This is a genomic window from Halobacterium sp. KA-6 (assembly GCF_021029015.1).
Taxonomy (GTDB): domain Archaea; phylum Halobacteriota; class Halobacteria; order Halobacteriales; family Halobacteriaceae; genus Halobacterium.
In genome coordinates this window covers 226,239-280,253 of record NZ_JAJJZH010000003.1, presented here as the reverse complement: position 1 = coordinate 280,253, position 54,015 = coordinate 226,239, and the positions used below count along the sequence as shown (strand labels likewise).

The window sequence follows — 54,015 nt, the reverse complement described above, 5'->3', positions numbered from 1 at the left end:
CAAATTGGGCGCCTCCACCGTCGCCCAGATGGGGTTCATGATACTCCAGTGCGGGCTCGGCTTCTTCGCCGCGGCCATCACGCACCTCATCCTTCACGGCTTCTACAAGGCGTACCTGTTCCTGTCGTCCGGCTCTGCCGTCGAACACACGGTGCCCAAGGACTCGGGGAAACCCCGGCTGTCCGTCGCGAGCGTCCTCGTCAGTCTGCTCACGGCCGTCGGCGGTGGTGTCCTGTTCGCCACGCTCACCGGGAAGGGGACGAAGGTCGACAGCGGGCTCTTCCTGGCGTTCGTCGTCGTCCTGACGACCATGCACGCCTCGCGCGACATCCTCCGGCGGACGACCATCTCACCGACGGTCAGGCTCGCCAGCACACCGCTCGTCGTCCTCACCGCCATCGGCGGCTACGCCGCGGCGTTCAACGCCGTCTCGACGACCATCGTGGGCGCCGCGGTGGCCGAGTCAGCAACCGAACTGACGGTCGTCCACGCCGTGGCCGCCGCGATGTTCGTGGCCGCGTACGTGGCGACGGAGTTCGACTGGCACCGTCGCAGCGAACGCCTCTACGTCGCACTGCTGAACGCCGCACAGCCGGCTCCGGACACCGTACTCACGCGCAAGGAGGACTACGATGACACGTAACCAGGACGCCATCGAGGACAGCATCGAGCGCGCGGCCGAGTCCGTCGGCTCGGTCTGGCCGCTGCACTCGTTCGTCACGGCAAACCCCCTCTCGGGGTTCGAAGACCAACCGTTCGCGGACGCGGTTGCCGAGGGCGAGCGCCTGTTCGGCGGCCGCGGCTACCCGCAGCCGGCCGTCTTCCGGCAGGCCTGGGAGGACGGCCGCATCGACCCGGACCGCCTCGCCGCGGAGCTGGACGCCCACGGAATCTCCGACGACCCCGAATCCCTGCTCGACGAGATGGAGACCGCGTCCCAGCAGGGCGCCGACGTCGACCCGGCGACGGAAGCGGTCGACCGCGTGCTGTCGAAGTGGCTCGCAGCGTTCGTCGACGAGGGGCGGGCGGAGTGGCCGATGCCGAACCGCGAAGACGGATTCTACGCCGCGTGGCGCACCCTCGCCCCACACGACGACGAAATTCCGGGCTGTCACAGTCCCGCGGACCTCCCCGAGACTGCGAGTGCAGCCCTCGAGACGTCCCTGAGCGAGTACCCACAGGACCGTTGGGAGTTGCTGTTCGAGCACCACCTCGCCGCGCTGCCCGGCTGGACCGGCTTCGTCAAGCAGCGCGCCGACCGCGACGGAGCGTGGCAGAACGCAGCGCCCGTGACGCTGCTGGACTACCTCGCGGTGCGGTTGACGCTGTGCGACCTGCTGGACGCGCCCGTCGAACCCGACCGCGACGAGACGTCCGTCGACGAGGACGTCCCGCTCCCCGAAGTCTGGCTGACTGCGTGGGAACAGACCTATCGCGACCGCCTCCTCGATGGCATCGACCAGTCGGTGTCGGATTCGTCGTCCACCGAGACTGACCCGCGGCCGGCCGCCCAACTCGTCTTCTGTATCGACACGCGCTCGGAGGTCATTCGCCGCCACGTCGAGGCCGCCGGCCCCTACGAGACGCACGGGTACGCGGGCTTCTTCGGCGTCCCGATGCGCTTCCAGGGATACGACTCGAAGGCCGAGAGCGACGCGTGCCCGCCGATTGTCGACCCCGAGCACCGCGTCACGGACGAGCCGAACGGCACGCACCAGAACGCACGGGCGACCCACGACCGGTGGACGAATCTGGTGGCCGCGACCCAGAAGCACCTGAAGTCGCTGAAGAGCAACCTCGCCGCCGCGTTCACGTTCGTCGAGGGTGGCGGGGGTGCCTACGGAGCGGCGTTGACAGCCCGGACCCTGCTGCCTTCGGCCGTGGCCAGCGCCTCCAACGCGGTCGACGACCGCGTCCCGAAACCGGCCGAGTTCTGCACTCCCACAGTCGAGCACGAGCCAGGAGCACACGGAGACGGCGACCTCCAGCAGGGGATGACCTTCGAGGAGCGGGTCACCTACGCCGAGAACGCCTTCGACCTAATGGGCTGGACGGAGTTCGCGCGCCTCGTCGTCTTCACGGGGCACGCCAGCGAGACGACGAACAACCCGTTCGGGTCGAGTCTCGACTGCGGGGCGTGCGCCGGGAACCCCGGCGGCTCGAACGCGCGAGTCCTCGCGACTATCTGCAACGACGACGAGGTACAGTCCGCGCTCCGCGACCGCGGGTTCGACGTCCCCGACGATACTGTGTTCCTCGCGGCCGAACACAACACGACCACCGACGAGATAACGCTGTTCGACGGCGACGTCCCCGAGAGCCACCAGGCGGACATCGAACGCTTGCGCGAGGACCTCGAAGACGCGCGCGCCGCCGCAACGGCCGAACGTGTCGAGTCGATGCCCACGGGCGGTGCCGCGGACGCCGTCAGCGAGACGGAGCGCCGGACCGCCGACTGGGCGGAGACGCGCCCCGAGTGGGGACTGGCCGGCAACGCCTCGTTCGTCATCGGGCCGCGCGGGCTAACCGAGGACCAGAACCTCGACGGCCGCACGTTCCTGCACTCCTACGACTGGACGACGGACGCCGAGGGCGACGCGCTGGAAGCCATCATGACCGGGCCGCTGGTCGTCACCCAGTGGATCAACAGCCAGTACTACTTCGCGACCGTCGACAACGCCGTCTACGGAAGCGGGTCGAAGACCACGCAGAACCCGACCGGCAACGTCGGCGTGCTGCAGGGCAACGGCGGGGACCTGATGACGGGACTGCCGCTGCAGTCACTGAACGTCGACGACGACCAGCCCTACCACCAGCCGCTCCGGCTGACCGCGGTGATTCACGCGCCAGTCGAACGGGTCACCGACGTCCTCCGCAAGCACGAGGAGGTCGCCGAACTCTTCGACAACGGCTGGCTGTCGCTGACGGTACTCGACCCACAACACGACGAGCCGTTCCACTACCAAGGCGGTCTGGAGTGGGAGCCGACGCTGGCGACACCCGTCGTGCAGTGACTAGGGTTTGTGCGTGAAGATGATGGCGCGGCCGTCGTCGACGCCGACGCAGAGGTCGAGTTGCCGCGAGAGGTTCAGACTCGTGGGGTTGTCCTTGCAGACGACGAGGTCGTCGAAGGGGTCGCCGCAGGCGGGACACGACACAGAGACGGTGTTCTGGTAGGATTTGAGCGCGCTGTTCTCCTCGCGCGGCGTCAGTGACGAGACGAGTTCGTCGAAGTCGACGTCGTCCATACCGGTGGACTCGTTCACATCCACATAAATGCTGGCTGGGGTCCGGACGCGCGGGAATCGAACGACCCCGTCAGAGGTACCGCGACATGCGGTGGGCGGCACCCATCGGGTTCACCGTCGAGAAGCCGGCGCGCTGGTAGAGTCGCTGGGCGTCGCGCTTCCACGCTTCGACGGAGAGCCAGACGTACTCGACGCCCTCGCGGCGGGCGTGTTCGAGGCCGACCGCGAGCAGGTTCGTGCCGATGCCTGCGCGCTGGTAGTCCTGGTGGACGAAGATGGCGAGTTCGTGGCGACCAGTGTCATCCGGGACGAACATCACGTGTCCGACGACGTCGCCGTCCACGACAGCGACGACGTTCGGGCCGTCGAGGACGCCGTCGAGCCAGTCACGAATCGCGTCTTCGGCGAGCGGTGGCGTCCCCTGTGCGCGCTGGGCGGGGTCGAAGTCGTCGTACATCGCGACGAGCGATTCGACGTCGCCGTCCTCGTAGGCGCGCACGTCGACCTCGCGGTCCTCGCCGTCCGTGAACGTCATCGGCGGCGGGGTGAGCGCGATTCGCTCGGGGCGCAGGCGCGCGACGAGTCGGCGAGCGAACCCCGTGACGCGGGGCAGGACTCCGTCTGGCGGCGACGACATCGAGTGTGGTATTCCCTCGCACGCTATAAATAGCTGGCTGCGGGGATCAATCAGGAAGAGTTCGCGTGCCAGTCAGTCGTAGGTCTCCGCGAGTGCGTCCAGGGCTTCGTGGTGCTCGGTGGTGTGCGGCGCGGTGAGCGGCGAGACGGAGACGTGGCCGTCGACGACGGCGCGGCGGTCAGTGCCGGGCGGGTCGGGGATGTCGCCCTCGTCCATGCGGTCCCACATGCGGTCGTGGAGCGTGATGGTGCCGCCGTCGCGAGCGGCGGTCATGTCGTACCCGTGCGAGGGACGAGTCACGACCATCTCGTCGGACGCATCAGCGCCCGGATGGGGCGCGTTCACGTTCAAGTAGTCGGCATGCTCGAAGACGCCGGCGTCGACGGCGTGCTCGACGAGGTACGTGGTCGCGTCGACGGCTGCCTCGTAGTCCGAGGGCTCGGTGGGTTCGCCGAAGTCTTCCGCGGTGAGGAACAGCGACGACGAGATGGCGGGGACGCCGAAGAACGCGGCCTCGACAGCTGCGCTAACGGTGCCCGACCGGCCGAGCACGTACATCCCGAGGTTCGCACCTTCGTTGACGCCCGCAACGACAATGTCCGGGTACGGCCCGAGCGCCTCCAGTCCCGCGACGACGCAGTCCGACGGCGTGCCGTCGATGGCGTACCCGAGTTCGTGCTCCTCGACGGTGACCTCGTGGGACATCGCGCGTCCGGTCGAACTCTTGTCGGTGGTCGGCGCGACGACGGTGACGTTCCCGACCTCGTCCAGCCCCTCCGCGAGCGCTCGGATTCCGGGCGCGTTAATACCGTCGTCGTTGGTGACGAGGATTTCGGGTTCGTCGCTCATCGCGGAACCACCGGCGGCACGTCTGTCATTAGGCGGGGAGTCACCCCGGTGGGGAAAAAGCGTGTCGGCGTGAGTCAGAATACGAGGCGTTCGACGACCCGCCGCACGAACCCTGGCCGTCGCGACTCCCGGGGGTAGACGGTGACCTCGGTGGAATCGGCGGCGCTCGGCGAGTAGTCGCCGCGGCCACCACGGACGCGACTCTGCACGCCCGTCCGAATAACGACGTCGGGGTGGAGGTCGCTGCCGTCGGCCGACCGGTCGCGGGTTCGGACCGGTGCAGACAGCAGCCCCGCGAGCTCGCTCTGGTAGGCTCGAATCGTCTCCGTGCGCGTCTCGGGCAGGTCGTCACCCAGCGGGGAGAGGAGGGTTACGTGGCCGTCGGTTTCGCCCGCGATTGTGTCTGCGACGGCGACCGTAGCGGGGTCGAACGGCCCACCGTCACCTTCGAGAACGACTCGCTCGGGGTCGTCGTAGCCGCGGTTCTCGACGAGTAACACGTCGCAGTGGGCGTGGCGAACGACCCAGTCGATGGGGTCGCCGAGCAGCCGCGACCGCAGGCGGAGGCGCTCGTGTTCGGCGACGATGGCCTCGACGCCGCGGTGCTCGGCGTAATTCACGATGGCGTGTTTCGTGTCGTGGCTGACGATTTCGCCGAACTCCACGTCGACGTCGAACTCGTCGGCGAGTTCCCCGGTCTGCTCCTCGAAGCGGACGTCGGCGGGCGACTGCACTTCGGCGGCGTGGTCGAGGGGCACCTGGTCGGGCACCTCGTCGAAGCGAACGACGACGACACGGCCGTCATCCGGGCGAACGAGGTCTGCGGCCAACGACAGGAGCGCGCGCTCCCGCTCGGTGTCGGCTTCCCTCGTGAGCGCGACCAACACCTCCGGCGTGTCCTCGTCGGCGAAGTCGCCGTCGACGAACGCCTCGGTTTCTGTGAGCACGTCACGGCCGAGCCGACGGCGGATGACGTCCGTGGCGGCACCCTCGCGGCGGATGCGCGAGCGAGCGTAGACGAAGTACCACGCGACGCTCCCGACGGTGATGACGACCGCGCCGACCAGCGGCACCCACCCCATCTGAGTGAGCAACACGACGCCGCTGACGACGCCGAACGCCTGCATCCACGGGTACAGCGGCGACTCGAACTCGGGGTCGTAGTTCTCCGTTGACCCCTCGCGGAACGCGACCAGCGCGAAGTTGATGAGCACGAACACGAGGATTTGGAACGCGCTCGCGAGCTTCGCAATCTCGAGGATGGGGACGAACGCGATGAGCGCGAGCACGACCGCGCCCGTGAGCGTGATGGCGGTCGTCGGCGTGCCGAACCGCTCGTGAATCTCCGCGAACGTGGGCGGCGCGAGCTGGTCGCGGCTCATCGCGAACGGGTACCGAGACGACGAGAGGATGCCGGCGTTGGCGGTGGAGACGAGCGCGAGCAGCGCCGCGCCGATGACCGCGTAGACGCCCCACTGGCCGAGTGTGACTTCCGCGGCGACCGCGACTGGAGTGGCCGAGCCGGCGACGCTACCGGCCTCCGTAACGCCGACCATCACCGCGACGATGCCGACGTACAGCAGGGTCGTGAACGCCAGCGACCCGAGGATGCCGATGGGAATGTTCTTGCCGGGGTCCTCGACTTCCTCGGCGACGCTAGCGACTTTCGTGACGCCCGCGTAGGAGACGAACACGAGGCCGGTCGCCGCGAGCAGGCCCTCGATGCCGCCAGTGAAGAAGTTCTGGTAGTTCTCGGGCTGGGTCTTGGTGGCGCTACCGGCGACGAACCAGCCCAGGGCTGCGAGCATCACGGAGACGATGACGACCTGCAGGCGGCCGGTCTGTTTCGCGCCGAAGAGGTTCACGAGGATGAGGAACGCGGCGAGCCCGAGTGCGACGGGTTTCACGGGGAGGTCGAACAGCAACACGAGGTAGGGGACGCCGCCGACGAGCGCGAGCGCGCTCTTGAACGACAGCGAGAACCACGTACCGACGCCCGCGATGGTGCCCAAGACGGGCCCCATGCCGCGCTCGATGTAGAGGTAGGTGCCGCCGGCTTCGGGCATCGCGGTCGCCATCTCGGACTTCGAGAGGGCGGCAGGAACGACGAGCAAGCCCGCCAACAGGTACGCCACTATTACCGCGGGGCCGGCGATTTTGAGCGCGAGCGCCGGGAGGATGAAGATGCCGCTACCAATCATGGCACCGACGCTAATCGCGAAAACCGCGCCGAGGCCGAGGTCTCGTTCGAGTTTTTTCATGAGGAAGTTACTGTGAGATGCGGTGGTCGTCGCGCTGTGCTATCGGCAGGGAGTGTCCTCACTCGCACGCTACCACCGGTCGGTGACGGCGCGAGCGAGCACCGTGGCGGCGTCGACAGTCTCGACGTCCCCGAGCTCGAAAGCGGATTCTCTGTCGGGGTCGTTCGTTCGGACGAGTACTCGTTCGACGCCGAATCGGGTGCGTGCGAGCTGTGCGACGAGGAGGTTAGTGGCGTCGTCGGGTTCGAGAACGAGCACTGCGGTCGCGTCGGCGAGGCCGGCACCCTGCAGCGAGTGGGCGTCTAGCGTGTCGACGACGTGGGCAGTCTGTCCTGGAGGTGGGTCGGTCGTCGGTGACTTGCCGACGTGTGTCACTGTCTCGCCGTCGGCCGCCAGTCGGTTGGCGACGGCGCGCCCGACGGCGCCCCCACCGACGACGAACACCACGTCGTCCCGCTGTCGCGTCTGGTCTGTCGTGTGTTTGGATGAACTCATGGGCGGTAGTAAGCGCACCTGTCGCTTCGAGTGTCGCTCCTTGCCCACTCGTACCGGACGGAACCGCATAAAGTAACCGAACTTTCTGCTGAGTCGTCAAAATATAAGGAATATAATCACTCTCCGTCCGATACGTCGGTGTCGAACCCCTCGTACGGACCGGAGTGAACACTCCGAATGAGGTCCTCGTCGACGACCTCTAGCCCGAGATCGTCGAGGTCGCGACCGATACGGCTCAGGTCGTCGCTATCCGTCCCTACGGCGGAGACGTGGACGTTCTCCGCACCCGTCATCACTTCCTCGACGCGTACCACACCCGGCACGCTCAGTGCTTCCGCCGCCAACTCCTCGCGGCGCGTCACTGGCGCCGTACAGACGATGAGCGTGTACAACTGGTAGCCAGCCTGCTCGTAGTCGACGTCCGCGTGGTAGCCGCGCAGTATCCCGCGCTCCTCCAGTCGCTGGATACGGTTGCGGACCGTACTCGCGGACACGCCCGCGCTGTCGGCGATGTTCTGCGAGGACGTGCCGCGGGCGTCCTCCTGAAGCGCGTGCAGTATCTGCTGGTCCAGGTCGTCGAGGCCTTCCAGTGTCATACGTCGTCTTGGCGGACGAACCCGCATAAAATACCCCCTCACGCGGCGACCTGTCCGCAGCTGCTACGCCCTGTCGACGACCGTCTCCTCGTCGACGACGAGGTTGTACGCCTCCTCGTCGTCGTTCCAGAGTACGAGCGCGGACTCCACGGAGAGCAGGTCGCCGTACTCGGCGGCTTGGAGGTCGCGGTTGAGACTCGTCGGCCGGACAAGCACCGCGTAACACTCCTCGTTCTCGCTGCCATCGCTGACCTTGAACAGCGGATTGGCGTCCTCGTCGGCGAGATTCCGCGAGAGTTTCGCGAGCACCGCGTCCACGCGGTCGGTGACGCGGTCGTCGGCGTCCGCGAGCTTCAACAACCGGTCGGCAGACAGCGAAACGTCGTGCTGGCGGACGCCGTCCGTCCGCAACAGCGAGTACGAGAACCGCACCTCGGTGTGGTAGAACTCCGAGGGGCGTTGGCTGGCCCCCGCGAGGCGCTCCTGAAAGCTCGGCACGTCGACGTCGGGACGCTCGTCGAACGTCCAGCCGCGGTCGCTCGGGCGCTCGCCCGGCCACAGCCGCGGCGTCGGGCCGTAGACGGTCGCACCGCGTGCTTCGAGGTCGCGCTCGACCTCGCGGAGGTGCGTGCTCGTGTGCTTGTCCGCGGGCGCGAGCCCGAGGAACGTCCCGTCGTCGGCGAGCGCGTTGACGTACTTCTGGGCGGTCTCGACCGGCTGGTCGAGTTCACTGAGCACGCTACAGGCGAGCACGAGGTCGTACTCACCGTCGGGGTCGAACTCCTCTGCGGTCTCCCGGTGAATCGTCGGGTGGACGTTCCGCCCGGTTTCGTCGAGCAGTTCGTCGAGCACGTCCGCGGCGTCGCTGGGTTCGACGGCATGGTACTCCACGAGGGCGTCGTCGGGCAGGAAGTCGAAGAGCCCGAGCGCCGGGCCGCCGACGCCCGCACCCACGTCCAGCACGCGGAGGTCCCCAGAGAGCACGTCGCCCTCCGCGAGGTCTTCGAGCACGTACTGGATCGCGGCGTAGTACGTCGCGAGGTGGTAGATTGCGTAGCCGAGCGCGACCTCCTCGTCGTACTCGACGGCGTGTTGGCGGTAGTACTGTTCCTTGAAGCGTCGAATCGTCTCCCGCAGGCGCTTCCCGGAGTCGCCGCGGTGCCAGTCGGTGCCCCACTGGTCGACGAGCAAGTCCTCGACGACGCGCTCGTACTCGCGAGGGAGCGCGTCCACACCGTCGAAGTCGGGGTGGACCGGTTCGCCACTGGCAGGGACGAATGTGCCGTCCCCTCGCTCCACGATACCGAGGTCGGCTGCGTGCTCGCGCAGCACCTGCCGGACGACCGCCTCGTGAGGCTGGTCGGCGACGTACTCCCGGAGTTCGTCGGGGTCCAGCGGCCGCACGTCGCGGAGGTACTTCGCGGCGTCCAGCACTGCCTCTCTATCGACTGGCATCGTCGTACACCTCCTCGAAGGCCTCGCGGTCGGCGTCAGCGAGCCGCTTGGCGGCCGCCGCGACGTCATCCGCGCCGCCGAACGCGTCCTGAATGTCAGCGTACACGCGGGCGTTCCCACCGGTCACGCGGTCAGCGAGCGCCGCGAGGTCCTCGTAGACCGGCGTGGCGAGGTCCTCGGGTACGTCGTCGGCCGCGAGCGCGAACGCCAACACCGCCGCGTGCGCTCGGCCCTGTATAGTCACCATCGCGTCGTCGTGCTCTGCGGCACCGACGTCCACGAGGTCGTTGCCCGCGGTTTCGAGCCACTCGCGGACGCGGTTGGTCGCCGGTCCAGGCGCACTCTCCGCGACCGCGATGCGGCCGGGAGCGTGTTCGGGCGCGAACAACGGGTGGAAACTCACGCGTTCGCGTGCAGGTGCCGTCGACGCCATCGCCGCCAGCGGGCCGCGCATCTCGCCAGTGAAATCCACGACCGCCTGTTCCGCGCAGCTGGCGTGGCGCTCGATGGCGTCGACGGCCGCCCCCATCGGCACGGCGACGGCGACGATACCGAACGACTCCTCGGTGTCCAGCGGGACAGCCGCCGCTCGGCGGTCGAGCTCCGTCGCGGCCGCTCGGGCGCGGTCCTCGTCGACGTCGGTGAACGTCACCGGCGCGTCGACCAGGTCCGCGAACCAGCGGCCGACATCGCCGGCCCCCACCACGAGTACGTCCATCGGATTCCGATAGCGTCCGCCCCGGCAAAAGCGGTTCGTTCACGCCACCGTCGCGACGGCGGCTGGCGCTCGCGTCCAGTGCCGTGATTTCCGAGACTGATAATCCGGCGCTTGGATTTTTATACACCAAACTGATTCCGACGAGCATGTCGCCCTCTGAAGTATCGCTCGTCGACCGCCAGCCTGCCCGCAACTGGCTCGTCGTCGTGCTCGGTGCAGCCCTCACGGCGGCTGCAATCAGCCACTTCCACATGCACGGCCACAACGAACCGCTCGTGGTCGCAGCCACCGTGTTGCCAGCGGTCGGGGTGTTCGGATACGGCGTCTGGTTCTGGGTGCGCGGCCCGGACGTGGCGCGCGGCGACGTCGTCTTCGCGTGGGCGGTCGCGGGTGCCGGCATCGTGCTCGCGCTCGACCTCTGGGCGATGTTCGTGGGCGCGTACGGCGTCGGCACCGGCGTCGACCACGTGTTCATCCAGCACACGAGCGTCGGCGCGCTCGGCGCGGCCATCGCCGGTACATACAGCGAGCGCGACCGCCTCCGCTCGCATGCACACACCCGCCTCAGGCAGGCGCTCGACGCCGCGATGGACGGCGTCGCCGTCCTCGACGCGGACCGTCGCGTGGTGTACGCGAACGGGGCGTTCCGGGACGCCTACCACACGACCGGCGACGGGGGCGTCGTCGGCACCCACTGGACGACGTACTATCCGACCGACGCCGAGGACCGCCTCGCGGGCGTCTTCGAGGAACTCGACGCCAACGGCGACAGCGACGACCACTGGCACGGGAACGTGCCCGCGCACCGCGACGACGGGCGCACGTACCCCCAAGAGTTGTCCGTGACATCGTTGTCCAGCGGCGGCTACATCTGGGTGTCCCGGGACGTCACTGCGCGCGAGGAGCGCGACCAGCGCCTGCGCGTGTTGAACCGCGTGCTCCGGCACAACGTCCGGAACTCACTGAACGTCGTGCTCGGCCGCGCCGAGCGACTCACGGACCGCGGCGACAACGAGGACGTCGACAGCATCGTGACCGCCGCCGAAGACCTGCTCGACGTCAGCGAGAAAGCCCGCGTGGTCGAACGCGTACTCGGCGAAGAAAACGCGGGCACTGTCCCCCTGGACAGTCTCCTCGACACGGAACTCCAGCGAGCACGCTCGGAGTACCCAGACGCTAGCTTCGAGGTGGACGGTAAGGTCGACGCCGAGGTCGACGCCCGACTCCGGCTCGCCGTTCGTGAATTGCTGACGAATGCGGTCGAACACAACGACGCCGACCCGCCTCGGGTGACCGTCACAGCCAGTGACGACGACCTCGTCGAAGTCCGGGTGTCGGACAACGGCCCCGGGATTCCCGAGCACGAGCGTCGCGCGCTGGGCGGTCTCACCGAGGAGTCGCTCCAGCACGGCTCCGGCATCGGGCTGTGGGTGGTCTACTGGCTCGCCCGCCACTGCGGCGCGGCGGTCGCCGTCCCCGACGAGAATACGGTCAGCATCCGCGTGCCGTCGGGTGATAATTGATACGCACCGGGAAAGAGTTAAACGAACCGACGAACTTGGTCAGACCGAGATGCCTGAACCGGCGACGGTGCTCGTCGTCGAGGACGAGCGCGAACTCGCGGAGCTGTTCGCCGACTGGCTGGCCGACAGCTACGACGTGCGGACGGCGTACAGCGCTGCGGACGCGCTCGACGAGCTCGACGAGGACGTCGACGTAGTCCTGCTCGACCGCCGGCTCCCCGAGCGCTCCGGCGACGACGTGCTCGCCGCCATCCGCGAACACGGCTACGACTGCCAGGTCGCGATGGTGACCGCCGTCGACCCCGACTTCGACACGCTCGAACTCGGCTTCGACACGTACGTCGTCAAGCCCATCGAGCGCGACGAACTCGAAGCGCTCGTCAAGCAACTGCTCGCTCGCTCGCTGTACAACGAGGAGGTTCAGCAGTACTTCGCACTCGCGTCCAAGCGGGCGACAATCGAAACGACGAAGACCGATGCCGAACTCGCCGACGACGAACGCTACCAGCAGCTCTGCGAGGACATTCGCGAACTCCGCTCGAAACTCGACCAGCGCGTCACCGACCTCGACGATGACGACTTCCTCGCGGTGTTCCACGACCTCCAGGCCCACGAGGAAGCCACAAGTAACTAACCCGCGGGCTTCCCTATCACCCGAGTGACTCCCCGATATGGGTGAACCGATGCACGTCCTGTTCGTCAGCGCACACCAGCGGACGCGCGCGGCGGTCGAGCGCGCGCTCCCCGAACACGCGTCGCTGACAGTGACCGCGCTGCCGACCGCGGCGGCCGCCCTCGGCGTGCTCTCCGAGCAGGCCGTCGACTGCATCGCCGTCGAACACGCGGCTGACGGCACCGACGGCCTGCAGGTTCTACGGCTCGTCCGCGACACCGACCCAGCGGTCCCGGTCGTCGTCTACGAGGCCGCGAACGCCGACTCGATAGCCAGCAGCGCCATCTCACTGGACGTCACCGAGTACGTTCGACACGGCGACGAGGACGACCCGCTGGCGGCACTGGCCGACGCGTGCCACGACGCAGCAGCGTCCTACCGAGCCGAACAGGACGTTGCGATGTTGAACGACCTCGCGCGGAACGTCTACGAGCGCATCACGGACGGCTTCTTCGCGCTCGACCGCGACTGGCGGTTCACGTACGTGAACAGCGCCGCCGAGGAGATTCTGGAGGTGGACGCGGAGGACGTCATCGGGGAGAACGTCTGGGAGGCGTTCCCCGGGGCCGTCGGGACGAGTTTCTACACGGAGTACCACCGCGCGATGGCCGCCCAGGAGCCGGTGACGTTCCGCGAATACTTCCAGCCCTTAGAGAAGACGTTCGAGGTGCGGGCGTTCCCCTCGGAGGACGGCCTCTCCGTGCACTTCCGGACGGTCGTCGAGGACGAGGACATTCAGCGTGGCGACCACCTGCTCGAACTGACGAACCTGCTCTCCTCGGACCTCCACGAATCCATCGACGTGCTCCGCGACGACCTGGAAGCGGCGCGGGCGGCCACCGGCGAGACGCCGGAGTTGGCGTCCGCGATGGAGTCACTGGACCGCATGGAGGCGCTCGTGAACTACTCGATTCGGCTGGCCAGCGAACGACCGACGCCCCAGGAGCCACAGAGCGAGTGACGGAGCTGCCAGAGTGTTGCGTCCCGTCAGTCCGCGAGCGAAATCTCGTAGTCGGTGAGATTCTCGTAGCCGTCCTCGGTGACGACGACGATGTCCTCGATGCGGACGCCGCCGACCTCGGGGTCGTAGAGGCCGGGCTCGATAGTGATGACGTGGCCGGGGCGGAGTTCCTCGCCGCCCTGGGAGAGCGACGGCTGCTCGTGGACGTCAAGGCCGACGCCGTGGCCCGTCGAGTGAATGAACCCGGTCTCGGTTTCGGGGTCGGTGTAGACGGTGGGGAAGTCGTGGTCGGTGTAGACGTCCACGACCGCCTGATTGACTTCCTCGCCGGTAGCCCCGGGTTCCACGACGTCGAGCGCGGCCCGCATGGCCTCGTGCGTAACGTCGTACCACTCCTGCTGGGTTTCGCTCGGCGTGCCGTTGAGGAACGTCCGCGTCATGTCGGCGTGGTACTTCGAGTTCTTGTCCCGCGGGAAGATGTCCACGACGACGAATTCGCCGGCTTCCAGCGGTCCGCTGCCGCGATTGTGAGGGTCTGCAGCGTCCCGCCCGCACGCGACGATAGTTTCGTCGAGCGCGCAGCCGTGCCGGAGGAGTTCGACTTCGATTTCCTGCTTGACGAACTCGCTGGTGAGCACGTCGCCGTCGTGGACGAGTTCGCCGTCGTCGTTGGTCTCCGCGCCGCGAATCAGCTCCTCGGCGCGTGCCATCGCCGCCTCGTTGGCCTTCTGGGCAGTTCGCACGTGCTCGATTTCTTCGTCAGTCTTCGTCGCGCGCACGTCCGTAACGACGCCGTCCTCGTCGGGTTCGACGGTAATTTCCTTCCCGCGGAGCACGTCCGCAGTGGCGACCGGGAACTCGGCCTGAACTGCCAGCGACTCGCAGCCGACGTCCGCGAGGAACTCCTCGGCCATCAGCGCTTGCGCCTCTCGCTCGCCGTGCTCGGCGTGCTTCGCGCGGTAGTCGTAGTCCGCGTGGCGCTTGACCGTGTCCGCGCGGCTCTCTTGTTTCGCGCGGCCGTACTCCAGCGAGGAGACGAGCACGGCGGTCTCCTCCGGGGTGTAGACCGCGAAGTACGGGTCCGGCGCGTCGAAGCCCGTGACGTAGTAGAGGTCGCTGTTCGACGCGTCGTCGTGGAAGGCGTACCCGTCGAGTCCCTGCTCGTCGAGGAACTCGTCGAGCCGCGCGAAGTCGGGGTCCATGCACGCGACTCGTCGCGGCCGCTGCAAAATCCTACCGTCTCCGGCCAGCCGGACGAACGACGCCCCCGAATCGTCGCCGTCGCCGGAACCCTGATACCGGGCCCCGCCGTCGCCGTACGCATGGACGTCACTGTCGCGAACTCCCGGGTGTCGGGGACGGCCCGCGCCCCGCCGTCGAAGAGTTACACGCACCGCGCGCTCCTCGCGGCGGGCTACGCGGAGGGCGCACTCGTACGGAATCCGCTCGTGAGCGCGGACACGAAGGCGACCGCGCGCGCCGTCGACCACTTCGGCGGCGACACCGAGCGCGTCGACCGCGACTGGAACGTCACCGGGTTCCTCGGCGCGCCCGACGTGCCGGCGGACGTCATCGATTGCGCGAACTCCGGGACGACGATGCGACTCGTCTCGGGTGCGGCCGCGCTCGCCGACGGCACGACGGTGCTCACGGGCGACCGGTCGTTGCGCTCGCGCCCGCAGGGCCCGCTGCTGGACGCCATCGAGGCACTCGGCGGGAGCGCGCGCTCGACCCGCGAGAACGGACAGGCACCCCTCATCGTCGACGGCCCCATCGAGGGTGGGCGCGTGGAGATGCCGGGCGACGTCTCCTCGCAGTTCGTCACGTCGCTGTTGATGGCCGGCGCGGTGACCGAGCGCGGCGTCGACATCGAGTTGACGACCGAGCTGAAGTCCGCGCCGTACGTCGACATCACGCTCGACGTGCTGGAGTCGTTCGGTGTCGACGCCGAGGAGCACGGGAACGGCTATCGCGTCCCCGGTGGACAGACGTACGAACCCGTCGACGGCGAGTACGCGGTCCCCGGCGACTTCTCGTCGGCGTCGTACCTGCTGGCGGCAGGCGCACTCGCGGGCGGCGACGAGGTCGTCGTCAAGGGCGCGTACCCCAGCGAGCAGGGTGACGCCGCCATCGTTGGTATCCTCCGGCAGATGGGCGCGGACGTCGACTGGCGGCGCTCGGAGGGGCGCATCGTCGTGGAGCAATCGGACCTGGATGGAATCACCGTCGGTGTCGCGGATACGCCCGACCTCCTGCCGACCATCGCGGTGCTGGGCGCAGCCGCGGACGGCACGACGACGATTACGGACGCCGAGCACGTCCGCTACAAGGAGACCGACCGCGTCGCCGCGATGGCCGAAGAACTCACGAAACTCGGGGCGGACGTCGAGGAGCGGCGGGACGAACTCGTCGTCAACGGCGGTGACAGCGACCTCTCCGGAGCGCGCGTCGACGGCCGTGGCGACCACCGTATCGTGATGGCACTCGCCGTTGCTGCGCTCGTCGCGGACGGCGAGACGACCATCGAGGGTGCCGAGCACGTCGACGTCTCCTTCCCGGACTTCTTCGACGCGCTCGACGACCTCGGGGCCGCCGTCGACCTGTGAACTGAACGCGGGCGCGTCGTTCGACCACTCGTGTGAGGGGCTGTCAGACGACCAGTGGTGTTTTCTACGGGTATGGCAGATTCGGTCGTATGCTCGATACCGCTCTCGCCGAGGAACTCGCCGCCGACGAACTCGCGGAGGGGTTCGTCCGTCCGGACTACGACGGGTTCTGTTTCTCGCGGGTACCGGCGACTGCTGCGTCGCTGGTGGGCACGGACCTCGGGGAAACGCTCCCAGACCGCGCTCTCTCCGAGGCAGGCAGTGGCGGAGAAGACGCGAACGCCGAGCACGTTCTGGTGTTGTTCGTGGACGCGCTCGGGTTCCGGCAGTTCGAGCGCGTGTACGACGACGTGTCGCTGCTCCGGTCGTTCGTCGACGTCGGCCGCGTGACGCCGCTCACGTCGACGTACCCCTCCGAGACGGCGGCGTGCGTAACGACGATGCATACGGGCCGCGATCCCGTCGAACACGGGCTGCTCGGGTGGAACGGCTACGACCCGGTCGGTGATACTGTCTACGAGACGCTCTCGTACGCCGCCAAGGACGACGGCGACATCGCTGTCGGCCCCGACGAACTCTTCGACGGCGACCCGATATACGACCGCCTGGGTGACGCGGGCGTGGACGCTCACGTCGTCGAACCGGATTACGGAACCGGGTACGACGACGGCGCGCTGGTCGGCGCGACGACGCACCACTACGAGCGGACCCCCGCCTTCGCGCTCTCCATTCGTGACGTGCTCCAGTCGGCCGACGCGCCGTCGTACACGTACGCATACTACCCGGTCGTCGACGAAGTCGCCCACGAGCACGGCCCCGACGACGAACGGTACGGGATGCAGGTTGCGGCCGTCTGCGGCGCACTGGAGAGAGCATTCGCGACGCTCGACGAGGAAGTCCGAGAGGAGACGGTGGTCTGTCTCGTCGCCGACCACGGCCAAGTGCCCATTCGCGACGAGGACAGAACCGAACTCGACGATATCGGGATACTCGCGGACGTACCGACGGACCGGTCGGGGACACCGCTCGTGCTGGGCGGTCCGCGGAACGTTCACTTGCGCGTCGACGACCCCGCGGCGGCACGCAAGCGCTTGGCAGCGGCGGACCTCGACGCACTCGTCTACTCGCGCGAGGAAGCGCTCGACGCCGATCTCTGGGGGCGCGGGGAGCCCGGGCCCGCGTTCGAGCGGAACAGCGGCGACCTAATCGTCGTTCCGCAGGACGGTGCACTCTGGTACGCAGACGAACCCGAACAACTCGCACTCGCTGGCATGCACGGCGGTCTCCACCCCGACGAAGCACTCGTGCCGTTCGGTGTCGCGCGCCTCGACGACTTGGTGTAGGCTAGTGACGGGACGAGGGGCGTCGCTCAGAACGGTGCTTCGACGTCCTCGGGCGGACTCGACTGCGGGTCGTCGCTGGCGGCCCGGCCGACGAGCACGCGGAACTCACCGGGGTCGCGGGCCCGATACTCCCAGCGGAACTCGGGACCAGCCTCGGCCTCGAACTGATGGTACAGCGGCTTCGGGTCGTGGTCGTTCACAAGCACGAACGCCTCGCCCGCGTCGAGGTGGGCGTAGGCGTCGAAGATTGCTTCGTGGCGCTGGGCCGGCGGGCGGTCGCGGACGTCCAACTCCTGAACGACAGTCAGGTCGTCCGTGTCGGTGTTCCCTGTCGCGTCACTTTCGTCGGTCACGTCGTCGGTGTCATCGGTGTCAGTCGCGTCGTCACTAGCGGCTTTCGTAATGCGGACGCGGACCTCGCCGGGGTCGCGCTCGCGGACATCCCACTCGAAGTCGCCGCCGTACTGCTGCCGGAATTCCCGGCGTAGCGGATTCGGCTCGTGCGGTGCGACGATGTCCAGCGACTCGCCGGCCGCGAGGTTCCCGTAGCGGTGGTGGATGGTCGGGTGGCGGTCGGATTTGGGGATGTCGCGAACGTCGAACGTCGCCGTCGCACCGTCGTCCACGCGGGCCGCCGAAGTGCCGGTCTTCGAAATTTCCACGCGCCACTCGCCGTCGCCCTCGTGCTCGTACGACCAACCGACGACGTCGCCGTGCGTGGACCGGAGTTCGTGGTACAGCGGCTCCGGGTCGTGGTCGTTCACCAGCACGAACGCTTCGCCAACGTCGAGTAACTCGAACGTGTCCGTGAGCACGGTGTGGCGGCGCTGGGGCGGCAGGTTCCGGACGTCGAACGCGTAGGGGTCGTTAGCCTCCGCCAGCGGGCGTTTCGTGACGCGGATTTCCCAGACGTCCGGCCCGGTTCGCTCGTACGCGCGATCGAGGGCGGCATCCCGCGTAATCTCGTACTGGGAGAGCGTCGGGTGGACGTCCCGGTCGGCGGTGACGGTGACCGTATCGTCTACGTCGACGTCGTCGAGACGGTCGAAGACGCGCTCGCGGCGCTGTGCGCGGTCGGTGTCGCGGACATCGACAGTCGAGTCCATTACGTGGACAGAACGGACGCGGCTGGATAGCGTCAGAGCCGAACATGTTCGAGGTTTGGGCCTACGCTATCCGCGAGAGCGCGATTGACTCGGCAGTGTCGGCGTCCTCGCGGGCGCCGTCGGTCAGTTCCAGCTCCGAGACCCACTTCACGCTCTCCCAGCAGTCCGCGTCTCCCGTCGGGACGAGCCTCGCGGGGCCGCCGTGCTCGACGGGGAGCGAGCTGCCGTCGAGTTCGAGCGCGAGCACGGCGTCTGTGAGTCGGTCGAGGGGGAACGAGCACGCGTACTCGCCGTCCATCGCGTGGACGAGCGCGTGAGTGGCCCTCTCGGTCGGGGCTGCGCGGTCGAGAACGTCGCCGACGCGAACGCCCCGCCACGAGAGGTCTTCGGCGACCCATCCCTCGACGCACGTGAAGTCCGCCGTGAACGACTGTTTCGGGAAATCGGCGAGGGCGCCGCGGTCGAGTGACAGCGAACGGGCTACGTCGCCAGTGACGTCGAGTCGCCACTCGACGGGGTCGACGCCGTCAGGCACGTCGTGGACTTCGAGGTCCGACATAGTGGGTTAGTGCGCGTGCGCCTCGTAGCGACAGTCGTCGGTGTCCGTCCCTATACAGCAGTCGTCGCGTGGGTGGTCGACGAAGCCGCGCAGCGTCTCGACGCCGCCTGCGGGGAGCACGTAGCCGAACTGGTAGCCCTCGTCGGCGCCGAATTCGAGGTCCAGTTCCGCCGCGAAGAACGTGCGGACGACGCACTGTCGCCACGCCAACTCGCTGGCGACGGTTCGGCCGTGTTCGGTCAACTGTACGCCGGCGTGCTTCTCGTAGTCGACGAGCGCGGCCGCAGCCAGCCGGTCGAACATCTCGGTGACCGTCGCGGGCGTGACGCCGAGACGGTCGCTGACCGCGCCAGTAGCGACCCGCGTGTCGTCGACAGCGAGCCAGTAGACAGCCGTGAGGTACCGGCCGGAGCGGCGGTCCACGCAGTCACGTGGTCGCTCGCACCCACACCGCGTCGCTGTCTGCGTCGTAGCTGCCATAGTACACGGGTAGCACGCTAACGCGGGAAAGTCGACTCCCGAACCCGTTCGTGTCGATTCACGGTCGCGTTCGCGTTTCGGGGGTGGAGTCGGTCGGCGGTTGCGCGGACTGCAAGTCATAAGCCCCTCGGGACGTATGCTCCGGTAATGAACGGTAATCGGTTCGGGCGACTGTTCCAGGTGACGACGTACGGCGAGAGCCACGGCCAGGGCATGGGTGTCGTGGTGTCGGGCTGTCCCGCGGGACTGGAACTCGACGAGGAGACGATTCAGCGCGAACTCGACCGCCGGAAGCCCGGCCAGTCGATGATTACGACTTCGCGCGGGGAGCCCGACGAGGTGACCATCAACTCCGGGATTCAGGACGGCTACACGACGGGTACGCCCATCGGCATGACCATCCAGAACAAGGACGCCGAGTCCGGAAAGTACGAGCCGTTCGTCACCGCGCCCCGGCCGTCCCACGGCGACTTCACGTACTCCGCGAAGTTCGGCACGCGCAACTGGGGCGGCGGCGGGCGTTCGTCGGCGCGCGAGACCGTGAATTGGGTCGCGGCTGGGGCAATCGCCAAGGAGATTCTGGAGCACGAGGGCGTGCAGGTGAAAGCCCACGTGAACCAGATTGGCGACATCGAAGCACCCGAGGTGTCCTTCGAGGAGATGCTCGAACACACCGAGGACAACGACGTGCGCTGCGCGCATCCCGAGACCGCCGAAGAGATGCAGGAACTCATCGAGGACTACCAGGAGCGCGGCGACTCGATTGGCGGGTCCATCTACTTCGAAATTCAGGGCGTGCCCCGAGGACTCGGCGCACCGCGCTTCGACTCCGTGGAAGCCCGGCTCGGTCAGGCGATGATGTCGGTGCCCGCGAGCACGGCGTTCGAGTTCGGGCGCGGCCGCGACGCCCGGACGATTCCCGGGAAGGAGCACAACGACGACTGGGAATTCGACGAGAACGGTGACCCGGTGCCCGTGGAGAACGACCACGGCGGCCTGCAGGGCGGCATTACGACCGGCGAGCCGATTTACGGCGAGGTGACCCTGCACGCACCCACGTCGATTCCGAAGAAACAGCAGACCGTCGACTGGGAGACCGGCGAGGAGAAGGAGATTCAGGTCGTCGGCCGCCACGACCCCGTGCTGCCGCCGCGCGGCGTCCCCGTCGTCGAAGCGATGCTCAACGTGACGATTCTGGACTTCATGCTGCTGGGCGGACGCATCAACCCGGACCGACTGGACGACCAGCCCGGCGAGTACGACACCGACTACCACCCGAGCAGCCCGCGTAACGAGTAAATCTCCGTGGCACGAACCTCCCGTAACAACTGATGGACGCACACCAGGAAGGCCCGCAGAACCCCTACGGGATGGACGAGAACTGCCGGAACTGTCCCGGCCTCTGTGACGTCCGCGAGCGCGTCGTCCACGGCTACGGCGACGTCGGCGCGGACTTCGTGTTCGTCGGCGAAGCCCCCAGCGAGGGCGCCGAGGAGACGGGCGTCCCGTTCACGGGCGACGAGGCGGGCGAGCGCTTCCAGCACATCCTCGGGAGCGTCGGCCTGAACTACTCGCTGCCGTCCAGCGACGAGCCCGAACTCGACAACGCCTATCTGACGTACCTAACGCGCTGCCGGCATCCCGACCGCGGCCCCAGCGACGAGGAGGTCGTGACCTGCGAGCCGTATCTGAACGCGGACATCCGCATCATCAACCCCGAGGTGCTCGTTCCGGTCGGCCAGCGCGCGCTCACGGAACTCGGGAAGGAGTACACCACCACGCCCGCCGACGACCTCGACGTCGAGGACCACCACGCGACGTCGATTCGAGGACGTGGGTTCGAACTCGCGCCGATGATTCATCCCGCCGAGCAGACCGACGACCAACGAGAGGAGTACGTCGACTTCTTCCTCGACCTGCTCGACACCGACTACCGGCAGACGAAGGGTCGGCGCGGTCGCTAGGCGGTGCCGTGTCGGCGTGGCCGGTGCTGTGTCGACTGGATGGTACTACGACGACCTGACCGACGCTGTGACAACGAGCAGCACGGTTGCGGCTACGGGGCCGCGTATCGCGGCGTTCAAGCGTCCCCCGGACCGAGGACCATGTATGACTGTCGTCGCCGTCACGGTGGACCCACCGCGGGAAGGACTCGTACTCCCGGAGCTGGCAGCCACGTCGCCGCTCTCCGAGCGCGAAGTGGTATCGCTGTACGAGGCGATGGCCGCCGACGCGTTCCGCGCGGTGGCCGAGAGCGGTGGCGACCTCCTCGTGAATTACCGGCCCGACGACCTGCTCCCCGACGAGCACGTCCCCGAGGGAGCGGACGCCGAGCGAGAGGTCAGGAGTCTCGTCGAGGACGTGCTCGACGAGGAGGAGGCCGCGGCCGCCCGCGTCGAAGTGCAGGTCGGGTCCTCGAAGCACGCCCGTGTCGGGAACACCGTTACACACCTGCTGGACACCGAGGGCGTGGCGTCGGTCGCCATCCTCGAACCCGACGCGCCGCTGGTCGCGCGCAAGCACGTCGACAGCGCGGCGCTGAAGCTCCGCCGGAATCCGGTCGTCGTCGGGCCGTCCCGAGGAGGGAGTCTCTACTTCGCGGGCTTCCGTGAACCGATAGACTTCGAGGGCGCGTGGAGCGCGCCGGAAATCGAGAACGTGACCGCGCGAGCAATCGATGCCGGCCACGACGTCGACTTCCTCCACGAACAGACCCGCGTCCGGACCGGCGACGACCTCGTCTCGCTGGTCGCGGAACTCCGCGCGCGACGCGCTGCCGGGCGCATCGTCCCCGCGTTCACGACGGCGTACGTCGAAGACCTCGGTCTCCGTGTCGAGGAGGAGGACGGCGAGCGCGTGCTCGTCCGAGAGTGAGGAGCACAGATTCGGGCCGGGAAGGCGTTCACTCGGGGACCCCCGTTTGCAAGTGTTGTTCGAGAGTAGGCGGGTGACTGCAGAAGGCCCCCACCCCGTTTTGCAAGTGAAGTCGGGAGGAGGTCAGGGGAGAGGAATGGGTGTGACGAGTGGGAGAGGTCCCCCACCCCGATTTTCGAATGTTCCAGGGCAGGAGAACGGGGTAGGTCGAGAGGAAGGCAGGAAAGGGGAACTAGGGGTGAAGGCAGAGTCAGGTGAGAAGTCAGGCGAGAGGGAAGTGTCGGGGGAGAACGATTCCCTACTCGGTTTCGTCGGCCATCGCTTCTCGAACCATCTCGGCGTCGACGTCGAGTTCGTACTCGAAGAATTGCCCGCCGCCGCGGCCGTAGTTACGGTCGTGCTGGCGGAGGAAGCCGAGCATCGAGAGGTCGTTGAGGTGGTCGTGGACGCTGCGCTGGCTCAGGGGTTCGGCGGCGTACTCCGCGGCGACCTCCTCGTAGACTTCATAGAGTTCCTTCGCGCGGGCCGGCGTCTCGCCGCTGACTGACATCTGCGTGACCGCGAGCAGGACGTACTGGCCGTGGGTCGTGAGGTCCTTGATGGAGTCCTTGATGCGACCACGTTCGACGCGTTCGACTGCGGTGTCGACGTCTTCCTCGGTGACGACTTCGCGTCCGTCCTCGACGGCGACGTTGACGGCCTCGCGGAGCAAGTCGATGGCCTGTCGCGCGCTCCCGCGGTCACGAGCGGCGAGCGCGGCACACTGCGGGATGACACCGTCTTCGAGAACGTCCCCGCGGAGGCCACGCTCGGCGCGGTCAGTGAGAATCGTGACGAGTTCGTTGGCATCGTACGGCGGGAACTTGATCTCGCGCTCGCAGAGCGTGTCCTGGACTTTCGGCGAGAGGTCGTTGCGGAACGTGTAGTCGTTGGAGATGCCGACGACCGCGACCTGCGAGTCCGAGATGTTGCCGTTCGTCTTCGCGCGCGGTAGTTGGTAGAGCAGCATGTCGTCGTCGCCGAGGTTGTCGATTTCGTCGAGTACGATGAGCACCGTACCCTCGCGTGCTTCGATTTCGTCGAACAGCGCGTTGAGCACGTCCGACGTCGACAGCCCCGTTGTGAGGGGGTCCTGGTCGGTGTCTCCGCGGAGTTCGTTCACAAGTGCGATGGCGGCTTGGTAGGACGAAGGGTGGTGGTGGCAGTTGACTTCGACGCTCACCACGTCGTCGACGCCCTCGCGGTCCTCGGCTTCGTACTCGAGGGCGTCCATCATGTATCGCGTCACCGCAGTTTTCCCGACGCCAGTCTTCCCGTAGACGAAGACGTTGTCCGGTTCCCAGCCGTCGACGACGTCCTGAAGGGCGTTCGCGTACTGGTCGATTTCTTCGTCGCGTTCGAGGATTTCCTCCGGCTCGTAGTGGTCCTTGAGGACGTCCTTGTTGGTGAACAGCTCGACGCGGTCTCGGAACGGCGTCTTCATCGCTTGCGAGTCGCTTTCTGCTCATCCACTATAATACCCTCGGTTCTATCGTTTCGGCAGTTTCGCGTGTTCGGTCTGTTTCCCTCGTTCCGTCCCGAAGTTCCTGCCACGTTCCCGTGCTAGCAACCCCACCCCAAAACACACGCAACCACTGCTCTATCGCCCGGTTCCAGTGTTGATACAACGAGCCATTCGTCCACCGCTGGCATCACCGCTCCGGTTTCTACGTAGAACACTTGCAAAACGGGGTGGGCGTGTCCCCTCACGATTCGCTCACCCCCAAGCAGGTCGTCCACCCAACCTCCCCACCATCTCGCCGTCGAACACTCGAAATCCGGGGGCGGACGTCGTTCCCGGGCAGACAACGACAGTTTCAAACGAGGGAGAAAGTCGACAGTTGTCGGTTGTTCGGAGGTTTGAAGGTTCTGGCATCCCGAGTTATTTGTAGGTGGTCGGCGGCCAACAGTTGTTGCCGGTCACGGGCCGACGTCAATCGGCCCCGAAGTCAGGGATGGCGATCCGTGAATGCCCGAAAGTCCTTCGGGTACGACGCGGTGAGTCCACTGACAAGCCCCCCACTACCCTTGTGGGGTAGTTGACCCGTGCACTCATTGTACGGTCACTCGCGTGGTGAGGTGGCAGAGCGGCCTATTGCGCCGGTCTTGAAAACCGGTGGCGTCAGCCTCCTGGGTTCAAATCCCAGCCTCACCGCTGACATTCTACACAACTCGTTTCTCGTGGAGACGAGAATCTCCGGCGCGGATTGAGAAACGGTTTTGGGGCCGGCGGCGAACACCGGATGTATGGCAGAGATGGAAGACCCCTCGGGCCGGGACTGGGTCCACGACCCCGACGGCGAGAAAGGCAGCGAGGGCGGCCGTAACTACGACATGGCAGTCCTCTCGAAGATGGTCGACGAAGAAGACGACTTCCCCCTGGAGAAGTCGGCGTTCGTCGAGGAATTCGGCGACTGGCCGGTCCGCATCAACCACGAGAAGGTACTCTCCGTGGCGGAAATCTTTGAACACGTCGAGGAAGACGAGTTCGAGACGAAGGTGGCCTTCCACAAGGCGGTCGGAGACGGCCTGCGCCGCGCGAACGTCTGGGACTACCACCCGCCCGAGCGATAGTCCGGCGACAGTCGATTCTCCCGATTACGTACCGACGACGACAGAACCTACGTAGCGACGACTGAACAACCGAGGACTCCCACCTCCCGCGCTACTCCGAGTTCTCGGCTGCGTTCGCGTCGACTGCTTCCTCGACTGCGTCGTCGGTGTCGCTGTCCGTGAATTCGCGCTCGTAGCGCTCCTCATCGCCGCGCACTGCCCACTCCGCCATCTCCGAACTCTCGGCTTGGACTTTCTCTTCGAGGAGGTTGACCGCAACCGCGTTCGCGCCCTCCGGGATGATGATGTCGGCGTCCTTCTTCGTGGGTTCGATGAACTGTTCGTGCATCGGCTTGACCGTCGAGAGGTACTGGTCCATCACGCCTTCGAGGTCGCGGCCGCGCTCGACGACGTCGCGCTCGATACGGCGGAGGATGCGGACGTCGGCGTCGGTCTCGACGTAGATGTGGAGGTCGAGCATGTCGTTGACGTCCTCGTCGTAGAGCGCCAGAATCCCCTCCAGCACGATGACGTCTGTGGGTTCGACGGTGACCCGCTCCTCTTTACGGAGATGTTCGGTGAAGTCGTACTGGGGCATCTCGACGGGCTGGCCGGAGAGCAAGGCGTCGAGGTGCTCTTGGAGGAGGTCCCACTCGAACGCCGAGGGGTGGTCGTAGTTGACCGTCTTGCGCTCCTCGAAGTCCATGTGGCTGAGGTCCTTGTAGTAGTTGTCCAGTGGAATGAGGGTGGCTGCTTCCTCGACGTTGTCGGTAATCTCGCGCGCTACCGTCGTCTTGCCGGCCCCCGTACCCCCGGCGATGCCGATAGCGAACGACGGGATGGTCATTACTACGCGACAGGGGAGGCAGCGGTGTTGAATCCCGCGGTTCGTGGCTGTCACGCGCCGCAGGAACCTTCTCACTCGGCGACAGAAGTTGTCGCAACGCGGTTTCCCACTGAGGACCTTGACCCGCTCGGTTTCGTCCCCAGAGACCTTCGCTTCCGGACACCATACGCGTTTTGGGGATACCTTTTAGCCCGACTGCGTGCTACGTATTCCCATGGCACAGTTAGCGCTCAGGGACGTGCTCTCCCAGGAGTTCGTCGGCGTCAGCGAATCCGACGAACTCCTCGACGCAGTCGAACTGATGCGGGCCGAGAACACCAACAGCGCGGTCGTCCTCCGCGGCACCGACCCAGTCGGCATCGTCACCGCCGAGACCGTCATGGACCTCCTCCTGGACGGCCACGACCCGAACGCCGTCACTGCCGCCGACGTGATGGACGGCCCGCCAGAGTCGCTCTCGCTGGACGCTTCCGTGGCAGACGCCGCGGACCTGATGGGCCGTACTGGCGACCCGCGCGTCCTGGTCGCCGACGACGACGGCGTCCACGGCGTCGTAGAAGCGCGCGACGTCGCACCGACCGTCGAGAAACAACTCCGCGGCGCGCCCGCAGCGCCGTCGGCCCCGCCGACCGGCAGCGAGCAAGCCAACTCCGCCGACAGTTACAGCGAACAGGGCGTCTGTGAGAGCTGTGGCGGACTCGCCCACGAACTCGTGGACGTCAACGGCCAACTGCTCTGTCCCGAGTGCCAGCCGGTCTGACGCCCCACTCGCCGACACCGCCCCGCGACCCGCTCCCTGAGCCCGCAACGACACCGCATATTTACTCGTTCTTGCGTACCCGAATTCGGGCGCGCGACTGGCCGCGGCGGACAGAAACGCCTATGCACGCCGCTTCTCTCGGTCCCACCACATGGCGATACGGACCCTCGACGACCTCGACGCCACGGACACTGCGGTCGGGGTGCGGGTCGACATCAATAGCCCGCTGGCCGAGGATGGAACGCTCGCCGACGACGCGCGGCTGCGTGCTCACGTGGACACGCTCGACGAACTGCTCGACCGCGGCGCGCGGGTCGCAATTCTCGCCCACCAGGGGCGCCCGGGCGGTGACGAGTTCGAGCGGCTCGAACCACACGCCGACCGGCTCGACGAACTCCTCGACAACCCAGTCTCGTACTGCGACGCGACCTTCTCCGCGGAGGCGCGGGACGCAGTCGACGCCCTCGACGCGGGCACGGCTGTCTTACTCGAAAATACGCGCTTCTACAGCGAGGAGTACATGGAGTTCTCCGCCGAGCGCGCCGCGGAGACGTTCCTCGTCGCGCGGCTCTCGCCCGTACTAGATGCATACGTCAACGACGCGTTTGCAGCCGCACACCGGTCGCAGCCGTCGCTGGTCGGATTCCCCGAACGACTGGTGTCGTACGCAGGCCGCGTGATGGAGACGGAACTGAACGTGCTGGGCTCCATCGAGGAGACGCCGACGCCGCGGACGTACGTCGTCGGCGGCGCGAAGGTCCCGGACTCCGTGACGGTCATCGAACACGCGCTCGCGAACGACCTCGCAGAGAACGTGCTCGTGACTGGCGTCGTCGCGAACGTCTTCCTCGCAGCGGCCGGCGTGGACATCGGGCGTGCGAGCACGGATTTCGTCCACGACCGCGGCTACGAGACGGAAATCGAGCGCGCGGACGACCTCCTCTACGAGTACGGCAACCACATCCACGTACCCGAGGACGTCGCCGTCGAGCGCGACGGCAAGCGAGTCGAACTCGGGGTCGAGGAACTCCCGCCGGCGCGCAACGAACCCGTCAAGGACATCGGCAGCGACACGGTCGCCGCGTACGCCGACATCCTCGAAGAGACAGGAACGGCGGTCCTGAACGGGCCAGCTGGCGTCTTCGAGGAGGAGGCGTTCGCAGACGGCACGCGCGGCATCTTCGAGGCGGCGACGGCGGCCGAGTACACCATCGTCGGCGGCGGCGACACGGCCGCGGCCATCCGTCAATTCGGCCTCTCCGGGTTCGAGCACGTGAGTACGGGCGGCGGCGCTGCCCTCCGATTGCTCACGGGCGAGTCGCTCCCAGCTGTGGAGGCGCTGCGATGACGCCGGCGGCTCCGAGAACGCTGGCCGTGGAGGACCGCTGATGGACGTGGCGGCTGCGACCGGAGACGACGTCGGGGCCGTCACCGAGCTGTGGGTCGCACTCGCCCGCGAGCAGCGCGCTCACGACTCGCACTTGCTCGCCGAGGAGAACCGCGAACAGGCCCGCGACCTCGTTGCGCAGTACGTCCACACCGGGGACTGCGCGGTCGCCCGAAGCGGCGGCCAGCCAGTCGGGTTCGTGATGTTCCACGTCGAGACTGGATTCTTCGAGACGGACGCCACACGCGGCGTCGTGGATAATATCTACGTGTTGCCCGACCTCCGCGGTGAGGGCGTCGGGTCCGCACTACTCGACTACGCGGAGGGGCAACTACGCGACGCCGGCGCGGACGTGCTCGCTGTCGAAGCGCTGTGGGACAACGAGGCCGCGCGCCGCCTCTACGACCGCCGCGGGTACGCCCCACACCGCGTCACGATGGAGAAACCGACCGATGCGGGTGCTGACGACGCCGAGCGGGACGACGGTTGACCGGCTGTGCCTGCAGTCAGCATCGAGTGCAGCGCCGAAGTGGTGAGGTGAGTCGGAGCGAAGTGGTGATGGGAACAGGAGTGCCGGCGTGATGCGGCGGTCGAGAGTGGGCACGATGCAGAGATTGCCTGTCTTACCTCACACCTTCGGCAGTTTCGCGACGAACTCGCTGGGGCCGCGCTGTTCGACCTCGTAGGCGTCCGCGTCGAAGGAGTCGACTTCCGCCTGCATCTCGTAGAACAGTGGCTTGGGCTCGTGGTCGTTGACGAGTTCGAGCGCTTCGCCGCTGTCTAACTCGTCGAAGGCGTCGTGTATCTTGGGGTGGCGTTCGGGCGGCGGTACCTCCCGCAAATCGAGTGTTTTCGCTGCCATCGCAGTCGATAGTTGGCTGTCCCCCAGGGTGCGTGTTCTCCCGAATATATTCGCGCGTTCGACGAAATCGCCGAAACACTCATTACGACTGGTATGCTATGAGTTGCCATGGCACGCTCGAAGTCAGACCTGCGGCTGGGACAACCGGTACGCGTCACGCGGCAGTCGGCGGAGAAGGCGAAGCTCGCGGTCCACGGCTACGACCACCACCAGCACTTCGGCGACGACGGCGTCGTCACCGACGTCCGTCCCGGGAGCGACGACCCACGAATCGTCGTTCGCTTCGACGACTACGGCCGCGACGCAGTCACCTACCGGCCCGACGAACTCGAACTCGTCTAATGCCGAATTGCGCGCCGACGACAGACTCATCCCTGCCGCGGACCAATTCTACGTGTGGCGAAACCGTTGCGGTTCCGGCGCTCGAACGCATCGTGGAGTGCCGACCGCGTTCACGACCAGCTCTACCGGGACCTCGACGACAACCTCGGCGCGAGTAGTTCGACGCCGTGGTTCAAACCCCCTGCCGGCTACGACGCACGGCGCTTCGACATGGACAACGGCGACACCGCGCTGTTCTGCTGGAACCACGACGGCGGGTGGTGGCTCGGCAACACCGAGACGCCGGAAGTGCTGTGGCGAACAGACAAGCAGTCGTTCGCCGAAGCCCCCGAGGCAGTCTCCGAGTGGGCCCAACGGGAACTCCTCGCGGAACTCCACGACGAAGACCCGTGGCTCTCGGCGTACCCCACGCTGTCGTGGTTCTTCCTTCCCGTGTTCATGTCGAAGGACGGTCGCGAGACGACACGCGCGTTCTTCAGCGAACACGCCGCCGGCTTCCCGGACGCCGACCCCGCAGACGCGCTCGCGTTCTACGAGGACTTCCTCGAGACGGGTGTCCTCGACGACGAGCGACACGTGATGGCGGGCAAACTCGGCACCTCCGAATTCCTCGACCTGGCGCGCGCGAGCGCCGCGATGAGCGAATTCCACGCCGCGTGGCTGCTCCACGAGGCCGGCTACGAAATCACACCCGAAATCGAAGTGACGACCGGTCACTCGCTGGACTTCCGTGCGGACCGCGAGGGCGAACACGGCATCCTCGTGGAGGTGACGCGGCCGGTCCCGACGAACGACCGCGCCGCCAACACACCAATTCGGGCGGTCAAGGAGACCGCGGAGACGAAGACCAGCGGCCAACTGGAAGCCCACGGCGGCGGCGCCGTCCTGTTCGTGGACTGCTCGTCGTTCCCCGACGACGAGTGGCGCCGCGTCCGCGGCGAACAGCCAGACGTCGGCCACCGGCCCGCGGTCGTCTTCCGCGTGCGGCCGAACGGCTCCGTGGACGGCTACACGAAGGGGTCGGTGCCGCTCTCGCTCCCACAGTTCTAAGTCGACGAATCGCTGGGGTCGTCGCCGACGAGGCGCGCGAAAATCTTGTTCTCGGCGGCGCGAAGGTGCTGTGAGAACGTCGGCCCAGAGATGCCCAGCGAGTCAGCAACGTCCTCACCGCTGGTCGCACGCGGCCACTCGAAGAACCCCGAGAAGTAGGCGGTCTCGACGACGGTACGCTGGCGGTCCGTCAGTTCCTCCGACCAGACGTCGGCGAGGCGACCGGGGCGCTCGTCGCGCTCGGTGACTTGGCGGCGTGCCACCGCCTCCGCGGAGTCGTACTCGTTCTGAAGCGCGTCGACGACTTCCCGCATGTCCGTATCCTGCGGGAACTGGGCGGTCATTCGAAGGTCTTCGCCGATGACGACCCGGCGAACCGACCCGCCAAGTGACGCTACCTCCGACATCAGCGGTGGGTCCGAAAGCCGGAGTTCGAACCGGACGCCGTCGACGTCCTCGCCGACGACGGTGACTGACTCCCAGAACGGCACCGTCTCCGCCAGCTGTTCGACCTGGTCGACGCCGCCGTCGTCGACCGTTCCGTAGACGAGGAACTCGTCCTCGTCTACGGAAATCGTTCGTTCCAGCTCTATCGGCGTCTCCGGGACGGTGCCAGCACCAATTGCGTCCGCAATCTCCCGAATCCGGAATTCCAATTCCACGACCGCGTCGCTCATCAGCGCCTGCTTTCGTTCGGCGGCCGCGATGGCGTGCCCGACGAGGTGGCCGAGGTGCTCGACGACAGTCCGTTCCTGCTCGCGGAACGCGTCCGAACGGTTAGCGTACACGTTCAATACACCGTACGTCGTGTCCTCGTAGTGAATCGGGATGGCGGCCGACGACTGGAAGTCGTACTCGTCGGCGACGTCGCGCCACTGCTCGTAGTCGCCATCGTCGTGGACGTCGAGTACAATCTGCATCTCACCGGTTCGCAACGCGCGCCCCGTCGGGCCTTCGCTAGCCGAGTCGTCCGGGTCGACGGACAGCGACACTTCGTCGAGGTAGCCGTCGGTGCCGGCGCTCGCGCGCACGTTCACCGCTTGGGTCTCGGGGTCGGGTTCGCCGACCCACGCGAATTCGTAGGACGGCGACTCTGCGAGGCGCTCGCAGGCGATGCGCTCGATCTCCTCGCGGGTGGACTGGTCGACGACCGCGCCCGCGACCCCGTGGACGACGTCGTTCAGTTGGTTCAGCGCGGCGAGGCGCTCGCGCTGGGCTTCCAGTTGGCGCTCGTACTCGCGCTGCTCGGTTACGTCACGTGTGTACACGACGAAGCCGTCTATCGCGGGCTCGTCGAGGAGGTTTCGGCCGCGGGCGTCCAGGAACACCCACGAGTCGTCCGCACAGCGGAATCGGAAGTCGACGGTCGCGCGGTAGTCGGGGTCCCCGGCGAGCCGGTCGAACTCTTCGCGGACCGCGACGCGGTCGTCGGGATGGATGTAATCGAAGGCGTTCTCGCCGACCAACTCGTCGGGGTCGTAGCCGAGTACGTGCTCCACGGACGGCGTGACGTACTGGACTGTTCCGTTCGGGTCCGTGATGGCGTTGACGTCCGTGGACTCCTCGATGAGCGTCTCGTAGCGCTTCTGCTCGCGGCGGTGCGCGCGCCGCTCGATAGCGTGGTGAACCGAGCGCACGAGCAACTCGGAGTTAATCTCGTCTTTGACGAGGAACTCCTCGGCCCCGCGGCGCAGCGCTTCCATCCCGACCTCGCGGTCGGTGAGCCCGGTGAGAACGACGACCGGGACGGCCTTCTCGTGGTCGAGCAACGTCGTGAGCGTCTCCAGCCCCGTGCTGTCCGGGAGTCCGAGGTCGAGGAGGACGACGTCGGCCCCTGCGTCGTCGAGGTGGTCGAGGGCGTCCTCAAGGCGCGTCTCGTGGACGATTGGGTCGTTCTCCTCGCGGTCGTCGCGGTCGACGAGCACGCCATCGTCGAACGAGCGCGCTTCCAGCGAGACGGCGTCGTCGAGCAGTTCGCGGATGTAGCGGGCGTCACCGGGATTGTCCTCGACCAGCAGTATTCGGGGGCGGGCGTCGCTCATGCGTGTCAGTCAGGGTCCGGTGGGAGTTCGACGAGCGTCAACCAGAACCGCTCGAACGAGCGAATCACGTCGACGAACTCGTTGGGGTCGATGGGTTTCGTGAGGTACGCGTTCGTGTGTTGCTCGTAGCTCTGCACGACGTCCTCCTCAGCCTCGGAGCTCGTGAGGACGACGACTGGAATCGTCCGCAGGTCGTCGTGGGATTTCACTTCCTCGAGGACGTCGAGACCGTCCACTTTCGGGAGGTTCAGGTCGAGCAGCATCAGGTCGGGGCGGGGGGCGTTGGCGTGGTCGCCGCGCTGGTGGAGAAAGTCGAGCGCAGCTTCGCCGTCGTTGACGTCGTGGAGGTCGTTGTTGATACGGGCTTCGGCGAAGGCCTCGCGCGTGAGGCGCACGTCGCCGGGATTGTCTTCGACCAGCAGAATGTCTACAGGCTCGCCGTCGCGGTGCTCAATCATCGCGTTGCCTCGTATCGGGAATGCTGAAGTAAAACGTTGACCCCTCGCCAGGCGTCGATTCTACCCAGACGTCGCCACCGTGGCGCTCGACGATGCGCTGAACGAGCGCGAGCCCGACCCCCGTCCCCGGGTGTTCGTCGTGCGTGTGGAGCCGTTGGAACACCTCGAAGATGCGGTCAGCGTGGTCGGGGTCGATGCCGATGCCGTCGTCGCTGACCTCGAACACCCACTCGTCGCCGTCGCGCTCGCTGGCCACGCGGACCGTTGGCGGCCCCTCACTGTACTCGATGGCGTTGCTCAGGAGGTTCCCGAACACCTGTCGGAGTTGGTCTTCGTCGCCGTCGACCGTCGGCAGCGACTCGGCGACGACGGTCGCGTCGTTGTCGTCGATTTTCATCTCGAAGTCGCGGCAGACGTCCGCGAACACCGCGTCGAGGTCGACGGGTTCGAACTCCGCGCCGCGCTCCACGCGGGAGTATTCGAGCAACGCATCTATCATCTCCTGCATCCGGTTCGCGCCATCGACTGCGTACTCGAGGAACTCCTGGCCGTCCTCGTCGAGCTCGTCCTCGTACCGGTCCTCGATGAGCGAGAGGTAGCTCGACACCATCCGGAGCGGCTCCTGGAGGTCGTGCGATGCCGCGTACGCGAACTGTTCGAGGCGCTCGTTGGACTCAGCCAAGTCCGAGACGAGTTGTTCGCGCTCGGCGTCGTAACGCTCGCGCTCGATGGCGTCCGCGAGGATGTTAGCCACGCTCTGTACGAAGTTGACGTCCTCCTCTGAGAACTGCTTGTGGCTGGTGTCGTGGGTGCCGAGGATGCCCCACGGCTCCTCAGGCGACCCGATGATGGTGCTGACGCCGCTCTCGACGTCGTGAGCGGTGAGTAGTTCCGGGCCACTGAACCGGTCTTCGGCGGTGAGGTCGTCCACGACGACGGGTTCCTCGGAGAGCAGCGTGTACCCCGCCTGAGAATTGTCGTCGGCGTCAACGGTCGCGTTCCCGACGATGCCGTCGTCCCAGCCGACGCCCTGCCGCAACAGCAGTTCGCGCGCGTCGTCGTCGAGGTCCAACACCTTGCAGTAGTCGTTTTCGAGGGCGTCAGCCACCTGCTCGGCGGCTTGCGCCATCAGTTCGTCGAGGTCGTCGGTGTCGAGCGCACGCTGCCCGAGGTTCGCGACGACCCGCTGTTGGCGCGCGCGGCGTTCGAGCGTCCGGTCGCGTTCGGCGCGCTCGGTGACGTCGGTCATCGTGATGACGCCACGCACGACCTCGCCGTCGTCGAACACCGGCATTCCGCGGACCTCGATGACGCGCTCGGAACCGTCCGCTCCCTCGATGTCGTAGACGTCGGGCTCGACCACTGGCTCGCCGTCGAGCACGCGAGCGAGCGCGTACTCGTCGGATTCGACGCGTTCGCCCGAATCCGCCCACCACGCCGTGTACTGGTCGTACTCCTGGACGGAATCGGCGTCGAAGTCCGCGCCACCCCAGATGCGTTTCGCGATGCCGTTGGCTTCCACGAGTTCGCCGTCGCCGTTCGCCACGACGACGCCCACCGGCAACACCTCGAACAGCGTCTCCAGTTGCTCGCGGTGCTGTTCGATTTCTCGCTCGGCGCGCTTCTGCTCGGTGATGTCCGTAACCGCGCCCGGGAACGTCACCGGCTCGCCGTCCTCGCACTCGACGTGGCCGCGCGCGACGACCCAACGGACGTCGCCGTCGGCGTCGTAGACGCGGTACTCTTCCTCGAAGTCGCTGCACGTCTCGACGGCTTCGTCGATGGCTGCGGCGACGCGCTCGCGGTCGTCCTCGTGCACCGACGTGACGAGTTCCGCCAGCGGCACGCCCTCGCGGGCGCGCTCGGGGTCGACGCCGAACAGGCGCGCGAGCGCGGCGTCGGCGACGACACGGTCTTCGGGGACGTGCCACTCCCACGTGCCGACCGCGCCCGCTTCCGCTGCGGCCTCCATTTGGGCTTTCGCGTCGGCGAGCGCCTGCTCGCGTTTCTTCTGCTCGGTGATGTCGACCGCGAAGCTCTGTCCCGCCGTGATGTCGCCGTAGGCGTCCCGAAGCGGAGTCGCCCACACTCGGTACGTTCGTCCTGCAAGCGTCGACACCACGCTGCCCGTCTCACCGTTCAACGCCTCGTGGAACACCGGTTCGAGGTCGTCCGCGGTGTCTTCGGGAAGCGCCTCCCAGATGGTTTTCCCCTCGACGTCGGCGGCGTCCAGCGGGATGTCCTCCCACATCGTCCCGTCCACGAGCGTGTACCGGAGGTCCTCGTCGAAGACGCCGACGCCGCCGTTCGGGAAGTTCTCCGCGAGCGTGCGGTAGCGTCGCTCGCTCGCTTCGAGCTTCCGCCGGTTCTCCGTGCGCTCGGTGACATCCTGTACGACGAGCATCCCGCCGTCGACGTCGCCGTCGGGCCCGTGAACCGGGAGCACGCGCGCGGACACGTGCCTTCCGCGGAACGACGTCTCGAAGACCCGCGATTCACCGTCGAGCGCCGCTTCGAAGTGCGGCTCGATTTCCTCGACGAGGTGGTCGGGGTAGATGTCGTGAACGCGGCGCCCGACGCGGTCGGCCGGCGAGACGTCGCCCTCGTCGACGAGTTCGCCGCCGACCGCGGTGTATCGGAGGTCGTCGTCGAAGAGGCCGACCGCGCCGTTCGGGAAGTTCTCCACGAGCGTGCGATAGCGCTGTTCGCTTTCCTCGATGCGGCGGCGACGCTCGCGTCGCTCCGTGATGTCTCGGACGGCGCCGACGCGCTGGCGTTCCCCGTCCCGCGTCTCCAGCGAGGAGAACGTCACCTCAACGGGGAGTTCGTCGCCGTGTTTCGTCTCGATGGTCGTCTCCAGCGTCGGCGTCTCGTCGTCGTCCGCGGCCGCCCGAATCTCGGCGGCGCGTTCCAGCGTCGACTCGTCGACGAACTGTGACGCGTGCTCGCCGCGTAACTCCGCGCGGCTGTACCCCGTGATGTCGGCGAACCGGTCGTTGACTGCTTCGTAGTAACCGTCCTCGTCGGTGACGTAGATGCCGTCGTTGAGCGTCTCGAAGATGGTCTCGTAGCGGGCGAGCTGCTGTTCGCGCTCCGCGCGCTCGGTGACGTCCTGAGACATCCCCATCGCGGCCGTGACCTCGCCGTCGTCGTACACCGGGAAGATGTGAAACTGATTGACGCGGCCGCCGATTTCGCGCTCGAACGTACTCGACTCGCCGTCCAGCGCGGCCCGATACCGCGGGACGACGACGTCCGCGAGGTCCGCTGACAGCACCTCCTCGACACACCGGCCTTCGAGGTCGGCGGCCGTGCTGTCGCCGGTGTCGGCCGGCGACCCGCCGACAGTCACGTACCGGAGGTCGTCGTCCACGAGTGCAACCGCGCCGTTGGGCACGTTCTCGACGAGCGTCTCGTAGCGGCGCCGCGATGCTTCGACCGCGTCGTTCCGGCGTTGGAGCCGCTCGCGGGTGCGCTGCTGGGCGAGTTCGTAGCCGACCCACTCCGCAGCGATGTCCACGAGCGTGACCTCCCACTCCGTGAACCCTCGGGTTCGGGGCTCGGCTCCGAAGAAACAGAACGTCGCCTCGACGTCGCCGTCGACGACGACGGGCGCGCCGAGGAAGCACGAGAGCCCGAGTTCGGCGTTCGTGGCGCGGTCCTCGAACCCGGATGCGTCCGCCTCGATGTCCCCGAAGACGACGGACGACTCGGTCTCCACGATGCGCTCGCAGTTCGTCTCGTCGAGGTGGTACGTGTCGCCCGCGTCGAGCGGAGCGTCCGCTGGCGCGTCTACCAGTTCGAACGTGTAGTCGTCACCGTCGATTGTCGACAGCGACGCGTACTCGGTGCCGATGGTCTCCCGAACGAGCGCCAGCAGCGCCTCGGTTCGCTCCTCGAACGACCGGCTGGCGTCTGTCGTCACGTCGTAGACGTCCCGGAGAACACGCTGGCGCTCTTCGGGGTCGTGTGTGTGCTCGTCATTCCCGTCAGCGGCCGGTGAGAGCACGCCGACTGTGCCGCCTTCGCCGTCCGCACCGATTCCTCGGAGCCGTAGTTCGAAGGGGGCCGACTCGCCAGTGGCCAATTCGACAGTAACCGTCAGCGTCGCGTCCGCACTGGCGTCGAGACTGTCGAGCGTGTGGTCGATACGACCGGCGTCGTCGCCGAACAGCGCCGCAAGCGGTTCACCGACGGCCTCGCCGTTCGTATACCCCGTCTGCTCGACGAACTCCTCGCTGACGCCGGCGAATTGTCGGTCTGCGTCGAGTTCGAAGACGCCGCCGTCGACGACGGCCGCTAGCGCCTCGTACTGTCGCTGTGGCGCGCTCGCGCCCGGCGACGCCTCCCCCTGTTCCATACCAATCCGATGCGTACTTCCACGGAAGAATCCTCCGGCCGTCGCGTTCGGCAATCCGTACGTTCATACCTCGTGGCGCCCCACCCTGTACCGAATGGGCGACGACGACTGGCGCGACTTCTTCGGGTTCGACCGACCCTACGACCAGCAGGCCGACGCCATCGACGCGGCAATCGACGCCGGCGAGCGCGGCGGCTACCTCGCGATGGAGGGGCCCTGCGGCACCGGCAAGACGATGGCGGCGCTGACCGCTGCCGCCCAGCTCGTGCGCCGTACCGACGACTACGAGCGCGTGTTCGTCGTCACCCCCGTGAAACAGCAGCTCCAGCAGTTCGTCGCGGACCTCCGACAGATGAATTCGGGACTCGACGAGCCGCTGAACGGCGTCGCACTCGTCGGGAAGCGCGACCTCTGTCCGTACGGCCGCGAGGACGTGTTCCCGCGGGACGCCAGCGTCCACGACCGCTGCGAGGACCTCCGCGAGTCCACCGCAGGCCTCGTGGAGGCCGACGGCGAGGGTGGGAGTTTCGACGGACAGGACGCCCGGGAGTTGACGGAACTGCGCGCCACGGACGCGCTCGACGACCCCTGGTGGGACCCCGCGAAGGCTCGGGACCTCGCACGGTCGGCGCGCGCGGACGCCAACCACAATCTCTCAGAGAATCCGCTGCGGACCGACGGCGCAGACTCCCCGTACGTGCCCGTGCAGCCGAGCGCACCCGAGGAGTTCGCCGACGGCGACCCGCCGCTGTTCTGCCCGTTCGAGGCCGACTGGTACGGACGGAACAAGGGTTCGCCCGTCGGCTTCGACGTCGGCGACTACAACGTCGTCACGAGCGAGGACTTCCTCCCTGCAGCCGTAGAGTACGGCACCTGCCCGCACCGCGTCCAGCAGGTCATGCTCGACCACACGGACGTCGTCATCGGGAACTACAACCACCTCTTCGACCCGCAGACCCGCGGCCTCACCGAACACCTACTCGACGAGCAGACCTTCGTCGTGGTGGACGAAGCCCACCGCCTGGAGGAGCGCGTTCGTGACCTCCTCTCGGACCGCGTAGGCCGACACACGCTAGCTCGCGCGCGAAACGACCTCCGGCAGTTGCTTACGACGGCCAAGCAGAGCGAGTCGAACCGCCAGCAGGTTCGGGACGAACTGAAGAGCTACGAGGTCACCCTGGACGCCGTCGAGGAGGCCGTGGAGTTCCTCGGCGACGTCTCGGAGTGGCTCGACGACCGCGTCGCCGAGTATCTCGCGAACGAGGGCCACGACCCGAACCGACCCCGCGACCTCCCGGAGTACGACCACGAAATTCCGCTCCGGGACCCCGAAACCGACGAACCCGACGACCTCACGCGATGGGCCGAACAGGAGGGGTACACGGGTGGGCTGTGGCGGTCGCTGGCGGATATCGGCACCGCGGTCGCGGCGATCCTGGAGGACGACGGCGACCGCTCGGCGGTCTGTGGCGCAGTCGGAATCACCCTCCAGCGGTGGTGGGAGCGCGACCACGCGACGTACTTCCGGGAAATCGAGCTCGAGCACGCGCCCAAAGAGTCCGGGCGTGCCGGCGCGGCGTGGGCAGAGACGTACACGCCCGCGCTCGTGACGTACAACTGCATGCCGGCGCGCGCACTCCGCGAAACGTTCGCGGGACTGGGCGGCGGCGTGCTGATGAGCGCGACGCTGGAACCACTGGACGTCTTCCGCGAGGTGACGGGACTGGACCGGCTCGAAGCGGGTGCCGGTGACGCGGAAGCCCGGCCGGTCGTCGAACGCCGCTACGACCTGCGATTCCCCGAGGAGAACCGCGCGAGCTTCATCGTGGACGCGACGCCGTTCACCGCGCGCAATCGCGGCGACCCGACCAGCGAGAACGCCAACCAAACCCGGGAGCAGTACCGCTACGTCCTCCGCACCATCGCGCGCACGCCGGGGAACGTCCTCGTCTGCATGCCGAACTACCGCGAGGCGGCGTGGGCGGGTGACTACCTCGAGGGAGCCGTCGAGAAGCCCGTGCTCGTCGACGAGTCCTCCTCGAACGAGGACACGGACGCGCTCAAGCGCCAGTTCTTCCGCGGCGACGGCAAAGTCATGGTGACGAGCACCCGCGGCACGCTCACGGAGGGCGTCGACTACGACGGCGACAAACTCGCGGCGTGCGCCGTCGTGGGTGTACCGCTCGTGAACGTCGGGTCGCCGCGCGTGCGCGCCGTCCGGCGGGCGTACGCTGACGCGTTCGGCGAGGACCACGCCTTCGAGTACGCGCTGACGGTGCCGGCGGTGCGGCGCGCGCGACAGGCTATCGGGCGCGTGATTCGCGGCCCAGAAGAGGTCGGCGTGCGGGCGTTCGTCGGCCAGCGCTACGTCGAGGGCGCCCGCCACTCCGTCTTCGAGTACCTCGGCCCCGGCGAGCGCGAGGAGTTCACGCGGATGACGCCGGAGTTCCTCGGCGACCAGTTAGACCTGTTCTGGAGCGAGCACGCCTAGAGCGGAATCGTGTCGCCGGTCGCCGACGATTCGTAGATGGCGTCGATGGCGCGCATGTTCGCGACGGCTTCCTCGCCGTCCGTCAGAGGGTCGCGGCCGGCCTCGATGCTGGCTGCGAAGTGCTCGATTTCGAGGCGGTAGGAGTCCACTGGGTCGAACGTCTCTTCGACGGTTTTCTCGTCGGTTCCCCAGCGGAGCGTCGTCTCCGAGCCACCGGGATTGAACGCGGCATCGGCTTCCAGCCAGCCGTCGGTCCCCTCGACGCGGTACGTCTGGTGGATCGGCGTTTCGAAGCTCGCTTCGATGGTGGCGGTCGCGCCGTCGTCGAATTCGAACGTAGCCGCGACTTCTGTGTCGACGCCTGCGTCGCGGCGGTCGTGCGTGTGGCCGGAGACGAGCGCGGGTTCGCCGAGGAACGTGCGGGCGGCATTGACGGGGTAGCAGCCGACGTCCATGAGTGCGCCGCCGGCGAGGTCGGGGTCGAGGCGGACGTCCGGGCCGTCTTCGAGCTGGAAGCTGAACTCCGCGTGAACGTGGCGGAGGTCGCCGAGTTCGGCGCGCGCGACGTCGACGGCGCGAACCGTCCGGGGGTGGTAGCGGTACATGAACGCTTCCATGAGCGTGACGCCGGCGTCCGCGCAGTGTTCGACGACGTCGACGGCTTCGTCGGCGTCCGCGGCGAGTGGTTTCTCGCAGAGCACGTGGAGGCCGGCGTCGGCGGCCCGCTTCGTCCACTCGGCGTGGAGGCCGTTCGGGAGCGGAACGTAGACGGCGTCGATGTCCGCGTCCAGCAGGTCGTCGTAGGAGTCGTACGTCTCGGGGATGTCGTGGCGGTCGGCGTACGCGGCTGCGGCGTCCGCACTTCGCGAGGCAATCGCGCGGACCTCGTGGTCAGTCGACCGAATCGCGGGGACGACTGACTCGTCGCCGATGTTCGCCGTGGAGAGAATTCCGAACTGCATGCCCGAACCCGGACGCGCCGACGCCGTAACTGTTTGGACCGACGGCTGTCGAACTCGCGGTGTCGTGGACAGAACACTCAAGCCGGCGGGCCGACTGCGTACGCGTGATGGCCGAAATTCGAGCCCCGAAAGAGCGCACGTGCACGCAGTGTGGGCGCTCGGAACGCTGGGACGACGAGACGGGGAACTGGCGAGTCGACGACGAGGTCGGTGACGTCTACTGCGTCCACTCCTGGGACGTCACGGGGTCGTTCACTCCCGTGGAGGAGTCCTAGAGCGGGCGCGCAGCGACGTAGCTGTCGCCGTCCTGCTCGACGATCCCGCGGTTGCGCAGCGTCTTCAGCACGCTGTACAGCGTGATGCGTGGGACGTCGAGTTCGCCGTGGAGTTCGTCCAGCGTCGCGCTCTCGTTCGTTGAGAGGTAGAGGTAGACCAGCTTCCCGCGCGGCGACTCCACCCCAGTCGGCAGCTGTCGAGTAGACATTCGTCGTTTGCCGACTATAGTTCGACGATAATAAATCCTACCTTCGACAGTAGTCGTACATTCGGAGTCAGCGGGGAACACGTAGGTTCATGGCGGCCGCCCACGAACCCGCGAGCGTGTCGCGCCACGACCGCCTCGACCGGAATCCGACTCCCGGCCGCCGCAACTCCCTGTGGCACTGGCCGGACGCCAAACACCCGTTACGGGTCGCGCTCAACTACGTCGTCGTCGTACTCGCGCGCATCTGCCCGAGCCTCCGCGCGAAGAACTGGCTACTGCGCCGGCTCGGCGTTACGGTCGGCACGGGCGCGTCGTGGGGACTGGAATCCACGCCCGACGTCTTCTGGCCGGAACTCGTCACTGTCGGCGAGAACGCCGTCGTCGGTTACGATGCCACGCTGCTCTGCCACGAGTTCCTCCAAGACGAGTACCGAACCGGCGAGGTCGTCGTCGGCGACCGCGCGATGGTCGGCGCGGGCGCAATCGTCCTCCCCGGGGTCCGCATCGGCGAGGACGCGCAGGTCGCCGCGAACTCGCTGGTCACCGACGACGTGCCACCCGGCGAGACAGTCGCTGGCGTCCCTGCCGAACCGCTCGACTACGACGAGCGCTAGTGCGTCGCGCGAACGCGCTCCGCCGCGCCCTCGTCGTAACTTCCCGGAACGAACACGCCAGTGGCAGCGAGCGCAGTGAGACACGCGAACGCGCCGCCGACCGAGAACGAGCCGATTGTGCGTAGGACGGGGTCGACGGAGACGCCCGCGACGATAGCGGCCAGCGCGAACGCCAGGAAGGCCAGGGCGAACGCCGCTCGCGTCCCCCGGAAGTAAACCGCCGACGCGTACCAGAACGCTCGCACGCGGCGTGCAAACGGTGCGCCGTCGCTGGTCGCCGCATCTGCGAGCCCCGCTGCGCCTGCTGCCGCGGTGGCACCTGCTGTGTACCCGAGTACGCCGGCGACTGCGAGCAGATAGACGCCCGCTTGTTCCCACACGGAGAACGACCCCGCTGCGACGGCTATCAGCACGCCGGTGAGCGCGCCGAGCCACAGCGTCCACCGCGACCCGTGCTCGCGCGCCCACGCTCGTCGGTCGCCGCTGGCAATCATCGCGTAGCCACCGACAGTGAGCACCGCCCAGCCCACGACCGCCAATACGGAGGCGACCGGACTCATTCGCGCACCACGACGACGCCGCGCTTGAACACGAGGTGGTTCGGAAGCACGTACTCCCGGCCGTCGTCCTCGACGCGCGTCACGAACACGTTCACCTCCTGGACGATGCCCTCGTGCTCGCCGATAGCGACGCGGTCGCCGATGCCGTACGGCTGCCGTAACAGGAGATAGGCACCGGACGCTGCGGACGTCAACAGCTGGTGCGTGGCGACCGCCGTGAACAGGATGAGCGCCCCGACGTACGCTGCCAGCAACACGAGCAGCGCGTCGATTGCGACCCCGACCTGTGAGAGGGCGACCAGCGCCGCGACGAACAGGACGCTGTACTTCACGGCCTTCGGGAGGACCGACATCTCCGGCACCTTCACGCTCCGCAGTCGCTCGCTGACGAACAGCTCCGCCTTGTCTCCCGCGAGTACGCCGAAGAACAGCACCGCGACCGCAATCACGACCGACGGGAGGAAGCCGACAATTGGGTACCAGACCGCGTCCTGGACGGTGAGCCGAGCAACTTCGAGCGCGACCAGCACCGCGAACGCGTAGATTATCCACGACGTCAGCCGCGCGACCAGCGACACCGTGGACGCTCCGATATCGTGGGCCATGCGCTCGATGCTCGTCCCCTCGACAGCCTCGTCGACGTCCAGCGCCAACAGTAGGCGCTCGTTCACACGGCCAATCAGGTAGCCGAGCGCGAGCCCTGCGAACAGCACCGCGACGGCGAGCACGTACCGGAAGTCGGGGTCTAGTACCGGACTGAAATCGACTTGCATGTCAGTACTCCTCGGGGTCGAGTTCGAGCACGAGTTCGCCGCCCTTGAACGCCCGCACGAGACCGTCGGATTCAGAGAGCACGATGGCGACAGCGGTCGTATCCCGCGTGATGGCGCCCGCGGCCATGTGGCGCGCACCCAGCCCCTTCGGAATGTCGGTACCCTCGGCGCTGGGCTCGAGGTAGCGGTACGCGGAGACGATCTTCCCGGAGTCGCTGATGACGAACGCGCCGTCCAGCCGCGAGAACTCCTTGAGCATCACGTTCACGATGGGGTCGCCGACGTGGACGTGGCTCTTCTCGAAGGGGTTGTAAGAGAGCGGGCGGGACTTGTTCATCACCTTCCCGGCGTCCCCAACAACGAACAGCGCGCCCACGGGCTTGCCCTTCTGGCCCTTCTGCCCGAGTTCGATGGCGACCTCGAAGACGTCCCGGATGACGCCGGGTTCCGCCCGCGAGTTCGCGAACAGGTCGTAGATGCCGGAGTGACGGGACTCGTCGACTTTCGTACGCGCGACCATGTCGATGTCGTCGCCGAACAGCGGCGCTGCACAGCCGAGTTCGTCGCCATCCTCGATGGCCCCCTCCGTGAGCGCGCCTTCGACGCCGAATTGGATGCGCTCTTTGACGTCATCGAACGCCAGCGGCAACTCCACGAACGTCTCCGCGCCGACGGAGTTCTCCGTGGCGACGACCACCACGTCCGCTCCCTCGACGTCTTTCACGCGGTCGTAGTACGCCCCGCTCGGCGAGAACACGAGCAACGTGTCGATGCCGTCGAGCACGTCCTCGAGGAGTTCCGGTGGCCTAGCCATTTACTGGAGGAAGCCGCCCCACGCGCAAAAAGGTTAGCGCCCGTCGTCTGCCTGTCTGACAGTTGGCTGCCGTGTCTGTGGCCCCCAGACTCTTTCCGGCTCGCTTCGACGCTCCCCACGAGCGGCTCCCGCTCGTTGCACTATGACCGAACTTATCGAAGCAGTACGACGGCACGCCGATTTCGACTCCGAGGCGGAGGCACGCACCGCAACGCGAGCCGTGCTTGCCGCGCTCGGGAGACGCATCGCCCGCGGCGAAGCCGAAGACATCGCCGAGCACCTCGCCGGCGACCCCGCGGACTGGATACTCCCCACCGAGTCTGATGGCCCGACGTCGCTGTCGGTCGACGAGTTCGTCGCGTTCGTCGCCGAGGAAGCAGACGCCGACGAGGACGACGCCTGGGACTACGTGGAAGCCGTCCTCGGTGGTCTCAGCGACGTCCTCCCTGAGGCGGAGTTCCGCGGTATTACCTCCCAGTTCCCGCCGGAGTACGACCGGCTGCTCGTCGAGACGTAACGTTCGCGGGCGATTATCCGTCCGTCGCGGACCCACCGCGAACCGCGTCCCGGAGCACCGCGGTCACTCGTTCGGCGACCGGCGGAACCGCGTCCGCGGCGTGGACTGCGAGCGCGTACATCGCAACGGCGTTTCGGACGTCCCGCTGGTCGGGAACGTCTTCGTGCGACTCGTAGTCGGGGTTGCCCGCGAGTTCGCGTTCCCCGTCCCGCAGCGCCGACCGCGCCCGCACCGCGAGCACGTCCGTGAGCGAATGGGGCTCCATCGTCTCGGTCTCCGCTACTGCGTCCACGGCTCGCTCCCATGCGTCGACGACCGCGTCCGTTGACTGTGGCATGCCATACTCGCCGTTCTGGATGGCTTCGACGACGGCTTCGAGCGCCAGCAGCCCGACGAGCGCGCGACCGCTCTCCGCGACGGCGGTCGCGTAGTCGTCGCGCTCGATGGCCGACTCCATCGACTCGATGGAAGTTCGTGCGGTGGACTTCGTCCGCCAGAACAGCCACTCAGCGGGCTTGTCGTCGAGGTCACGTTGGAAGTTGGAGACGCCGGATTCCGCGCTCACGTACGGGTCTACGCGGTGTCGCGTCGCGTCAGTCACGCGTTCCAGTCGGACTGCTGCAGTCGCGATGGCGTCCCGGTAGCCCGCCATCTCGTCGTCGGTGTAAGCGTCGCGGAGCGCCGCGGCGTCGTCGACGGATGCTCGGGCATCCTCTACTTCACTGACCAGCGACCCGACCTCGAAAACCGCGTCCTTCGGGTTCGCCGGGAACGGCTGGTCGGGTATGAGCGCGTCCCCCGCGTCCGTCGCGAGGCTCTCGACGTTACGATGGACGGCGGCCGCTTCGACGACGTTTCGGCCCCGGTACGCCCAGTTCTCTCGGAACGCGCGGAGGTCCCCACGTATCACCTCCTGGCGTTCGCGCAAGCCTTCGGGGTCTGCGTCACCGGTCGCGGCCTCGTACGCACCGCGGACCTCAGCGGCGTCAGTGCGGTCGTAGCGCCAGCCACCGACCGCTTCGAGCGTCGAGACGTCCGTCGACCGGTCCGCGATGCTCTCGGCCGCGTGCTCGCGGTCGTCGGCTATCCGGGCTGCGACGACTCCGTTCGGAATCGCAGGGTCCTCGGGAACCTCCGCCAGTAGCGCCGCTGCCCGATTGGCGTGGGTTTCGGCGAGCGCGTTCGGTACCGGTCCGGGATGGGTCGCCGGAATCGTCACGGCGTCCAAATCCGGAACGTCGCGGAGGCGTTCGGAGTCGTAGGAGACGCTCGAGTCGTCGTCCCCGACGACCGGGAGCCGCGAACAGCCAGCAGTCACCGCGAGCGCGCTCGCACCGGCCGCGAGGAACGCCCGACGGCTCCGTTCGGTCACACCCCACCACCCCTACTGTCGTCGGCGGTGACGGGGGCTGGCCGCTCGTCGCAGCTCTTGCTCCACCGTGACCCGAACGAGGAGAAGTCCTCGCCGCTGAACGGCAGCCGGATACCCACGCCGACCGTCTCCTCGGCATCCCGGCTGCACGCCGCGTCCGCGGGACGGAGGCTCGAACAGAACGACGTCTGGAGGCCGTCGTCCTCGCGCCAGACGCCGCGGAGACGGAGGTCGTAGCACTGTTGGATGGCCCGCGACTGGACGAGCACCGACTCGGAGTCGTAGTCCGTCTCTTGGACGAATGCCCTCAGTTCCGCGGCGGTGTCGCTGTCGGCGAACGATACGTCGTCGAGGTCGTCCTCGTCGCTGACGTAGATGTGGCCGCCCGGGCGTCGCTCCGTTCTGGTCGAGCGCTCGCCTCGCCAGAACAACGGCTCGACACTCGACTGCCGCACAGTATGGAGACTGTAGTCGGTAACCGGTTCACCACGTCGTCTCGTCGCCGGCTCTTCGAATCCGCTGCTCTCCTCGCCGCTACATCCTGCGAGCGTTGCCGCTGCTGCCGTACCGAGTGCCTGGAGGGCACGCCGTCGGGACCAAGTGGGCATCTCGGTCGCGGGTTCGTCGCGCGGCGCAAAAGAAGTGCAGGTCCTCAGTCGTCGGTCGCAGCAGCGTCCGGGCTCGCCGCCTCGGACTCCGTGAGGTCGGCGTCGCGCCACGTGCCGCGCCGATACCACAGGTAGGCGATGGTGGCGCCGATGACGTTCGAGACGGCGAACGCCAGCCAGATGCCGGTTTCGCCGATGGACTGGGCGGAGAACCACGCCACCGGCAGCCGGATGACGCCGAGCATCAGCACGGAGATGGCGGCGGCGGTGAGCGTCTTGCCGGCCCCGCGGAAGCTGCCGGTGTACGCCCGCATGATGCCGATGAACCCGAACGTCAGCGCGACGTACCGGAGGAACTCGGTGGTGACCGAGACGACCGCCGGGTCGGTGGTGAACACGTCCGCGATGGCGGACGCGGTGAACCACGTGACGATGCCGGCTGCGGTGAGCACGCCGAACAGGACTTTCGCGGCGATGCCGGCGGCGGCCTCTGCGCGGTCGGGTTTGCCCGCACCGATGTTCTGTCCGGTCATCGTCTCGACGCCGCGTGCGACCGCGATGGCGGGCAGGAAGATGACCGAGAACACGCGCGTCCCGATGCCGTACGCCGCGACGACCGTGTCGGAGAACAGCGCGACGACCACCAACAGCAGGTTCATCGAGAGCGCGCGTCCCGTCCCCTCGATAGTGGCGGGCAGCCCGATGCGGAGCAGGCGGCGAAGGTAGCCGAAGTCCGGTGCCATGTCACGGAGGTGGATTTCGATGCCGCGGGACCCCTCGAACATAATGGCGAGGCCGACGACCATCGCCAGCGCGCGCGAGAACACCGTCGCGATGGCGGCACCCTGGATGCCCATCTCGGGGAACACCCACCAGCCGAAAATGAGGAACGGGTCGATGACGATGTTGAGCACGACCGACCCGAACATCACGAGCATCGGCGTAATCGTGTCGCCGTACCCGCGCATCAGTGCGATGAACACGAAGAAGCCGAACATGAACGCCAGCCCGAGCGCGATGACCTCCATGTAACTAGTCGCCAGCGGGAGGACGTCCTGGGACGCGCCGAGCAGCCGGAGGAAGTCCTCGACGAAGAAGTAGCCGATACCGCCGAGTAGAGCGGACGCGATAGCCGCGAACGTCACCGTCTGTCCGGCCGCATACTCGGCTTCGCGTTGCTCGCCGGCACCGGTGTGCTGGGCGACCAGTACGCTGCCTGCGACGGAGAGCCCCATGCCCAGCGAGATGAGCAGGAACACCATCGGGAACCCGAAGCTGATGGCGGCGAGTGCATCGGTGCTGTATTGGCCCAGCCAGAACGTGTCCGCGAGGTTGTACGCCGTCTGGAAGAGGTTCGTCACGACGATGGGGAGTGCGAGGAAGAACAGCGGCTTCCCGACGTCCCCGGAGGTCAGGTCGAACTCCTCCTGGCCCTTGAAGATGGAGTCGAGCCGGCTTCGGAGCCCCATCAGGCGCTCACCTCCGCCCCGTCGGCGACGAGGTGGGTCTCGACGTACTCGGCGAGCGTCTCCCGGATTCGGTCGAGCGGGTGGTTCACGGAGACGCGGCGCGTGTGTGCGCCCTTGATGGTTGTCACGAGGAACTCCGCGGTTGTCTCGGGGTCGACGTCGGCGTGGAATTCGCCGGCTTCGACGCCGTCCGCGACGACCGCCTCGATGCGGTCGGTGAGGTATTGATCGAAGTCGGTGAGGCGCTTCCGGAACCCCTCGTCGTAGGGCGCTTGCGCCTTAATTTCGAGCATTGCCGTCCGGAAGTCGATTCCGGGGACGTCGCCGCCTTCCGCCAGCGAGAACTCCACGAGGGCGAGCAGGTGCTCGCGGTAGGTTTCCCCGGATACGTCGTCGACGTGGTCGGTGTAGTCGTCGTAGAGGTACTCGAGGAACGCCTCGAAGAGGTCTTGTTTGCTGTCGTAGTGGTAGTGAATCGTCGCCTTGCTCTTCTCGGAGTTGTCTGCGATGTCCTGCACGGTGAGGTCGGCGAACCCGTGCTCGCAGAGCGCGCGATACGTCGCGTCCAGAATCTCGTCGGTCGGTTGCGCCGCCATACTGGTGTTGCCAATCCTTACTGACTATTCAGTCAAAAACGTTCGGAAGGGAGAAGTCGTGTGCCGCCATCCGCGCGTGAAAACCACTAACTCGGGTGGACCGGCTCCACACAGTCCGGGCACTCCGCGTACACCACTCGGTGGCCGTTCCGCTCGTACTCAACGAGTACCGTACCCGACGGAATGGCCGCACCACACTCCGGGCACACACCGAGGGACTGAGATTCCGTGGACATGGATTCAGGCTCCATCGGAATACAGAACGCGGCATCGCAAAAAGGCGACCCAACCGTAGTGAAAGTGGAGTGCGGCGGTATCCCTCGTTTTAACTCCAAGGGCGCGGGACCGGAATCGGACCGAAGGAAGAAACGTTCGCTCACTTCAGAAGGGAGAGTTAGTGGTCGGCATTCGCGCGAACGAAGTGAGCGCGATTCATTGAACGCGAGGCAAAGCCGAGCGTTCAGCCTTTTAGCGTAGATTTTGTGCAGAGTGGTGCCCACAGCGAACGGAGTGAGCGACGACACCCGAGGCGCAAAAAGGTACGTGCGCGGGACCGGATTTGAACCGGCGGACCCCTACGGGATAGCGTCCTAAGCGCTACGCCTTTTCCTGGCTTGGCTACCCGCGCGCACTTCGACGTATCCGAGGCAGGCAAATGAGAATTGCGTTACGTCCCGGGCACGCCGAGCGCGTCGAGCGACCCGATACCGACGAGCGTGAGCGCGGCGAGGACGACGGTTGCAACGGCCCACGCGGCGACGCCGATGATGCCGGCGCGCGTCCAGCCGACGGGGTAGCGCCACTTGATGACGCCGACCCACGCGACCAGCGCGAGCAGACCGCCGACCAGTGGCACGCCGTCGAGGAGCGCCCACACGATGGCGCCAAAGAGCGCGGTGAGGACTGCGTCGCCGTACTCGCCCGCACCGGCGACGTAACTCGCGGCGACGTGGATAGCGACGCCGCCGACGAGCAGGCTCCCCGCGAACACGACCACGGAGTCGTCGATTGGGCCGCCAGCCTGCGCGGGCGTCGCCAACCCGGCGAACAGTTCCACGAACGCGACTGCGAACGCGAGTGGTGTCGTCATCTGTAGTCGCCACGACGTCCCTCCAGCCCTTCAACTGTCGACACCCTCGCCCCGGATTCACTCGATTTGTCCCGAATTCGCCGGCGAAGATTTACGTGTAGCGCGCCGAACCTACGAGTATGTACCGTGCGGGCGACGAGTTCGACCAACAACAGTGGCTCGACGACCTCGAGAGCGTCGCTGGCGAGCTACAGTTGGATGCGGAAGCGAAAACGACCGCGAAGGACATCTTCCTCTCGGCGGTGCCGGGGGAAGAACGGTCGAAGCCCGCGGTCGTCGCGGCCAGTGTTTACGCGGGTTCACTCATCGCTGGCGACCAGCGCTCACAGACTGCGGTCGCGGACGCCGCAGACGTCTCCCGGCTCGTCATTCAGCAGCGCTGGAAGGAACTCTTGGAGGAAGCCGGCTTCGACGCGCCGTCCTGGTAGGAAACTAGCGGCCGTCGCGTTCGGGCGTAAGGTTGCCGTGTTCGTCGATTTCTCCCTGTACGATGCGCGTCGAAGAGATGATGTCGCCGTCCTCGGCGCGGACGTGGTCGACGACCTCGATGTCGAGCGGGTCTAGCCCGCGCTCCGCGCGGATGTCGTTGATGCGCTCGCCCGTGGCCTTTGTCTCTGGGGAGACCACGAGCACGTCGAAGGTGGGTTCGGTGGCGATACCGGTCGGTTCTTCGAGTTTCCGGATCTCGAACTCGCTGTCGTAGTCGTCGGCGATGGCGTCGAGTTCGGCTTCGAGGTCGCGCTTGCGCTCCTCGAACGGTCGGACCTCGCGGTCGACGCTACGCGTCTGTTCGGCGAGTTCGTCGCTGGTCAACCCGACAGTGACGTCCCCGAGCTCGAATGCGCGCTCGAAGAGCTTGCGGTGGCCGTCGTGAATCGGGTCGAACGTCCCACCGAGGGCGACGTTCATACGCCGCCGGAGGCACGCGCAGCGTTTACCAGTTTGGGTTCAGGAGCGCTGCTCGTCTTCGTCGGTGTCGTCGGCTGCCTCGACTTCGATTCGGACCGGCTCGTCGGTGGTCTCGGCGTCCTCGTTGCCGAGGTGCGCATCGAGGTTGAACACGGTGTTGAGTTCGTTCTGGACGCGACCGACGACGCCGCCGACCAGGTCGCTCGGCGCGATGGCGGTGTACTCGTAGGGGTTGTTACCCGCACCGTCGCTCTGGCGCTTGCGGCGCTCGACGACGTCTTCTTCGGCGAGTTCCGCGAGCGCTTCGCGGACCGTCGACGGATACAGACCGGTGCCGTCGGCGACTTCTTCGCTGGTGCTCCACGGATGCTGGCGGAGATAGACGAAGATTCGCGCGCGCGTTTCCGTGTCGAGCACCCACGACAGAATGTCGACGACCCCCTGGTCGAAGCCTGCGACGGCGCGCTCTTTCTCCTCCCCGAGTCGGTCCCGCGGCGACTGGTCCTCCCCCGCTGTCTCGTCGGTAGTGTCCTCAGACATGCGTCGTCTCGTTCAGGTCAAAAGCGACGTGTGGGTGAAAAACTCTTCGCCCCCCGCGGTCTGACCCGGTACTCGGCTACAGGACCAGCGACTCGTACAGCGCCGCTTCGCCCGCTTCGTCGAGCAACCGGCGCTGCGCGCTCGCACCCGATTCGGCGTCGTAGACGTCCCGGATGCCGGACACACCGAGCCGCTCACACTCGCGGTCGACGACCTCGCCCAGCGACACCTCGCCGCTGGCGTCCCGTCGGACGAACGACGCGTCGTGGCCGTGTCGGGTCGCCCGCCACTTGTTCTCGTCCAAGACTTCACGACGGAGCGCGCCGCTCGTATCGCCGTCACCGAAGACGTCCGTGACCGCAGGGTCGGCGGCGTCCTCGTAGCGCTTCGCGTAGTCCACGACCAGCGCGTGCGTGTACTCCACGAACGCCTGCACCTTCTCCGGGTCGGCCTGCCCGTCCGGCGCTCGCACCTCGACGGTGCCGTGACCGGAGTGCGGACGCACGTCGTACCAGAGTTCGCCGCGGTCCTCGATAGCGCCATTCTCGACCATCAGGCGCTCGAAGCGGTCGAAGTCTGCGTAGGAGTCGAACTCGGTGGGAATGCCGGTGTTCGGTAGCGCCTCGAAGATTTTCGCGCGCGCCGACGCCAGTCCCGTGTCGAAGCCGTTCCAGAACGGCGAGTTCGCCGACAGCGCCAACATTACGGGGACGTGCCAGCGCAACTGATTCGCCACCCAGACTGCTTTGTCCGCGTCGTCCACGCCGACGTGGACGTGCAGGCCGGCGGTCGTGTTCCGGTGCTGTGGATACTGGATGCGTTCGAGTTGGGAGCGATAGCGCGGCTTCTCGGCGTGCTCGTGTTCGCGCCAGCGTGCCCCCGGATGGAGACCAGCAGCTGCGATGCGGTAGCCGTTCGCCTCAGCGTGCGCGACCAGCGCCGCCCGCACGTCACGGACCGCCTCAGCGGCGTTGGCTGGTCCGTCGAGTTTCGGCGTCTGCGTCTCCACGACGAATTTGAACAGCTCGTGGTCGAGCCGTCCCTCCAGCAACTCCGGCGGCTCGGCCTCGTAGACTAACTGGTCGGTCCCGGCTGTCGGGACGCCGTCCTCGCCGACGACGAAGAACTCCTCCTCGACGCCGAGCGTCCCCAGTTCCGCGAACGCCTCCGGCGAACCCACGTCCATGCTGCCGGGAGTTTCCCGCGGCGGCCGTAAATAGTTCTGGAAGTCGGCGGAGTTACCGGGTGGCTCGGAGCACCAACGGGAGCCTATCGAGCCTATTGTGGCTATTTCGGGGTCGCGACGACTGCGAGGTGGTCGTCGTGGTGTGGCTCCAGTCGTTCGGTCTCCAGCACCTCGTAGCCGTCTCGCAGCCGGTCGAGCACGTCCTCGAACACGTCCTCGGGCTCGCGCGTGACGTCCTCGCTGCGCGCCTTGATGGCACCGACGAACCGGCCGTCCTCGGCGAGGAACTGTCGGTTCGACAGCGCGACGTCTGCCTGCCCGCGCGTCGCTACGTCCTGGACGATGGCGTCCAACCCCGCTTCGACGACGTGGGCGTACGTCTCGGGTTTGCGCGCGTCCTTCAGCAGCGGGAAGAGATTTCCGCGGTCCTCGGCAACGTCGAGCAGGTCGCGGACGGGGCGGGGTGCGAACTCGACGGCGTACGTCGGCCCCGCGAAGTCCGCGACGTGGCTGACCGTCGTGCCGTTCGCCGCGCCCAGGTAGAGCACGCTGTCGCCGCCAGATAGGCCCGTATCGAGACCGTGTTCGAACGTCGCGCCGAGTTTCGAGCGGTACGCGTCCCAGCGCCGCCAGCCCTCGACGACTGGTTCGCCGTACACTGGTTCACCCTGCGTCGCGAGCACGTCCTCACTGTCAAACGTGCGACGCTGGACACCGTCGGGGAGACTCATTCCGTATCACGAGCGCGGATGCGCTCGATGCGTTCGTCTAGTTCCTCCCGCAACTCGGGTCGCAAGTCCCCCGAGTAGTGGTCGATGCGTGCAGCGATGGAGAGTTTCCCGGCGAGCGCGCGCGCTGCCGACCCCCGGTTCTCGGGATGGGTGTTGCGCACGTAGTCGTGCGTGTAGATTGCGCCGTGCTTCGGCGACGGCGCGTGCCCACGGAGGTGTGCGAACAGCGCGTCCTCCGCGCCCAGCACTTGCACGGTACCGCTGGGTTGTTTCGCGAGATCGTCGAGCCCGCCCGCCAGCGCGACGAGTCGCGCGGCGAGCATCGGTCCTGCGAGGTTCGAGAGGTTCGGCGCGACCGTCGGTGCCTGCCGCTCAACGTACTCGCGGACGTCGTCGCGCTCGTCAGCGAGGTCAGCGACACGCTCGCAGAGCGCGACTGCGCGCTCTTCGGTGGCGTTCTCGGGGTCGCGTTCGGCCACGTCGCGTGCTCCGTGAATGCCGCTGTCAACGTCCTCGAAGACGCTGCCCGCCCACTCCGTGCCGCGCTCGGCGAGCTCGTTCGCAGCGTCCGCGAGGTCCGCGGCCGCACGCACCGCGTGAATCAGTTGCTGGTCGTCGGCGGCTTCGCGCTCGCGGACGGCGGCTCGTGTCCCTGCCAGCGTCGCGTCGTGCAGCAACTCGTAGTACTCGTCGGTATCGTCGGCGAATCCCGCGTCGACGGCCTGCTCGGGCCAGTCCGCGGGCGCGTCGGCTTCGCCCTCGCGGACGGCATCGCCCATCGCGGCGGCGTCGCCGGACTCGACGCCGACGAACCACCCCTGTTCAGTCATGTGCAGGCGTACCGGCCGCGCGGGGTTAAACCCACTCGTGTGGCTCGGAATCGCGGTTGCCTGCTCACGTCGGCTGCGGACCGCCGCCCTCGCCGGGCTTGATGCGGCGGACCACGCCCTCGGCACCGGATTTCAGTTTCACGCGGGCACCCTCGGGGTCGGCTTCGCCGAGCACCACACCGATTTCGCCCTCGATTGGCTCCTTGTCGTGCCCCTGATCGATGACAACGTGCAGTCCCTTCTTGAGTTCGTTCGGGTGCGGGTACTCGGGTGGTTCCCGTTCGGACATACACGGGTTCTCACGCTCGCCCCCCAAGATACTGCTGGCCATTTTAAGTGGCGGGCGGCTCTCACCCTGTCCATGAGCGCGCCACCGAGACCACCC

At 67.1% G+C, this 54,015-nt stretch carries 57 protein-coding genes, 2 tRNA genes and 1 pseudogene (2 of these 60 running past the window's edge); 23 read left to right on the top strand and 37 right to left on the bottom strand.

Annotated elements, in window-relative coordinates:
• Positions 1–643, top strand: partial view of a proton-conducting transporter transmembrane domain-containing protein gene (locus tag LPA46_RS09315; protein WP_230892286.1) — the 3' portion only. 845 nt of this gene lie to the left of the window's left edge; 643 of the gene's 1,488 nt are visible here — the last part of the coding sequence; its start codon lies beyond the left edge, outside the window; its stop codon occupies positions 641–643.
• Entirely contained in the window at positions 633–3,014 is a 2,382-nt protein-coding gene (locus tag LPA46_RS09310; protein WP_230892285.1) for a DUF2309 domain-containing protein, read from the top strand. The genes LPA46_RS09315 and LPA46_RS09310 overlap by 11 nt, the downstream gene beginning before the upstream one ends.
• Here LPA46_RS09310 and LPA46_RS09305 read toward each other — a convergent pair whose 3' ends face one another.
• From LPA46_RS09305 to LPA46_RS09270, 8 genes are all read right to left on the bottom strand, one after another.
• Positions 3,015–3,248: a DUF7385 family protein gene (locus tag LPA46_RS09305; RefSeq protein WP_230888847.1), complete on the bottom strand. Its 234-nt coding sequence runs from the start codon at positions 3,246–3,248 to the stop codon at positions 3,015–3,017.
• Positions 3,249–3,318: 70 nt separating this feature from the next.
• Positions 3,319–3,885, bottom strand: coding sequence for a GNAT family N-acetyltransferase (locus LPA46_RS09300; RefSeq protein WP_442908226.1), 567 nt, complete (start codon positions 3,883–3,885; stop codon positions 3,319–3,321).
• A 72-nt stretch (positions 3,886–3,957) separates the two neighbouring features.
• Positions 3,958–4,734: a 5'/3'-nucleotidase SurE gene (surE, locus tag LPA46_RS09295; protein ID WP_230892284.1), complete on the bottom strand. Its 777-nt coding sequence runs from the start codon at positions 4,732–4,734 to the stop codon at positions 3,958–3,960.
• A 74-nt stretch (positions 4,735–4,808) separates the two neighbouring features.
• Positions 4,809–6,995, bottom strand: coding sequence for a universal stress protein (locus LPA46_RS09290; RefSeq protein ID WP_230892283.1), 2,187 nt, complete (start codon positions 6,993–6,995; stop codon positions 4,809–4,811).
• A gap of 69 nt (positions 6,996–7,064) precedes the next feature.
• Positions 7,065–7,490 (bottom strand): NAD-binding protein, encoded by a 426-nt coding sequence (locus LPA46_RS09285; protein ID WP_230892282.1) that lies wholly within the window; start codon positions 7,488–7,490, stop codon positions 7,065–7,067.
• A gap of 116 nt (positions 7,491–7,606) precedes the next feature.
• Entirely contained in the window at positions 7,607–8,086 is a 480-nt protein-coding gene (locus LPA46_RS09280; RefSeq protein ID WP_230892281.1) for an Lrp/AsnC family transcriptional regulator, read from the bottom strand.
• A 63-nt stretch (positions 8,087–8,149) separates the two neighbouring features.
• On the bottom strand, positions 8,150–9,541 hold the full coding sequence (locus LPA46_RS09275; RefSeq protein WP_230892280.1) for a small ribosomal subunit Rsm22 family protein: 1,392 nt from the start codon (positions 9,539–9,541) through the stop codon (positions 8,150–8,152).
• Positions 9,528–10,259: a prephenate dehydrogenase/arogenate dehydrogenase family protein gene (locus LPA46_RS09270; protein WP_230892279.1), complete on the bottom strand. Its 732-nt coding sequence runs from the start codon at positions 10,257–10,259 to the stop codon at positions 9,528–9,530. Before LPA46_RS09270 ends, LPA46_RS09275 begins: the two co-directional genes overlap by 14 nt.
• Before the next feature lie 146 nt (positions 10,260–10,405).
• On the opposite strand from LPA46_RS09270, the gene LPA46_RS09265 reads away from it, so the two are divergent.
• The 3 genes from LPA46_RS09265 to LPA46_RS09255 are packed head-to-tail and all read left to right on the top strand — an operon-like array spanning position 10,406 to position 13,416.
• On the top strand, positions 10,406–11,782 hold the full coding sequence (locus LPA46_RS09265; RefSeq protein ID WP_230892278.1) for an ATP-binding protein: 1,377 nt from the start codon (positions 10,406–10,408) through the stop codon (positions 11,780–11,782).
• Positions 11,783–11,831: 49 nt separating this feature from the next.
• Complete coding sequence (locus LPA46_RS09260; protein WP_230888839.1) at positions 11,832–12,416, top strand: HalX domain-containing protein; 585 nt, start codon at positions 11,832–11,834, stop codon at positions 12,414–12,416.
• Between the two features lie 37 nt (positions 12,417–12,453).
• The gene (locus tag LPA46_RS09255; protein ID WP_230892277.1) at positions 12,454–13,416 is read left to right on the top strand and encodes a PAS domain-containing protein; all 963 of its coding nucleotides are present in this window, start codon (positions 12,454–12,456) and stop codon (positions 13,414–13,416) included.
• Positions 13,417–13,442: 26 nt separating this feature from the next.
• On the opposite strand, the gene LPA46_RS09250 is transcribed toward LPA46_RS09255, so the two are convergent.
• Complete coding sequence (locus LPA46_RS09250) at positions 13,443–14,618, bottom strand: M24 family metallopeptidase (RefSeq protein ID WP_230892276.1); 1,176 nt, start codon at positions 14,616–14,618, stop codon at positions 13,443–13,445.
• 120 nt (positions 14,619–14,738) lie between these two features.
• On the opposite strand from LPA46_RS09250, the gene aroA reads away from it, so the two are divergent.
• On the top strand, positions 14,739–16,022 hold the full coding sequence (gene aroA / locus LPA46_RS09245) for a 3-phosphoshikimate 1-carboxyvinyltransferase (RefSeq protein ID WP_230892363.1): 1,284 nt from the start codon (positions 14,739–14,741) through the stop codon (positions 16,020–16,022).
• 89 nt (positions 16,023–16,111) lie between these two features.
• Positions 16,112–17,365 (top strand): alkaline phosphatase family protein, encoded by a 1,254-nt coding sequence (locus tag LPA46_RS09240; RefSeq protein WP_230892275.1) that lies wholly within the window; start codon positions 16,112–16,114, stop codon positions 17,363–17,365.
• A gap of 26 nt (positions 17,366–17,391) precedes the next feature.
• Here the strand turns inward: LPA46_RS09240 and LPA46_RS09235 are convergent, their stop codons facing one another.
• From LPA46_RS09235 to LPA46_RS09225, 3 genes are all read right to left on the bottom strand, one after another.
• Positions 17,392–18,471 carry a DUF2249 domain-containing protein gene (locus LPA46_RS09235; RefSeq protein ID WP_230892274.1) on the bottom strand — a complete coding sequence of 360 codons (1,080 nt, stop codon included), beginning with the start codon at positions 18,469–18,471 and terminating at the stop codon, positions 17,392–17,394.
• A 61-nt stretch (positions 18,472–18,532) separates the two neighbouring features.
• Positions 18,533–19,030, bottom strand: coding sequence for a molybdopterin-dependent oxidoreductase (locus tag LPA46_RS09230; RefSeq protein WP_230892273.1), 498 nt, complete (start codon positions 19,028–19,030; stop codon positions 18,533–18,535).
• Between the two features lie 6 nt (positions 19,031–19,036).
• On the bottom strand, positions 19,037–19,510 hold the full coding sequence (locus LPA46_RS09225) for a metal-dependent transcriptional regulator (RefSeq protein WP_230892272.1): 474 nt from the start codon (positions 19,508–19,510) through the stop codon (positions 19,037–19,039).
• 147 nt (positions 19,511–19,657) lie between these two features.
• On the opposite strand from LPA46_RS09225, the gene aroC reads away from it, so the two are divergent.
• From aroC to LPA46_RS09210, 3 genes are all read left to right on the top strand, one after another.
• Positions 19,658–20,809, top strand: a complete 1,152-nt coding sequence (gene aroC / locus LPA46_RS09220; RefSeq protein WP_230892271.1) for a chorismate synthase — start codon at positions 19,658–19,660, stop codon at positions 20,807–20,809.
• Between the two features lie 32 nt (positions 20,810–20,841).
• Positions 20,842–21,474: a uracil-DNA glycosylase gene (locus LPA46_RS09215; protein WP_230892270.1), complete on the top strand. Its 633-nt coding sequence runs from the start codon at positions 20,842–20,844 to the stop codon at positions 21,472–21,474.
• A gap of 145 nt (positions 21,475–21,619) precedes the next feature.
• Positions 21,620–22,384 (top strand): DUF2064 domain-containing protein, encoded by a 765-nt coding sequence (locus LPA46_RS09210; protein WP_230888829.1) that lies wholly within the window; start codon positions 21,620–21,622, stop codon positions 22,382–22,384.
• 298 nt (positions 22,385–22,682) lie between these two features.
• Here the strand turns inward: LPA46_RS09210 and LPA46_RS09205 are convergent, their stop codons facing one another.
• Positions 22,683–23,867, bottom strand: coding sequence for an orc1/cdc6 family replication initiation protein (locus tag LPA46_RS09205; protein WP_230888828.1), 1,185 nt, complete (start codon positions 23,865–23,867; stop codon positions 22,683–22,685).
• A gap of 629 nt (positions 23,868–24,496) precedes the next feature.
• Here LPA46_RS09205 and LPA46_RS09200 point away from each other — a divergent pair.
• Together LPA46_RS09200 and LPA46_RS09195 are read left to right on the top strand one after the other, a co-directional pair.
• Positions 24,497–24,578: transfer RNA gene (locus LPA46_RS09200), tRNA-Ser, on the top strand.
• 92 nt (positions 24,579–24,670) lie between these two features.
• The gene (locus tag LPA46_RS09195; RefSeq protein ID WP_230888827.1) at positions 24,671–24,997 is read left to right on the top strand and encodes a DUF5785 family protein; all 327 of its coding nucleotides are present in this window, start codon (positions 24,671–24,673) and stop codon (positions 24,995–24,997) included.
• 91 nt (positions 24,998–25,088) lie between these two features.
• Here LPA46_RS09195 and udk read toward each other — a convergent pair whose 3' ends face one another.
• Positions 25,089–25,823 (bottom strand): uridine kinase, encoded by a 735-nt coding sequence (gene udk, locus LPA46_RS09190; protein WP_230892269.1) that lies wholly within the window; start codon positions 25,821–25,823, stop codon positions 25,089–25,091.
• A 214-nt stretch (positions 25,824–26,037) separates the two neighbouring features.
• Between udk and LPA46_RS09185 the strand changes: the two genes are divergently transcribed.
• The 3 genes from LPA46_RS09185 (at position 26,038) to LPA46_RS09175 (ending at position 28,460) form a co-directional block, all read left to right on the top strand.
• Entirely contained in the window at positions 26,038–26,583 is a 546-nt protein-coding gene (locus LPA46_RS09185; protein WP_230892268.1) for a CBS domain-containing protein, read from the top strand.
• A 151-nt stretch (positions 26,584–26,734) separates the two neighbouring features.
• Positions 26,735–27,931, top strand: a complete 1,197-nt coding sequence (locus tag LPA46_RS09180; protein ID WP_230892267.1) for a phosphoglycerate kinase — start codon at positions 26,735–26,737, stop codon at positions 27,929–27,931.
• 40 nt (positions 27,932–27,971) lie between these two features.
• Entirely contained in the window at positions 27,972–28,460 is a 489-nt protein-coding gene (locus LPA46_RS09175; RefSeq protein ID WP_230892266.1) for a GNAT family N-acetyltransferase, read from the top strand.
• A 138-nt stretch (positions 28,461–28,598) separates the two neighbouring features.
• On the opposite strand, the gene LPA46_RS09170 is transcribed toward LPA46_RS09175, so the two are convergent.
• Entirely contained in the window at positions 28,599–28,832 is a 234-nt protein-coding gene (locus LPA46_RS09170; protein ID WP_230888822.1) for a DUF2249 domain-containing protein, read from the bottom strand.
• 108 nt (positions 28,833–28,940) lie between these two features.
• Between LPA46_RS09170 and LPA46_RS09165 the strand changes: the two genes are divergently transcribed.
• Positions 28,941–29,174, top strand: a complete 234-nt coding sequence (locus tag LPA46_RS09165; protein WP_230888821.1) for a hypothetical protein — start codon at positions 28,941–28,943, stop codon at positions 29,172–29,174.
• A 54-nt stretch (positions 29,175–29,228) separates the two neighbouring features.
• Complete coding sequence (locus LPA46_RS09160) at positions 29,229–30,224, top strand: DUF5784 family protein (protein WP_230892265.1); 996 nt, start codon at positions 29,229–29,231, stop codon at positions 30,222–30,224.
• Here the strand turns inward: LPA46_RS09160 and LPA46_RS09155 are convergent.
• The 4 genes and pseudogenes from LPA46_RS09155 to LPA46_RS19105 form a co-directional block, all read right to left on the bottom strand.
• Positions 30,221–32,266 (bottom strand): bacterio-opsin activator domain-containing protein, encoded by a 2,046-nt coding sequence (locus LPA46_RS09155; RefSeq protein WP_230892264.1) that lies wholly within the window; start codon positions 32,264–32,266, stop codon positions 30,221–30,223. The genes LPA46_RS09160 and LPA46_RS09155 overlap by 4 nt on opposite strands.
• A 5-nt stretch (positions 32,267–32,271) precedes the next feature.
• A complete protein-coding gene (locus LPA46_RS09150) occupies positions 32,272–32,724 on the bottom strand; it encodes a response regulator (protein WP_230892263.1) in 453 nt (150 codons plus the stop codon).
• Positions 32,717–34,696 carry a PAS domain-containing sensor histidine kinase gene (locus LPA46_RS19110; protein ID WP_442908231.1) on the bottom strand — a complete coding sequence of 660 codons (1,980 nt, stop codon included), beginning with the start codon at positions 34,694–34,696 and terminating at the stop codon, positions 32,717–32,719. Before LPA46_RS19110 ends, LPA46_RS09150 begins: the two co-directional genes overlap by 8 nt.
• A gap of 30 nt (positions 34,697–34,726) precedes the next feature.
• Positions 34,727–37,084: pseudogene (locus LPA46_RS19105) on the bottom strand (PAS domain S-box protein); the annotation flags it as partial.
• A gap of 94 nt (positions 37,085–37,178) precedes the next feature.
• On the opposite strand from LPA46_RS19105, the gene LPA46_RS09140 reads away from it, so the two are divergent.
• The gene (locus tag LPA46_RS09140) at positions 37,179–39,575 is read left to right on the top strand and encodes an ATP-dependent DNA helicase (protein ID WP_230892261.1); all 2,397 of its coding nucleotides are present in this window, start codon (positions 37,179–37,181) and stop codon (positions 39,573–39,575) included.
• Here the strand turns inward: LPA46_RS09140 and LPA46_RS09135 are convergent.
• Positions 39,572–40,537: a Gfo/Idh/MocA family protein gene (locus LPA46_RS09135; RefSeq protein ID WP_230892260.1), complete on the bottom strand. Its 966-nt coding sequence runs from the start codon at positions 40,535–40,537 to the stop codon at positions 39,572–39,574. The genes LPA46_RS09140 and LPA46_RS09135 overlap by 4 nt on opposite strands.
• Before the next feature lie 107 nt (positions 40,538–40,644).
• Here LPA46_RS09135 and LPA46_RS09130 point away from each other — a divergent pair, with 107 nt between their 5' ends.
• Positions 40,645–40,812, top strand: a complete 168-nt coding sequence (locus tag LPA46_RS09130; RefSeq protein ID WP_230888812.1) for an HEWD family protein — start codon at positions 40,645–40,647, stop codon at positions 40,810–40,812.
• Here the strand turns inward: LPA46_RS09130 and LPA46_RS09125 are convergent.
• On the bottom strand, positions 40,809–41,021 hold the full coding sequence (locus tag LPA46_RS09125; RefSeq protein WP_230892259.1) for a helix-turn-helix domain-containing protein: 213 nt from the start codon (positions 41,019–41,021) through the stop codon (positions 40,809–40,811). The two genes, LPA46_RS09130 and LPA46_RS09125, sit on opposite strands and share 4 nt — an antisense overlap.
• 89 nt (positions 41,022–41,110) lie before the next feature.
• On the opposite strand from LPA46_RS09125, the gene LPA46_RS09120 reads away from it, so the two are divergent.
• Positions 41,111–41,635: an acyltransferase gene (locus LPA46_RS09120; protein WP_230892258.1), complete on the top strand. Its 525-nt coding sequence runs from the start codon at positions 41,111–41,113 to the stop codon at positions 41,633–41,635.
• Here LPA46_RS09120 and LPA46_RS09115 read toward each other — a convergent pair.
• From LPA46_RS09115 to dacZ, 3 genes are read right to left on the bottom strand one after another with little or no spacing between them, the layout of a single operon-like run.
• Positions 41,632–42,195 carry a hypothetical protein gene (locus tag LPA46_RS09115; RefSeq protein ID WP_230892257.1) on the bottom strand — a complete coding sequence of 188 codons (564 nt, stop codon included), beginning with the start codon at positions 42,193–42,195 and terminating at the stop codon, positions 41,632–41,634. The two genes, LPA46_RS09120 and LPA46_RS09115, sit on opposite strands and share 4 nt — an antisense overlap.
• The gene (locus LPA46_RS09110) at positions 42,192–42,968 is read right to left on the bottom strand and encodes a mechanosensitive ion channel domain-containing protein (protein WP_230892256.1); all 777 of its coding nucleotides are present in this window, start codon (positions 42,966–42,968) and stop codon (positions 42,192–42,194) included. Before LPA46_RS09110 ends, LPA46_RS09115 begins: the two co-directional genes overlap by 4 nt.
• Before the next feature lies 1 nt (position 42,969).
• Positions 42,970–43,782: a diadenylate cyclase DacZ gene (gene dacZ / locus LPA46_RS09105; protein ID WP_230892255.1), complete on the bottom strand. Its 813-nt coding sequence runs from the start codon at positions 43,780–43,782 to the stop codon at positions 42,970–42,972.
• 142 nt (positions 43,783–43,924) lie between these two features.
• Between dacZ and LPA46_RS09100 the strand changes: the two genes are divergently transcribed.
• Complete coding sequence (locus tag LPA46_RS09100; RefSeq protein ID WP_230888806.1) at positions 43,925–44,299, top strand: DUF2267 domain-containing protein; 375 nt, start codon at positions 43,925–43,927, stop codon at positions 44,297–44,299.
• A 13-nt stretch (positions 44,300–44,312) separates the two neighbouring features.
• Here the strand turns inward: LPA46_RS09100 and LPA46_RS09095 are convergent, their stop codons facing one another.
• From LPA46_RS09095 to LPA46_RS09070, 7 genes are all read right to left on the bottom strand, one after another.
• On the bottom strand, positions 44,313–45,671 hold the full coding sequence (locus LPA46_RS09095) for a hypothetical protein (RefSeq protein ID WP_230892254.1): 1,359 nt from the start codon (positions 45,669–45,671) through the stop codon (positions 44,313–44,315).
• Positions 45,668–46,279: a hypothetical protein gene (locus tag LPA46_RS09090; RefSeq protein ID WP_230892253.1), complete on the bottom strand. Its 612-nt coding sequence runs from the start codon at positions 46,277–46,279 to the stop codon at positions 45,668–45,670. Before LPA46_RS09090 ends, LPA46_RS09095 begins: the two co-directional genes overlap by 4 nt.
• A 44-nt stretch (positions 46,280–46,323) precedes the next feature.
• The gene (locus LPA46_RS09085; protein ID WP_230892252.1) at positions 46,324–47,748 is read right to left on the bottom strand and encodes an MATE family efflux transporter; all 1,425 of its coding nucleotides are present in this window, start codon (positions 47,746–47,748) and stop codon (positions 46,324–46,326) included.
• Positions 47,748–48,344, bottom strand: a complete 597-nt coding sequence (locus tag LPA46_RS09080) for a TetR/AcrR family transcriptional regulator (protein WP_230892251.1) — start codon at positions 48,342–48,344, stop codon at positions 47,748–47,750. The genes LPA46_RS09085 and LPA46_RS09080 overlap by 1 nt, the downstream gene beginning before the upstream one ends.
• An 86-nt stretch (positions 48,345–48,430) precedes the next feature.
• On the bottom strand, positions 48,431–48,580 hold the full coding sequence (locus LPA46_RS19100; protein WP_442908225.1) for a DUF7837 family putative zinc-binding protein: 150 nt from the start codon (positions 48,578–48,580) through the stop codon (positions 48,431–48,433).
• A gap of 308 nt (positions 48,581–48,888) precedes the next feature.
• Positions 48,889–48,972: transfer RNA gene (locus LPA46_RS09075), tRNA-Leu, on the bottom strand.
• 39 nt (positions 48,973–49,011) lie between these two features.
• Complete coding sequence (locus LPA46_RS09070) at positions 49,012–49,434, bottom strand: hypothetical protein (protein WP_230892250.1); 423 nt, start codon at positions 49,432–49,434, stop codon at positions 49,012–49,014.
• Positions 49,435–49,553: 119 nt separating this feature from the next.
• Between LPA46_RS09070 and LPA46_RS09065 the strand changes: the two genes are divergently transcribed.
• The gene (locus LPA46_RS09065) at positions 49,554–49,862 is read left to right on the top strand and encodes a transcription initiation factor IIB family protein (RefSeq protein WP_230892249.1); all 309 of its coding nucleotides are present in this window, start codon (positions 49,554–49,556) and stop codon (positions 49,860–49,862) included.
• A 4-nt stretch (positions 49,863–49,866) separates the two neighbouring features.
• Here the strand turns inward: LPA46_RS09065 and LPA46_RS09060 are convergent, their stop codons facing one another.
• From LPA46_RS09060 to LPA46_RS09035, 6 genes are all read right to left on the bottom strand, one after another.
• Positions 49,867–50,343, bottom strand: a complete 477-nt coding sequence (locus LPA46_RS09060; protein WP_230892248.1) for a phosphopantetheine adenylyltransferase — start codon at positions 50,341–50,343, stop codon at positions 49,867–49,869.
• 39 nt (positions 50,344–50,382) lie between these two features.
• A complete protein-coding gene (locus tag LPA46_RS09055; RefSeq protein ID WP_230892247.1) occupies positions 50,383–50,883 on the bottom strand; it encodes a winged helix-turn-helix domain-containing protein in 501 nt (166 codons plus the stop codon).
• A gap of 76 nt (positions 50,884–50,959) precedes the next feature.
• Positions 50,960–52,069, bottom strand: a complete 1,110-nt coding sequence (locus LPA46_RS09050) for a glutamate--cysteine ligase (RefSeq protein ID WP_230892246.1) — start codon at positions 52,067–52,069, stop codon at positions 50,960–50,962.
• Positions 52,070–52,170: 101 nt separating this feature from the next.
• On the bottom strand, positions 52,171–52,800 hold the full coding sequence (locus LPA46_RS09045) for a fibrillarin-like rRNA/tRNA 2'-O-methyltransferase (RefSeq protein ID WP_230892245.1): 630 nt from the start codon (positions 52,798–52,800) through the stop codon (positions 52,171–52,173).
• Positions 52,797–53,630 (bottom strand): NOP5/NOP56 family protein, encoded by an 834-nt coding sequence (locus LPA46_RS09040; protein WP_230892244.1) that lies wholly within the window; start codon positions 53,628–53,630, stop codon positions 52,797–52,799. The genes LPA46_RS09045 and LPA46_RS09040 overlap by 4 nt, the downstream gene beginning before the upstream one ends.
• Positions 53,631–53,694: 64 nt before the next feature.
• Positions 53,695–53,919, bottom strand: coding sequence for a hypothetical protein (locus LPA46_RS09035; protein WP_230892243.1), 225 nt, complete (start codon positions 53,917–53,919; stop codon positions 53,695–53,697).
• Positions 53,920–53,991: 72 nt separating this feature from the next.
• Here LPA46_RS09035 and LPA46_RS09030 point away from each other — a divergent pair, with 72 nt between their 5' ends.
• Positions 53,992–54,015, top strand: the 5' portion of a protein-coding gene (locus LPA46_RS09030) for a DUF2391 family protein (RefSeq protein ID WP_230892242.1). 546 nt of this gene lie beyond the right edge of the window; 24 of the gene's 570 nt are visible here — the first part of the coding sequence; its start codon is at positions 53,992–53,994; its stop codon lies beyond the right edge, outside the window.

Coding starts and splice junctions, on each gene's coding strand:
- LPA46_RS09310 (WP_230892285.1), top strand. CDS start 633: ATGACACGTAACCAGGACGCCATCGAGGACAGCATCGAGCGCGCGGCC.
- LPA46_RS09305 (WP_230888847.1), bottom strand. CDS start 3,248: ATGGACGACGTCGACTTCGACGAACTCGTCTCGTCACTGACGCCGCGC.
- LPA46_RS09300 (WP_442908226.1), bottom strand. CDS start 3,885: ATGTCGTCGCCGCCAGACGGAGTCCTGCCCCGCGTCACGGGGTTCGCT.
- surE (WP_230892284.1), bottom strand. CDS start 4,734: ATGAGCGACGAACCCGAAATCCTCGTCACCAACGACGACGGTATTAAC.
- LPA46_RS09290 (WP_230892283.1), bottom strand. CDS start 6,995: ATGAAAAAACTCGAACGAGACCTCGGCCTCGGCGCGGTTTTCGCGATT.
- LPA46_RS09285 (WP_230892282.1), bottom strand. CDS start 7,490: ATGAGTTCATCCAAACACACGACAGACCAGACGCGACAGCGGGACGAC.
- LPA46_RS09280 (WP_230892281.1), bottom strand. CDS start 8,086: ATGACACTGGAAGGCCTCGACGACCTGGACCAGCAGATACTGCACGCG.
- LPA46_RS09275 (WP_230892280.1), bottom strand. CDS start 9,541: ATGCCAGTCGATAGAGAGGCAGTGCTGGACGCCGCGAAGTACCTCCGC.
- LPA46_RS09270 (WP_230892279.1), bottom strand. CDS start 10,259: ATGGACGTACTCGTGGTGGGGGCCGGCGATGTCGGCCGCTGGTTCGCG.
- LPA46_RS09265 (WP_230892278.1), top strand. CDS start 10,406: ATGTCGCCCTCTGAAGTATCGCTCGTCGACCGCCAGCCTGCCCGCAAC.
- LPA46_RS09260 (WP_230888839.1), top strand. CDS start 11,832: ATGCCTGAACCGGCGACGGTGCTCGTCGTCGAGGACGAGCGCGAACTC.
- LPA46_RS09255 (WP_230892277.1), top strand. CDS start 12,454: ATGGGTGAACCGATGCACGTCCTGTTCGTCAGCGCACACCAGCGGACG.
- LPA46_RS09250 (WP_230892276.1), bottom strand. CDS start 14,618: ATGGACCCCGACTTCGCGCGGCTCGACGAGTTCCTCGACGAGCAGGGA.
- aroA (WP_230892363.1), top strand. CDS start 14,739: ATGGACGTCACTGTCGCGAACTCCCGGGTGTCGGGGACGGCCCGCGCC.
- LPA46_RS09240 (WP_230892275.1), top strand. CDS start 16,112: ATGCTCGATACCGCTCTCGCCGAGGAACTCGCCGCCGACGAACTCGCG.
- LPA46_RS09235 (WP_230892274.1), bottom strand. CDS start 18,471: ATGGACTCGACTGTCGATGTCCGCGACACCGACCGCGCACAGCGCCGC.
- LPA46_RS09230 (WP_230892273.1), bottom strand. CDS start 19,030: ATGTCGGACCTCGAAGTCCACGACGTGCCTGACGGCGTCGACCCCGTC.
- LPA46_RS09225 (WP_230892272.1), bottom strand. CDS start 19,510: ATGGCAGCTACGACGCAGACAGCGACGCGGTGTGGGTGCGAGCGACCA.
- aroC (WP_230892271.1), top strand. CDS start 19,658: ATGAACGGTAATCGGTTCGGGCGACTGTTCCAGGTGACGACGTACGGC.
- LPA46_RS09215 (WP_230892270.1), top strand. CDS start 20,842: ATGGACGCACACCAGGAAGGCCCGCAGAACCCCTACGGGATGGACGAG.
- LPA46_RS09210 (WP_230888829.1), top strand. CDS start 21,620: ATGACTGTCGTCGCCGTCACGGTGGACCCACCGCGGGAAGGACTCGTA.
- LPA46_RS09205 (WP_230888828.1), bottom strand. CDS start 23,867: ATGAAGACGCCGTTCCGAGACCGCGTCGAGCTGTTCACCAACAAGGAC.
- LPA46_RS09195 (WP_230888827.1), top strand. CDS start 24,671: ATGGCAGAGATGGAAGACCCCTCGGGCCGGGACTGGGTCCACGACCCC.
- udk (WP_230892269.1), bottom strand. CDS start 25,823: ATGACCATCCCGTCGTTCGCTATCGGCATCGCCGGGGGTACGGGGGCC.
- LPA46_RS09185 (WP_230892268.1), top strand. CDS start 26,038: ATGGCACAGTTAGCGCTCAGGGACGTGCTCTCCCAGGAGTTCGTCGGC.
- LPA46_RS09180 (WP_230892267.1), top strand. CDS start 26,735: ATGGCGATACGGACCCTCGACGACCTCGACGCCACGGACACTGCGGTC.
- LPA46_RS09175 (WP_230892266.1), top strand. CDS start 27,972: ATGGACGTGGCGGCTGCGACCGGAGACGACGTCGGGGCCGTCACCGAG.
- LPA46_RS09170 (WP_230888822.1), bottom strand. CDS start 28,832: ATGGCAGCGAAAACACTCGATTTGCGGGAGGTACCGCCGCCCGAACGC.
- LPA46_RS09165 (WP_230888821.1), top strand. CDS start 28,941: ATGGCACGCTCGAAGTCAGACCTGCGGCTGGGACAACCGGTACGCGTC.
- LPA46_RS09155 (WP_230892264.1), bottom strand. CDS start 32,266: ATGAGCGACGCCCGCCCCCGAATACTGCTGGTCGAGGACAATCCCGGT.
- LPA46_RS09150 (WP_230892263.1), bottom strand. CDS start 32,724: ATGATTGAGCACCGCGACGGCGAGCCTGTAGACATTCTGCTGGTCGAA.
- LPA46_RS19110 (WP_442908231.1), bottom strand. CDS start 34,696: ATGGAGGCCGCAGCGGAAGCGGGCGCGGTCGGCACGTGGGAGTGGCAC.
- LPA46_RS09140 (WP_230892261.1), top strand. CDS start 37,179: ATGGGCGACGACGACTGGCGCGACTTCTTCGGGTTCGACCGACCCTAC.
- LPA46_RS09135 (WP_230892260.1), bottom strand. CDS start 40,537: ATGCAGTTCGGAATTCTCTCCACGGCGAACATCGGCGACGAGTCAGTC.
- LPA46_RS09130 (WP_230888812.1), top strand. CDS start 40,645: ATGGCCGAAATTCGAGCCCCGAAAGAGCGCACGTGCACGCAGTGTGGG.
- LPA46_RS09125 (WP_230892259.1), bottom strand. CDS start 41,021: ATGTCTACTCGACAGCTGCCGACTGGGGTGGAGTCGCCGCGCGGGAAG.
- LPA46_RS09120 (WP_230892258.1), top strand. CDS start 41,111: ATGGCGGCCGCCCACGAACCCGCGAGCGTGTCGCGCCACGACCGCCTC.
- LPA46_RS09115 (WP_230892257.1), bottom strand. CDS start 42,195: ATGAGTCCGGTCGCCTCCGTATTGGCGGTCGTGGGCTGGGCGGTGCTC.
- LPA46_RS09110 (WP_230892256.1), bottom strand. CDS start 42,968: ATGCAAGTCGATTTCAGTCCGGTACTAGACCCCGACTTCCGGTACGTG.
- dacZ (WP_230892255.1), bottom strand. CDS start 43,782: ATGGCTAGGCCACCGGAACTCCTCGAGGACGTGCTCGACGGCATCGAC.
- LPA46_RS09100 (WP_230888806.1), top strand. CDS start 43,925: ATGACCGAACTTATCGAAGCAGTACGACGGCACGCCGATTTCGACTCC.
- LPA46_RS09090 (WP_230892253.1), bottom strand. CDS start 46,279: ATGCCCACTTGGTCCCGACGGCGTGCCCTCCAGGCACTCGGTACGGCA.
- LPA46_RS09085 (WP_230892252.1), bottom strand. CDS start 47,748: ATGGGGCTCCGAAGCCGGCTCGACTCCATCTTCAAGGGCCAGGAGGAG.
- LPA46_RS09080 (WP_230892251.1), bottom strand. CDS start 48,344: ATGGCGGCGCAACCGACCGACGAGATTCTGGACGCGACGTATCGCGCG.
- LPA46_RS19100 (WP_442908225.1), bottom strand. CDS start 48,580: ATGTCCACGGAATCTCAGTCCCTCGGTGTGTGCCCGGAGTGTGGTGCG.
- LPA46_RS09070 (WP_230892250.1), bottom strand. CDS start 49,434: ATGACGACACCACTCGCGTTCGCAGTCGCGTTCGTGGAACTGTTCGCC.
- LPA46_RS09065 (WP_230892249.1), top strand. CDS start 49,554: ATGTACCGTGCGGGCGACGAGTTCGACCAACAACAGTGGCTCGACGAC.
- LPA46_RS09060 (WP_230892248.1), bottom strand. CDS start 50,343: ATGAACGTCGCCCTCGGTGGGACGTTCGACCCGATTCACGACGGCCAC.
- LPA46_RS09055 (WP_230892247.1), bottom strand. CDS start 50,883: ATGTCTGAGGACACTACCGACGAGACAGCGGGGGAGGACCAGTCGCCG.
- LPA46_RS09050 (WP_230892246.1), bottom strand. CDS start 52,069: ATGGACGTGGGTTCGCCGGAGGCGTTCGCGGAACTGGGGACGCTCGGC.
- LPA46_RS09045 (WP_230892245.1), bottom strand. CDS start 52,800: ATGAGTCTCCCCGACGGTGTCCAGCGTCGCACGTTTGACAGTGAGGAC.
- LPA46_RS09040 (WP_230892244.1), bottom strand. CDS start 53,630: ATGACTGAACAGGGGTGGTTCGTCGGCGTCGAGTCCGGCGACGCCGCC.
- LPA46_RS09035 (WP_230892243.1), bottom strand. CDS start 53,919: ATGTCCGAACGGGAACCACCCGAGTACCCGCACCCGAACGAACTCAAG.